Genomic DNA, 54,902 nt, shown 5'->3' with positions numbered 1-54,902 from the left:
AATCATTGCCTGTTTAATTACGCCTTCGGCATTGCTGCCGTCAATCGACAAGGCCCCCACCAACACCGTCGGCATGTTGTTCATCACCGAGGACAAAAATGCCGTCAAGAAACCGGTGCCCAGCGTAGCTGCCCAAATTCCGCGTTCGGCCAAAAAATCAAGCACACCGGCCAGGGTATCGGTCAGCCCTGCATTACGCAGCCCGTAGACCACCAGATACATCCCGAGAGAGAAGACCACGATCTGCCAGGGGGCGCCCCGCAACACTTTAGCAGTGTCGATGGCCTGCCCCTTTTTCGCCACCAGCAGCAGGATTAACGCACCAACGGCGGCGACCAGGCTAACCGGCACGCCCAGCGGCTCAAGCCCAAAAAACCCCACCAGCAGCAGCACCAATACGCCCCAACCGGCTCTAAACGTCGGCAAATCGCGAATGGCCTCACGCGGTGGCCGCAGCAACCTCAGGTCATAGCTGCGCGGAATGTCCTTGCGGAAGAACAGGTGCAACATCACCAGCGTGGCAACAATGGCGGCAAGGTTCACCGGCACCATCACCGCCGCATACTGCGTGAAACCCAGTTGAAAGAAATCAGCGGAGACGATATTTACCAAATTGGACACCACCAGCGGCAGGCTGGCGGTATCGGCGATAAATCCCGCCGCCATCACGAAGGCCAGCGTTGCCCCTGAACTGAACCCCAACGCCAGCAGCATCGCAATCACTATCGGCGTCAGGATCAGCGCCGCCCCGTCATTGGCAAACAACGCCGCCACCGCGGCGCCCAGCAGCACAATATAGGTGAACAACCAGCGCCCTTTGCCCTTGCCCCAGCGCGCAACATGCAGCGCTGCCCATTCAAAGAAGCCGGACTCGTCCAGCAGCAGGCTGATAATGATCACCGCGATAAAGGTCGCGGTGGCGTTCCAGACGATCTGCCAGACCAGCGGAATATCGCCGACCTGTACCACACCGGTCAGCAATGCCAACAGCGCGCCGAAACAGGCACTCCAGCCTATGCCCAAGCCTTTCGGCTGCCAGATCACGAAAACGATCGTCAGGATAAATATTGCCCCTGCCAACACCATCACAACTCCTTAGTCTCTCGCATCATATATATGTTATTTCGAATGTGTTTGTTTAAATTTTTTAGCGTTACCGGCAGACCGCCCCTAACGCGCGCTGCGCCAGCTCGGTCACCTGCTGTTGCCGGCTAAGATAAGCCTGTTCGATGATTGCCGCCGCCCAGGCCGGCATATGCGGCGACAGGCGGTAGTAAATCCACTTGCCCTCGCGACGATCGATCAGCAGACCACTTTCACGTAACATCGCGAGGTGACGAGAAACTTTGGGTTGCGATTCCTCCAATGCGCTGACCAATTCGCACACGCATAGCTCACCCGCCTGGCGCAGCAAAAGCACCAGCGTGAGGCGAGTTTCCTCCGACAGATTTTTAAACAATGCCAGTGGCGTCAGTGATGTCATGGGGATCCTCCTTTTACGATAACCGCCATCATAAGCCGAAGGAGAAAAAACGCCAAGAAACATATATGAATTAGTGAATATTAAGGTTTGTGAAGATTGCGCAGAATGGCTCACTTTCGCGATGGTCCGGTGAAAACGCTCACTCAGCCTGAGTTAAGTTTCAGCTATTGATTCCATACGCCAAAGCGACTGTTCATTATGTGCTCTTTCGTTACAATCTCTAGCGTGAAATCCACCGTTTAGAGGGCTCTTATGTACAACTTCTCACGTTATCAGGCAAAAGAACTGGCGCTGGCTTATATGAGCGGCAAAAAACACGACCTGTCACCGCAGGAATTTCTGCAGCAGCTGAAAAGTAGCGAGAAATCTTTCGACTATCTGTTGAAGCACGGCAACGAACAGCCGCGCGAAGTGCTGGTGAAAAGTTTCTAACACCCCGCACCTTAATCTCCCTTCGCCGGTGGCGTACCTGTAGGCACGCGTATTCCCGGTCGAATGGCGACGGGGTGTTATCACCGATCCGGGGTATCCCAATAAGGCTGCTCTCCTCCGAGCTGAGCCAGCAGAAAATCGACAAAGGCCGATACCTTAGCTGGTAAGTATTTGCGCTGTGGATAGACGGCATAAATGGCATGCTCGGGCAGCCGATAGTCCGGCATCAACTCAAGCAGTCGCCCCTGCGCAATATCGTCTCCAACGATGAAAGTCGGCATCTGACAAATCCCCAAACCGGCGATCAACGCTTCACGCAACGCCTCGCTGTTATTCACCTGGTAATTGCCTCTGGGTTGGAAACGTACAGCCCCCGCAGGCCCGTCGAACTGCCATTCGCTCCCCCCGCGGAAATAGCTGTAAAACAAACAGTTATGCTTCGCTAATTGCTCCATGTCCGTCGGTGTTCCACAGCGCGCCAGATAGGAGGGTGCTGCGCACAAGACGCTGTTGCACGGCGCAATACGCCGGGCTATCAGACTCGAGTCGGCCAGTCGACCGATGCGGATCGCCAGGTCATAGCCCCCTTCGACCAAATCGACCAGTTGGTCATCCATCATCATGTTGATCTCCACCGCCGGATAAGCTGCCAGGAAACGGGGGATCAACGGGGCAATATGCAAACGACCAAACACCATAGGTACGCTGATCCTCAGGCAGCCCTGAGGCTGTCCCTGCAAACGGGTGACCGCATCCTCTCCCTCTTGCGCTACGGCACAGGCATTGCGTGCATAGCCAAAATACTGCTCACCGGCCTCGGTCAGGCTCAAACTGCGGGTGGTTCGCTGCAATAATTGCACGCCCAGCGAGCGTTCCAGCTGGGTGATGCGTTTACTTACTGCCGATTTGGTGATGCCTAGTCGCTCGGCGGCGGCAGAAAAGCTTTCGCATTCCACCACCGCCACAAATACCGGGATTGCTGCAAAGCGATCGTTCATTATCAGTCAACTTTTTCTCAACAATGAGTTTCCATTTTAGTGGATTAAGCTTTAAACAAAAACAATATAGGCTGCTCTTCAAATTAATTTTGAAGTTGAAACCCTGATGCGTGAACGTTTTTCCGATCCTCTGCTGGCGCTGGGCGCCGGTGCCCTATTGGCCCTGATGATTGCCATCAACAGCCTGCTGGCCAGCTATAACTCCCCCTTGCTGGCCTCGTGGTTGGCTCACGGTATGGGCGCCATCACCGCCTGGTTGCTGCTGCTCCTGCTGAACCGTCGTTCCCCGCGCCGCGCGCCCTCATCGGCCAGGACGCCTCGCTGGGCTTATTTGGGCGGTCTGCCCGGTGCCCTGACGGTGGTGCTGGCCGCCATTACGGTCAACAGCCCGCTGGCGCTTTCCGGCAGCCTGGCGCTGATGCTCACCGGTCAGGTTTTGTTCGGCATGCTCGCCGACAGCTGCGGCTGGTTTGGCTCGCTTAAACGCCGTTTGAGTCTCAACGATATCGTCGCCACGCTGCTGATCCTCTGCGGCTGCGCTCTGCTCATTTTCCTGAGGTAACGCCCATGTTTACCCTGATAGTCCTTGCTCTACTCAACGGCGTCTGTATCGGCCTCAGCCGCGCAATCAACGGTCGTCTGGCGCTGGATCGTGGCGCTTTTCATGCCTCACTTTGCAATCATATCGTCGGTTTTTTGTTCCTCAGCCTGCTGCTGGTGGCAACCGGCAGCGTCAACGGTGCAACCTTCGGCCAGGCCCCGTGGGGTGCCTACCTTGGCGGTGTCATCGGGGCGTTGTTTGTCGCGCTGAATAGCTATGTTCTGCCGCGTCTCGGCACCCTGCGCGCCGCACTACTGATTATCAGTGGCCAAATGCTGGCAGGCGTGGTTATCGACCGCCTGCGCGACAGTGGCGATACCATCAGCGCGCAGATCTTGGGCGTGGGGCTGATCCTGCTGGGCGTCTATGTCGCCCGGATGGAGAAATCGCTGCTTAAGCTGATGCTTGAGCCTATTCAGCGGCGGAGTTGATTTCGCCTTGAGAGACGAATATTTACCATATTCGCACTCAGATACGAATTATTGACATATTCGCCTTGAGGTGCGAAATTTACTGATAACTCCCGCTTCAGAGTAGAAAAAGAGATGCCAGCACAAGTTAGCGTGATCACCGGCGATCTGGTCAATTCACGGCAATTAGACACCACTCACTACATTACCGGGTTAAATGCCCTGCTGAGTCAATTGCAACGGGCTACGCTTATTGAGCGATTCGAGATTTTCCGTGGCGATGCTTTTCAAGCGGTGGCCGAACCGCAATCCGGTTTGCTGCTGGCGGTGTATATCCGTATTGCGCTTAGAGCGATGGACTCACGCCATTGGGATGCCCGCATCGCCGTTGGCCTCGGCAGCGACCAGGGACAAACCGCCGGTTATGGCAGCGCCTTTGTGAATTCTGGCCAGGCCCTGGACGCTTTGATGAAAAATTGCCGACTGGCTCTGAAAAATGACAATGAGCAGACAAATGCCATTGTCAGCGATCTATTGCCGATGTTAGATCATGTGATTAGCCGCCTTTCACAGACCGAAGCGCAGGTCGTCCAGGCACGTTTCTTCGCCGACACCAGCCAAGAGGTAGCGGAAAAGCTGCAAAAGGCCGCCTCCACCGTTTCTGCTACGCTGAAACGCGCGGCCTACGAGGAAATTATGCGATTTATTCACGCGATTAACAGGATCACCTGAATATGGATTTGAGCTACGCGCCGTTGCTGACCTGGTTGCTGGTGGTTCACCTGCTTGCCGACTTCCCGCTGCAGCCGCGCAGTTGGGTCGAGGATAAGGCTCGTCACCGCGCACGTTCTCGTTTCCTGTTGCTGCATGCCTTACTGCACGGCGTGCTGGCCGCCTGGGTGGTGGCCGGTTTTGCGTTGCTGCATGGCGGACTCTCTTCCGGCCAGGTGCTGACCGCCCTGCTGGTTATCGCCATCAGCCACTGGCTGATTGACCTGTTGAAGGTCACGTTATTGACGCGCATCAGTCAAGCGGGCGGTTTTCTGCTCGATCAAGGCCTGCATCTTACGGTGATTGCACTGCTGTGGCTGTCGCTGACGCCCAATGCCCATGGCCTGCTTAGCGCGCTGGGAGCGGCCATTGCCGGTTGGCAGGCTGGGCTGGTTGTGGTGACGTATTTGGTGATTTACATGCCGATGGGCGTGCTTATCGGCCAGCTTTTGGCTCACTGGGCACCGCAGATGCCTCCTTCAGCCAAAGCCGATAACGACTCGTTATTACGTGCGGGCAAGCAAATTGGCTATCTGGAAAGAACGCTGATCCTGACCTTTGTGCTGATCGGCCAAATCCCGGCGGTCGGTTTTTTGCTGGCGGCCAAGTCAATCTTTCGCTTTGGCGATTTGCGCCAGAGCGATGACAAAATGCGTACCGAGTATGTGCTACTGGGTACGCTGTTTTCCTTTACCCTGACCATCATGCTGGGTCTGCTGGTGAAAAAAATGCTGTAGAGGCGGATAATATTTCGCCCCTACAGCCGGCACTTATTACAACCACTCACCGAAGCGGCGAATATAGAAACGCTTCATCAACTGCGCCACCACGCAGTAGCTCACCAAGGTACCTGCCAGCCACGGGAAGTATTCCCACGGCAGCGGCTGCAACCCGACCAGTGCGCCCAGCGGCGAGAACGGCAGGTAGATACCCAGCCCCATCACCAGCGCCGTGGTCAGCAACACCGGCAGCGCGGCGGTGCTCTGAATAAACGGGATCTTCTGGGTGCGCAGCATATGCACCACCAGGGTTTGCGACAGCAAGCCTTCAATAAACCAGCCGGACTGGAACAACGCCTGATGCTCTACGCTGTTGGCGGCGAAAACAAACCACATCAGCGCATAGGTAGTGATATCAAAGATGGACGACGTTGGCCCAATCCACAGCATAAAGCGGCCAATGTTTTTCGCATCCCACTTGCGCGGCTTGCGCAGGAACTCTTTGTCCATCTTGTCCCACGGCAGCGACAGCTGAGAGATATCGTACATCAGGTTCTGGATCAGCAGGTGGATCGCCAGCATCGGCAAGAACGGAATAAAGGCGCTGGCCACCAGCACCGAAAACACGTTGCCGAAGTTGGAGCTGGCGGTCATGTTCAGGTACTTGATGATATTGCCGAAAGTCTCCCGTCCCTTGATCACCCCCTCTTCCAGCACCATCAGATTTTTTTCCAGCAAAATGATGTCTGCCGACTCTTTGGCGATGTCCGTACCGGTGTCGACCGAGATGCCCACGTCGGCATCGCGCAGCGCCGGCGCATCGTTAATGCCGTCGCCGAGGAACCCGACGGTATGGCCATTCGCCTGCAGCATTTTCAACACTCGCGACTTCTGCAGCGGCGTCAGTTTGGTGAAGACCGTGCGCTGTTCCACTTCTTGCGCCAGCGTGGCGTCGTCCATCTGTTCAATTTGCGGACCGGAAAGCGGTTCACCCGGCTCCAGGCCAACATCGCGGCAGATTTTGCAGGTGATCACCGGGTTATCACCGGTCAAAACCTTAATCGCTACGCCGTTTTCCTGCAGGGCGGCGATCGCTTCCTGTGCGCTCTCCTTCGGTGGATCGAGGAAGGTCAGAACGCCCTGGATCACCATATCGCGTTCATCGATAATACTCAGCGGCAGAGCATTTTTCTGTTCGCCCAGATCTCGCGTTGCCAGTACCAGCACGCGGAATCCCTCTTCGTTATATTGAGCGGCAAGCGCCTGCAACGCCTCACGCCGAGCCTGATCCAGCGGTAAAATCTGCTGCCCGTCGCGCACATGGGTGGCAATTTCGAGCATTTCCTCTACCGCCCCTTTGCAAATCAGGCGTTGTTGACCATTTTCATCCGCCACCACGATCGATAAACGGCGGCGTATAAAATCAAAGGGCAGCTCATCGACCTTGCCGTAGCGGCCCAACGCCTCGATGCCCGGCTTGCCGCGACCAAAACGGATCACCGCCTGGTCCATCAGGTTTTTCATTCCGCTCTGGTGGAAGCTGTTCAACCAGGCCAGGTGCAGCACCTCATTGTCTTTGGTCCCGCTGGCGTCCAGATGGTGCTCAAGGATGATGCGATCCTGCGTCAGGGTGCCGGTTTTGTCGGTGCACAACACGTCCATCGCGCCAAAGTTCTGAATGGCGTTCAAACGCTTGACCACCACTTTGCGTCGCGACATGGCGATAGCGCCCTTCGCCAGGTTGGAACTGACGATCATCGGCAGCATTTCTGGCGTCAACCCAACCGCCACCGCCAGGGCAAACAGCGCGGCTTCGCTCCAGTCGCCTTTGGTGAACCCGTTGATCAGCAACACAATGGGCACCATCACCAACATAAAGCGGATCAGCAGCCAACTGACGCTGTTAACCCCGCGATCAAACGCGGTTTGCGAACGGGTGCCGACAATCGACTTCGCCAGCGACCCGAAATAGGTGCGTCCACCGGTTGCCACCACCACCGCCGTGGCGGTACCACTGGCGACGTTGGTGCCCATCAGGCAGATGTTCGACAGCTCCAACAGCGCATGTTCGCTGGAGACTTCGTCCTCACTCGATTTTTGGCTGACGTTGCCCATAACGTCGTATTTCTCAATCGGGATCGCCTCGCCGGTCAGAATGGCCTGGCTGATAAACAGATCGCGCGACGCCAGCAGGCGAACGTCCGCCGGAACCATATCCCCGGCAGAGAGCTGAATAATATCGCCCGGCACCAGTTCGCGGATCGGGACCTCCAGCGTCAGCGGATGTGCGCTGTAGCTGCTGCGGCGCATTACCGTTGCGGTGGTTCGCACCATCGACTTCAGCGTCTCCGCCGCCTTGTTGGTGCGGTATTCCTGCCAGAAGCGCAGTAGCCCGCTGAGTGACACCATCACCAGAATGATGATGACACCGGTGAGATCGGTTTCTTCACCGCGCCGGGCAGGCAGCCAGTAATCGGTAAAGAAACTGATCGCAGCCAGCACCATCAGTACATAGATAAACGGGTTATTAAAGGCGCTGAACAACTGCACCAACGCGTGCGGAGCCTTCTCATGAGCTACCTGATTAATACCAAACTGCGTCAGGCGTTCATCAACATCCTCCTGGGTTAATCCATTACGGTTGCATTTTAAATTTGCCAGCGTCTGGTCAACGCTGTTTTTCGCCTCTTGTGCGATGGCGTATGGCGTCGATTTTTTATCCCGGCGACGTACGGTTTCATTAATATAGGTCATAATGCAATTCTCTTATCTTACTCTGCGCACAGGGATACCCCGCCTGATTAACAGGTGAATAAGCACAGAATGGAATTTATTTAATTGGCGTGATTAACGCGAACTATTGCCGCGTCGTGCACGCTGAATAATTAAGCTTTCGGGGTCACCGTCCATGACGCCTCCTTATCACTGAGTACAGTGAAACATTAATGACTTATTAGACAGGCAATTCAGAAGCGATACGCCAACGTACAGCACTGACGCTTTTTTCCAGACTGACGCGACAGACAATACCCTCAATCTCTTTTTGCACCGAAGGGTTAGCGGTTATTTCCGCGCAAACCTCCAGCTGGCCGGGAATAGCAATATCGGCACTGCGCAATGATTGTAATCTTAATGCCACGCCATTTAGCGCCTGTAATATCAGGGTGCGTACCAGTATTTCGTCCTGCTCGCCGCAGGTGACCTGTATGCGGTAGCACACCTCCAGATCGGTCGCCTGTTGTTGCGGCTGCAGATTGATGCGCTGCGCCGCTTCGCGCAGCAGAATATTGGCGCACAGGATCACCAGCGTCGCCAGCACCGCGTTCCAATACTGCCCCAGGCCGCACAGCACGCCTATTGCGGCTGAGCACCAGAGCGTGGCCGCCGTATTAAGGCCGCGGATATTCAGGCCTTCACGCATGATCACCCCGGCCCCCAAAAAGCCGATGCCAGAGACAATTTGTGCCGCAACCCGGCCGGCGCTGGAAGGGTCGGTAGACATGGAGCTGAGGATAAATACCGCCGCCCCGGTCGCCACCAGTGCATTGGTACGCAGGCCGGCCATACGCTGGCGCCATTGCCGTTCTGCGCCAATAACGGCACCCAGGCTCATCGCCAGTAATAAATTTAAAACAAAAGGAGTCATAGCCATGACTTTCCCCTTAAATAACCACAGGAGATAAAATCATGTGCTTTTTAGCACACGCGAAATCGCGCCGATAATAAATCAGCGATTGAGCGTATAAGTGCCAGGAGGGAATAGGCTGTGGCTGCAAATAACCATAATTACGTCCAAATCAATTCACCCGATGCCATTTGGCCTCAGGAACAACAGTCAGATTCGGGTTTGCACAGCTCGGAATAACCAGAGAGGGGTGCTGCCCGCCGTTTTCGGCAAGCAACTAATCAGAAGAGGATTGGTCAGCTTGCCTTATTTATATCACTGCAACTAAAACTGTCCAATTGTGTTTCCTCTTTGAAATTTTGGCTGAGTATAGTGACGCAGAGTGACGATGTAAAGGCGAATTTATTAAACGGAAATTAAACTCAATAACCCCAATATTTGATGAGTCACACGATTATAACTTATTGGCATTGGGCAATTGGCTAATTACCGATAAGCTTGAGCTTCAACAGGACAATCATCCTCAAGGACACGCATTCAATGAACCTGCTTCGCCTTTCCATCAGCCTCGCCCTGCTTGCCGGTTTTCCCGCTCAGGCCCTGCTCTTGCAACAGGGCGAAACGCGTTTCGATATCGATCCTGCCACGCTGCAAATCGTTGCGGGAAAAAACCAGGTTAACCAGGCACTGGCTGGGCAAACCGTGACTGAACTGCAAAGCACATCGACGCAGGCAAGCTGGCAATGGCCCAACAGCGCCATGCAGGTTACCGCCAGATTGGAGGGTGGCGATCTGCGTTTGAGTTTCAGCAGCAAGCGGGCACAAACCCTGAACTGGTTCAGGCTGCCGTCGCCGGCAACGACCCTGCTGCTGCCGATTGGCGAAGGGAGCCGCATCCCGCTGGGCAATCCCGTCTGGCGGAATTATCTGGTCAAGGAAATGACGCCGCTGGATACCAACTGGGATCTGAAACTGCCGCTTTGGAGCCAGCAACAGCAAGGCAAGGTCTACAGTTGGTTGCTGCTAACCCCATTCAGCAACCAGGTAACCTTCGCCAGCGCAGGAAAGGGACTCGCCATGCGCAGTAGTCATGAGTTCAACCGCTTTAATCAGCAGCAGGCTTTCGAGGTGCTGCTGCACGTGGGAGACTCGCCGCTGTCCGGCGCGCGCCGTTACCGTGAATACCTGCAACAAAGCGGTCAGCTCAGCAGCCTGCGAGATAAAATCCGCATCGCGCCGGAAGGCGAAAAGCTGATTGGCGCTACGCACATTTATCTGTGGGGCGACAAACTGCTGGCGGCGAACGACGTGAAAGATTGGCCGGGTCTGTTGGCCTGGCTTATCACCTCCAAGGGCGAGCTTCTGTGGCGGAAAATGGATGCCGATAGCCAAAAAACCGCGCGCACGCTGGCGGGAAAAACGCCGCAGGGCTGGCAACAGCAAGCGCTGATTGATGCCCTTAATCAGGCGCTGGTGACACTGACGCCGCTCAAGGCGACGCCGGATGACGCCGACTTCTTATCGGCGCAACGCCAACAGGCCGCGGATATCCGGGCATTGGCGCAACGGCAACTCGGGCCCTATCTGACTGCGCCGGAGAGCTGGGGACAGGGGCTGGCTAGCCCCCTGGTCGAGTCGCTGCAGCACGCCGGCCTGCCTCGGCTGTGGTTGGGTACCGACAACTGGACCGCCGAGTTTCTGCACCCGCATGCGGTAGAAAGCGCCAAAAAAGCGGGATACCTGATCGCCAGCTACGATTCTTACGACACCGCCATTCCACGTGGGGTCAATGACAGCTGGTTAACCGCCCAACTGCCGACGTCCCTGCGAGAAAAGTGCGCCATCGTGCGTGCCGACGGCAGTAAGAAACCCGGCTTCGGCAAACAAGGCTACTACCTGAATCCAGGCTGCGTACTGCCTTACTCTCAACAGCGGATGACCGAACTGGTGCGACTGGCCGGGCTGAACAGTCTGTTCCTTGACGTTGACGGCACCGGGATGGTCTCTGACGATTATCAGCCCAACCACCCGACCGGTGCCGAGCAAATGGCGCAGGCTCGCAATGCGCGGCTGGCCTGGTTCAGCAACACCCTTCGCCTGCCGCTCGGCTCCGAAGATGGCAATGCGGTGACCGCACGCCACATCATGTTTGCCCACGGTATGGAAACCTGGGGATTTGGCTGGGGCGATAAGCAGATGAATCACGATAAGTCCTCCCCTTATTACCTGGGTGCCTGGTGGCCCAATGCCCAACCGGCCTTCTTCTTCAGCCCGGCCAAGGTGAAGGAACCCTACCGCACGGTGGAATTCGATCCGCGCTATCGCCTGCCCATGTATCAGGCGGTGTTCCACGACGCGGTGATCAGCAGCCACCACTGGAACTACGACAACCTGAAATTCAGCGATGTCAAAACTACTCGCAGCCTGCTGAGCCAGCTCTACAATACCGCGCCGATGTTCCATCTCAGCCGTGCCACGCTGCAGGCGCGCCTGCCGCAGATCAAACAGGCCGACGCCGCTTTCCGTCCGCTGCATCAGGCCCTTTGGGATAAAGCGCTGATCGATTTCCGCTGGTTGGATAAAGCCGGGTGGGTCCAGCAAACCACCTTCAGCGACGGCACCACGCTGACCGCCAATTTTGGCGAGCAGCCGTTCGACGGCATAGCCGCTCAGAGTCTGCGTGCCAAACTGGCGGACGGTCGCACCCTGAACGTTACGCCATAGCAACACCGGTCGGGGTGAACTACGCTAGGTTCAGTCCCCTGACCGTCACCGCTGGAGTTGATAATGGATAGCCTTACTCAAACGCTGCTCGCAGAGATCGGGCAAAGCTTTGGTCACGACGCCTTTTCGACGGGGTCGGTGACGGTCAGCGGTGAAGGTGTGCTGAGCAGCGCATTCCCGGTCAGCGAATTGGCGACCGCCTGCTGGGCCGGCGCCGGGCTGGCCGGCGCCAGACTGCTGCAACAGAATCGCAGCGCAGCACCGCAGGTGTTTGTCGATCGACGGTTGGCGTCCTTATGGTTCGGCTGGACGCTACGCCCGCTAGGTTGGTCATTGCCTGCGGCCTGGGACGCGTTGGCGGGCGATTATGCCACCAGCGACGGTTGGATCCGCCTGCATACCAATGCACCGCATCACCGTAAAGCCGTAGAGCAAGTGCTCGGTCCGCATCAGGATAAAAATGGGTTGTCGCAAACGGTGCTGGCATGGAAAAAAAACGAGCTGGAGCAGGCGGTGATAGAGGCCGGTGGCTGCGCGGCGCAAATGCTTTCTGTCGAAGCGTGGCGGCAGCATACCCAGGGTAAAAGCGTTGCCCTGGAACCGCTGATCCATCAGACGCAACTTCAGGAAGCTGCGACGCCAGTCTGGACGCTACCCAACGCCAGGCCGCTGCACGGCGTACGGGTGCTGGATCTGACGCGGATTATCGCCGGCCCGGTAGCCACCCGTTTTCTCGCCGGTTTAGGGGCGGACGTATTGCGTATCGATCCCTACGGCTGGGACGAACCCGCTGTTGAGCATGAGGTGATGCTCGGCAAACGCAGTGCACGATTGAACCTGACCAACGCCCACGATCGCCATACCTTTGAACATCTGCTGAAAAACGCCGATGTTATCGTGCACGGATATCGCGCCGGAGCCTTGGAAAAGCTGGGTTATGGCGCGGAACAACGACAGGCTTTATCTCCGGGATTGATCGACGTTTGCCTGAATGCCTATGGTTGGAGCGGCCCGTGGCGCGGGCGGCGCGGTTTCGACAGTCTGGTACAGATGAGTTGTGGTCTGGCAGAGGCAGGCATGACGTGGAAAGGCGCCCCTCACCCCGAACCCTTGCCGGTACAGGCGCTGGACCACGCCACCGGTTACCTGATGGCCACGGCGGTGCTGCAGGGCATCCGCCAACGTCTGCAAAATGGCACCGGCTACAGCGCCCGGCTGTCGCTGGCCCGAACGGCAGAGCTGCTGTTGCGTCATCCGTACCCGCCACAACATCCGGGAAAACCACTGGCGCCGCCGGTCGATGCAGATGAAAACCCGGAAACCGAACTGACCTGCTGGGGCCCGGCGCAACGTCTTAACCCCGCGTTATGGCTCAATGGCACCGCGCTACTTTGGGTACTGCCGGCCACCCCGCTCGGCCGCTCGCAACCGGTCTGGCTACGACGCTGAACTCAGGCCAATTGACGCTGCAACCAATGTAACAAGGCTTCAACCGCCGGCGTCAACCCGGAGTTTTGCGGCCAGACCAGATAAAAATCAACCGGTTCAAGTTGCCGAGCCGCAGCCAACGCCACCAGTCGGCCCTCGGTCAGCGCATCGCTCACCAAAAGTCTTTTCACCAGCGCGATACCAAATCCCTGTTCGGCCGCGCGGATCAACAAGCCAGCGTCATTGAACGACGCCAGAGGCCTGCCATACTCCCTCTGCTGATGCACCAAAAACCAACTGCGCCATGGCGTAACATCATGCTCCAGCAGCGGCATGCCTGGCGTACCATCGTCGAAGGCCGCCTGCCATTGGCGCGCCAACGCAGGGGTTGCGACCGGCACCACCTCTCCCCTGGCAATAAGTTGCGCCTGCATATCCGCCCATTGCCCATTGCCAAGACGAATAGCCGCATCAAAACCTTTGCGCGTCAGATCCTGCACCGCCAGCGAGGCATCGATATCCAACGTAATATCGGCGCAGGCCGCGTGAAAAGACGACAACCGCGGCATTAGCCAGTAATGAGCGAAAGAAGGCAAGACGCTGATACGCAGAGCCTGACTTTGCGCAACGCGCCTGACCCGGCCAATCCCCTGTTGCAATGCTTCCAGCGTTGGTTCGGCCACCGCCAACAGCTCGCGCCCGGCAGCGTTCAGACGCAGCCCCCGCCCCTGCCGTTCAAACAACGGACAGCCCATCGCCTGTTCAAGCTGCTGGATCTGCTGACTGACGGCACCGTGGGTAAGGTGCACCTGCTGGGCGGTCGCGCGCAGGTTCTCTAGCCGGGCGGCAATTACAAAGGTCGGCAGAAAGTGTAAAGGAATACGCTCATCGAACATTGGTTAGCCCTGCTATCCAAAAAGGGTATTTTTCATCGATTTTCGCGCCAAAGTAAAGGGTTTAGGGTGTCACTATTCCCCCTTACGTCCGGAGTTATCGATGCACCCACGTTTGCAGCAAGACCTTGACCAGTTTCCACAGATCCTCGATCACACCCGTCAGTTGGCCGAAACGTTTCTGGGCGGCATAAAACAGCGCCCGGTTTGCCCGCCCTTGGATGCACAGCAACTTCAGCCGGGTGATGACCAACTGGCCGAAGGTGGCAAGGGCGCGATCGCGGCACTGGACCACTTCTGGCAGCGTTATGCCGAGGGGATCTCCGCCAGCGCCGGGCCACGTTACTTTGGCTTTGTGACCGGTGGAGCAACCCCGGCGGCACTGGCGGCGGATTGGTTGGTTAGCGCTATCGACCAAAATAGTCAATTGAGCCAGGATACCGTTGCCGCAGCGATTGAATTGGCGACGGTAGACCAGCTAAAAACCTTGCTGGGGCTGCCGGAAACCTTCAATGGCAGTTTTGTCAGCGGGGCGACCATGGCGAACTTTGTCGGTATCGCCATCGGTCGCCAATGGCTCGGCCAGCAACGCGGTATTGACGTCGCCGAACAGGGGGTTGCGGCCCTGGGCCCCGTACAGGTGCTGTCGGCGAATCCGCATGCCAGCAGCGTGAAAGCGCTCAGCATGCTGGGGATCGGTCGTGATGCGCTGAAAATTATCGACTGTCTTCCCGGCTCCGAAGCTATAGATCCGGCGGCGCTGGAACGGCATCTGGCTAGCAGCGTCGGCATACCTACTCTCGTCCTGGCCAGTGCCGGCACGGTGAATACCGTGGCCTTCGACGACCTGCAGCAGTTATTGGCGCTGCGGGAACGTTATCCATTCTGGCTACATGTCGATGCGGCCTTTGGCGGCGTGGCGGCCTGTTCACCGCGCTATGCAGCGCGCCTGGCTGGCTGGCAGCAGGCGGATTCCATCACCGTTGATGCTCACAAGTGGCTGAACGTCCCTTATGACAGCGCCATTCAATTCAGCCGTCATCTGGCCTTGCAGATGCAGGTGTTCCAAAACCATTCGGCCTATCTGGAAGCCCCCACGTTACGGCCGGACAACTATCTGCATCTGACCCCTGAAAACTCGCGGCGCTTCCGGGCACTCCCTTTATGGATGGCGCTGAAAGCCTATGGCCACAGCGGCATGCGGGATATGGTGGAGCGAAATGTCCAATTGGCGCAGCTTTTGGGCACAGAGCTGGCGGCCAGCGAAGGCTTTCATCTGCTGGCGCCGGTCAATTTAAACGTGGTGTGCTTTGCCCTGAAAGACAATAAAGGCGATGCCGTTGCAGCACGCGACCGTTTTATCGCCCGCCTCGATCGGCATGGCATCGTACGCTGTACTCCTACCTACTACCATGGACAACCAGGGATACGCGCTGCCCTGGTCAATTGGATGACGCAGGAAAGCGATATTCATTTAGCCTTGGAATCGATGCGTTATTGTTTGCCAGAACCTTGCTGATAGGGAAAAATCAAGGGTGTTTCCTGCGTGGGTCGCTCTATTATTACGGTCGTCACCATGCGGCCGTAAACCTTTATCAATAATTGATAATTTACAGCCCTGTTGCGAAAGAAAATAGTTCAGTAAAACCAATTAATCACTCACTGACATTTTTCACATTGGTTGAAATAGCACGAATAATCACACCAACCTCTTGTTATATCGTCACTTTTCTTAACAAAAAAACGCGTTAATGTTAACTCTATGTGATTATTGATTATCGCAAGTGATAAAAAATGGAAGAATTATCATTATCAAAAACAAGAGAATAACAGATAACATTATGATAATATTATTAAAAATAAAATCATACAAATCAGAGTGTATTTCTAAAGCTCAATAAATAGGCTAAAAAATGTTAAAAAAACAACACATGAATTTTTTTTAAGAATTTTCCTAGCAATCTAATATTTCGTTTCGTGACATGATGGGTTGAATCAATGACAAAAAGACCAGCAGGCACGCGGTTCAAGCCCAAATTGGCGTTACCTCACAGCAATTCCTGCGCCAGCAGATTATTCTGACTTAAGCTAAACTTATAGATTCACAGTGTTAATTAGTTTAGTAATAAAATATCGTTGAGTACAGCCGTGTTTATTGATAGAACACTGCTTCTACGTGAATTTTTTGTGCTTTTTATTTGCCTTTAAGGCTTCAGGCTTTTTCTTTTTGTTACCGCGGTAAAACGGATTTAAGTGGGGGTGAGATATGCCAACGATCATTATGGATTCATGCAGCTATACCAGATTAGGTTTGACAGACTACCTGACAACACACGGAGTAAAAAAACGCCAGATTAATGCCATCAATGATATCGACGACCTGCATGAAAAATGCAGCAAGTTGAAACCCAGCCTGGTATTTATAAATGAAGACTGCTTTATACACGAAGCTAACGCGACGGAACGTATAAAGGGGGTGATTTCACTGCACCCTGACACCTTATTCTTCATCTTTATGGCCATCACCAACGTACATTTCGACGATTATTTATATGTTCGTAAAAATGTCATCATCTCGTCAAAATCCATCAAACCAGAGACTATGAATCAACTACTTAGTCACTATCTGGAGAAAAAAGCGCCTCGTACCGAGAAAACCTCGTTTGACCAGACTCCGGTTACCCTTAGCCAAACTGAGTCAAACATGTTGCGCATGTGGATGTCAGGCCAGGGCACTATCCAGATCTCCGACCAGATGCAAATTAAGGCCAAAACCGTCTCTTCCCATAAGGGAAATATCAAAAGAAAAATTAAAACGCACAACAAGCAGATTATTTACCATGTTGTTCGTTTAACCGACACCTTAACCAGTGGAATATTCGTCAATAGCCGCTAGGTAAAAGGTTTGTTGCTTACTCTGCAAACGTTGGTTTTAAATGTCTTTCAGCGTGCCCTGCTGGATACCACGCATTTAAATAACCTAAATACCTGTTCGCGACGATACTCTCGGCCGCGACGGGTATTCCCGCATTAAAAGACCGAGTATTCTTCCCCCTCCGGAATAATTCCCTCACGGAAGTTTTGCAGATTAAATTAATGCGCCAGAGAAGTATTGGCTCGGTATCAGACTATGACCTGGTTTCCGTCTGCCTAAGCTCAACAAAGGTCCCATCACGGCTGTCAATCTCGTTGAAGAACCAGACACCGGCAGGATAGTCCGGCAAAGAGACAAGGTACATAATCCCTTCATTAAACTCTTCTACCGCCAGGATCACCCCTTCACGCCGCTGTATGCCATCCGTCTTTACGGTGACCAGATCGTTCACTTTCATGCCGTACCCCATCATTTATCATTGATGTCAGTGTATTACAAAATGCGGTGAGAAAAATACTGCGCCGACAGGGAATTCGCCACTCGCCTGTACGGTTCTCACTAAAGCGTAGCAGTCCACCAGTCCCTCAGCTTTTCACTTTCTTAACGTTTTGTCCGCAGAATCTTAAGCGCACAACGGTTAGTCTGTTTCCTGGTGCTTCCCCCCAGAGAAGTATCAGCAAATGAAGAAGTAACAAGGAACTTTTGCCCGCAGACTTGCGGGCTTTTTTTTGCCTGCGCCAAATTACAGGCACAAAAAAACCCGCCTTGGCGGGTTTTTGTTAATCAGCAGAAGAGCCGATTAGATAGCGGTAACGTTAGCCGCTGACGGACCTTTAGCACCGTTCTCGATAGAGAACTGTACGTTCTGGCCTTCAGCCAGGGTCTTGAAGCCTTGATCCTGGATAGCAGAGAAGTGTACGAACACGTCTTTGCTGCCGTCTGCTGGAGTGATGAAACCAAAACCTTTAGACTCGTTGAACCACTTCACTTGACCTTTGATCATGTTAGACATGTCTAATTCCTTCAATATTAAATGTAAGCCACCATGGGCAAGATATAGCCGGTCATCAGTTACTTATGGAGGCACTAGAAAGGAAATTCGTCAGTGAAGTGCTATCTAGGATAACGCTTTAAATTTGAACTACTTTACTCAAAATGTCGTGCATAAATAGGTCTGTACCACAGGCCGAGAAGCATTAACTCACGATGGGACTTTAATAGCAACTCTTTTTGTTTGCCCCTCTGTGGAAACGGGGCCAAATGCACAGGATTTAACCCATTTCGCTTGTTTTTTGGTCACTTCTGGCTCTGCTTACCCGATAATGGGGGTAATCGGCTGCCGCAATATTTGCAAAATATCGCCTCTGTCTCATGGCCACCTCGTTGACATTGTTCACAATTTCGCCTTTCACGACTGCGCTGCAGTTCTTGCGACATGTAAGCCGTGAGAATCCCGGTCGGCACCGCGATGATTGAATAGCCCACCAGAATCAGGACGGAGGTCAATAATCGGCCCAGCGGAGTATGGGGGACGATATCGCCGTAGCCTACGGTGGTCAGCGTGACGACTGCCCAATAGATAGACGCCGCCAGGCTGGTAAACCCGCCGCTACCGCCCTCTATCGCATACATCAAACCGCCAAACACGCACAACACCACGGCGACAAAGCCAAAAAACATTGCCAGCTTATGGCGCGCCAGCTTGATGCTGCGCCAAATCATGCCCATTTCGCTCATGTAACGCAGCAGTTTCAATACCCGCAATACCCGCAATATCCTCAGGACACGCAGCAGCATCACAAATTCCACCGTCATATGCGGGAACAACCAGATGATGTACAGCGGCAGTACCGTCAACAAATCGACCATGCCGAAAAAGCTCAGGGCATAGTGCTGCTCACGCGGCGTACTCCACAGGCGTAACAGATACTCGAGAGTAAAAATGAAGGTAAATACCACCTCCGCCCAAAAGAACAGATAAATGGCCTGCCGACCGGGCGCGTAAAGGGCACTGCCCCCTGGTTCGAGGAACAACAAAATCACGCTCAGCAACGCGGTAGCGACCCAAAAGGTTTCCATCCTGCGGCCGATGCGCGAATGGTTGTCGAACAGCAGCCGATAGCTGCGCTGGCGTAAACTGAGCGCCGCAGTGTCAGTGGTCATAGTCCAATGTCTTATAACGGGAAGTTGCTCATATACTAGACCTGAACCTGAACGCCGCCAACTCTGGCACCGGCCCCTCAGAGGTCACAAATGATAGTAATTCTCGTCTGACTGTTTTATAGTTGCGCAGCGTAACTATAAAGGGAGATTGACCATGCTTAGAGGGCATACGCTGGCAGCATTTTGCTGCACCACGCTGTTAATATTGAGCGCCCCAGCCCAGGCGCTGGATCTTTCCTACAAGGCACCTGAGCCCAGCATCAAACCCGCGCCCGCGCCCAAAGCCGCGCTCGGCCCCGCGGAAAAAACCGCCAAGGCGCCCGTGGTGTGGTCAGAAACAGAAGAGAAAACCGGTTTTCGGGTCGATCTGGAATGCGATCACCCCGGGTGTAGCCAGAAGCGCACCAAACCGTATTCATCGCTGAACAGCCCGGTGAAAAAAACCGACCGCCGTCGCCAGTCTGATCCCTATTCCACCAATCAGGATCCCGAGTACAGCGTGAACATGGGTTATCAATGGTAACCACGCTTTAAGAGTTATCCCTATATCTGCGCAAACGCGCACTTTATATAATGGCCACCTGTTCACCACTCCTCCTGGTGCTGGACACAACAAGCTGTGTTGCAATTTTTTATGCGCCTCCCTATAGGCGCTTTTTTTATGTCTGAATACCAGTCCGTTCCGCCCTTACAGAATGGTCTCATTGCGGCATAACGTGATAGCTGTCACAAATAGCCGCTCTCAAGCCACGCTTTATCGGAGGTTGGCCAGATGGCGACTGAATATTTATCTTTGCTGGCAGTGTTAGCCGGCATCGCAGGTTTCGCACTGTATAAACACTTTAAATCACAGAAGAAAAGTACTTTGCTGCGTCCGCACGATCGTTGACGCAAAAGTGGTCGGGGTACGGCATCGACGCTGTGCCTCAGGCCACACAACTGCGCTCTGTCATTTTTTTATCACAAAATTGTCACAATATAGCCATATCATGGTCGGCGATTATCCGCACTGGCTCAACACCAAGGATTTCGTTATGACCACCATGATTAAAGCAACAAACCACCAGGAAGCCGAAAAGCTGATCCGCTACGGTACGGCGAAAAAAATCGAACTGGCCTATGACATCGACAGCGATGATTTTTTCCAGCTCGCCAGCCTGTGGTGTGATAGAGGTGCCAAGATTTCCAAAGGTAAAGAACACTTTATCGTCTCGCTAAAAGGTTTTCGCATCCCGCCAAATGATTGATGTTATGCCGCCCTTGCGGCGGCGCCCCCTTCCCCCGAAAAAATCGCCCTGTGAGCTACACTCTCTCCTTAGCATTTCAGTAAGATAAATCATCAATTACTGCAGCTGGTTACCTAGATAGGTCACTGCGCCTGAATGCCAACCGAGGAGAATCGTCATGTCTGCGAACCCGCAACTGCCCAGCACCATGAAAGCCATTGAGATCAGCCAGCCCGGCGAACCGGAAGTTTTGGTTGTCGCACAGCGGCCGCTGCCGTCCCTGCAACAAGGGGAGATCCTGGTGAAGGTCGCCGCCGCCGGGGTTAACCGCCCTGACGTGTTGCAACGCCGCGGCCAATACGCACCGCCTCCCGGCGCATCGGATATCCCGGGCCTGGAGATCGCTGGCGTGGTGGTCGCCACCGGCGTTGGTGTGCAAAATTATGCCGTTGGCGATAGCGTCTGCGCCCTGATTGCCGGTGGCGGCTATGCCGAATACTGCAAGGTGCATGAAAGCAATGCGCTGCCGGTCCCCAAAGGATTTAGCCTGGTCGAGGCAGCAGCCATCCCGGAAACCTTCTTTACCGTGTGGGTCAATGTGTTCCAGCGCGGCAACCTGAAAGCTGGCGAAACCGTTTTGATCCACGGCGGCACTTCCGGCATTGGTACCGTCGCCACCCTGCTGGCGAAAGCTTTCTGTGCTCATGTGATTACCACCGTTGGCTCGGAAGAGAAGCGTCAGGCCAGCCTGGCCTTGGGGGCCGATGTGTCGATCAACTATCGCGACGAGGATTTTGTCGAGCAGACCCGGCATGCAACTAACGGCAAAGGGGCTGACGTGATTGTCGATTTGATCGCCGGCGACTACCTGGCGAAAAACTACCAGGCGGCAGCGATGGATGGCCGCATTGTGCAAATTGGCACCCAGAATGGCGTGGTGAAGGAGTTGAACCTGATGCCGCTGCTGCTCAAACGTCTGACCCACACCGGTTCCACGCTGCGTTCGCGAAGCGTTGAAGACAAAGCGGGTATTGCCGCCGATTTGCTGCAAAAGGTTTGGCCATTGATGGATCGCGGTGCGTTAAAACCGCAGATCTTCAAAACCTACCCGCTGGAACAAGCAGCCGAAGCCCATGCGTTGATGGAGTCGAGCCAGCACATCGGCAAGATCATGCTGACCCTCTAATCTGTGCCCCGCAGCCTAGGCTGCGGGGCCTGTTTCATCTGCCTGGCGTATGCACGTCTCCAGGCGTTGAGTCGGTACTGTCTAACTTTTCCTGCGCCAGCGCTTCATCTTCACTGTCTTTCTCCAGGCTTTCCTGCTGCGCCCCCTGCTGCGGCGAATACACCAACTCCACCATAATCGGGAAGTGATCTGAACCGACGCTGGTCAACCGACGCAGCGATCCGAGCACGAAGTCATCGCTGTGAAACACGTGATCCAATGGCCATCGCAGGAACGGATAACCGGCATGAAAGGTGCTGAACATGCCCCGACCGCGGCGCGGATCCAACAAACCGCTGACTTTAAGGAACAACCGGGTGGTGGTCGACCAAGCCACGTCATTCAGATCGCCGGTCACAATCACCGGAAACTCCGATTTGGCCGCACTTTTCCCGACCATCACCAGTTCGGCATCGCGGTCTTCCGATTCCTCGTTTTCGGTAGGGCTCGGCGGCATCGGGTGAACGCAGTGCAGGCGCACCTGCGGCCCATGCGGCAAATGCACCATCATGTGCATCGACGGGATCTGATCATCCACCAGATATTGGATCTGCGCATCGCTGAGTTTCAACCGCGAATAAACGTGCATGCCATACAGATTATCCAGCGGGCATTTCAACGTGTACGGATAATCCTGCTCCAGTACCGAGAGCTGCTGTTCCCACCAGCGGTCGGTTTCGACCGCCACCAGCACGTCCGGACGCTCGGTCGCCACCAACGCCAGCAGCTTATCCGCCTGGCGATTGGGTGTTAACACATTGGACACCAGAATGCGGATACGCGGCTTTTTTTGATAGCCGGTAAAGTCCAGCACCTGCGGTTTGCTCAGCCGGGTGTAAGGGTAAATCCAGGCCGCCTGGTAAACCACACAGGCCAGGTTCAGCGCCATCATGCCCCACACCCAAGGCGACAGCGGCACAAACAGCAGATTCAGCAACAACACCAGTAGCGAAAGCGCCAGTATCTGCAGGCGGGGAAAATCCCACACCCGAATCCACCAGGCTGCATGCTTTGAAAGCGGCGCAATGGTCACCAGCGCCAGCAAAAGCGTCAGTATGGCGGTAATCCCTGTCACGTTTATTTCCTCATTCTCATCGGCCTGGGCCTGTCGGGGTGACGGCCTCTTGGCTGCCGTATCTGGCGGCAGCCAAAGATTGCCATAAAAAACCTATCCCCCGCCAGCGAGCTTAAGGAATAATCTTGCGACGACGGAATTCGTCAAACAGTGCGAACAGCATCGCTTCGGTGTCGACAAACTGATGAAAGCCAAAGCGTCGCGCCTTGCTGCCGTCGGCAAACATGTCGTAATCCCACGAGAAAACAAAGTCGGCGAAGCGCCAGCTCGCCACCGCGCGATAATCCGCTTCGGCCAGGCCATGCTGCTGCGCCAGCGCCTGCCACAACTCGCTTTTGTCTGCCATCACCGACGTCAGCGGCATAGGCAGCGGCGGCGCCACTTCCAGACCAAAGTAGCCGGCAATTTTCGGCCACATCTCACTCCAGCGAAACAGATCGCCATTGTTGATATTAAACGCCTGATTGGCCGCCGCCGGTTCCGTCGCAGCCCATAGCGTGGCGCGCGCCAGCAGACCCGCATCGGTCATTTCCAGCAGGCTGTGATAGGCCCCCGGCTTGCCGGGGAATCGCAGCGGCAACCCCAGAGACTTGCTGATGGAGGCATAGACCGCGATAGTCAGGGCCAGATTCATCGGATTGCCGAGCGAGAAGCCCCCCACCACGCTGGGCCGGATCGCGCTCCAGCGCCAATTTTTGCCCTGCTGACGCCGTTCAAGATAGCTCTGCTGCTCAAGATTAAACTCCGGCGGCATGTGCCCGGCATCGCTTTCCCGCGCCGGCGTCTTGAATGGCCCCAGATGAGCGCCATAAACTTTATAGCCCTGCATCAGGCTGATGTGCTCCAACCCTTGCGCTATCGGCTCCAGCGCCTCCACCACATTGGCCAACATCGCCAGATTCGGTGCAACCAACCCCGCCCAGTCCGGCGCATCCTGGTAGGCAGCATAGAAAATATGGCTGACCTCGGTTAGCGGGCGCAAGGCATTGCGCGTCGCCTGAGCATCCAACAGATCGACCGCCACATAGCGCACTTGCGGCCGGTCGACGCCCCCGCGTCGTGACAGGCCAACCACCTGCCAACCTTGCCGTTCCAGTTCTTCAATCAGCTTGCCGCCAATCACGCCGTTAGCCCCGACTACCAACGCCAGTTTTTCATTTTGCATAGGTCACCCCGCTCGCTTTTGTTTGAGGCCCTCACTGTGAGTGATTAGCAAAGCTTGCGGTAGAGGCGTAGTGTTACTAACACTTATAAGTAAAATCTATAACTGGAGCGCTGATGGACAAGCTGAACGCCATGAAGACTTTCATGCGGGTCGCGGAACTGGGCAGCCTCTCGGCAGCGGCCCGCGACTTGGGCCTGACGCAGCCGGCGGTCAGCCAGCAGATTACCGGTCTGGAACAACAACTGGGCGTGCAGTTGCTGTTTCGCAGCACCCGCTCCGTCACGCTGACCGACGCTGGCGGCGGCTATTATCGACAAATCAAACCGATTCTGGCGGCGGTGAATGAAGCAGAGGAAGCGCTGCACGGCATGCAGCTGCGCCTGCAGGGCCCCTTGCGCATCCATGCCCCGACGGGCTTCGGTCAACAGCACCTGACGCCGCTGGCGATAGCTTTTCAGCAACAGCATCCGGAATTGAATATCGAACTGTTGCTCGACGATCGCCGGGCTGACGTGATCGGTGAAGGTATCGACGTGGCGATCCGCTTTGGCGAAATAAATACGCCGGGCACGGTGGCGCGCCGGCTGGGGGAATTACAGCGTATTTTAGTGGCTTCCCCGGCCTATCTGGCAGCGCAGGGCGAGCCGCAAACTCCCGCAGAGCTGGCGAGACATCCACATATCCGCTATAGCGGCTTGAGCGACGGCGATGCGCTGACCTTACTTGGCCCTCAGGGTGCCGAGATAGTGAACCTGCGCCCGGTCTTTCGCGCCAACAATACGTTTTCGCTGCTGGCGGCCATCGAATCAGGATTGGGTATTGGCGGAGCACAGCGCCCGCTGATTGGTCGGCAACTGGCCAACGGCAGCCTGGTACCGGTGTTAACGGCCTGGCATTATCCGCCGATGGCGCTGCATGCGGTTTACCCCGCAGCGCGGTTTATTCCCGGTAAAGTCCGGGCCTGGGTAGATTATTTGCTGGCGGCGTTGGGGAGTATTGAGGGAATTAGGGTGAACAAAGCCCCCGACAAGGTGCCAGGGGCATAAAGATTATTTGAACAGTTTACCGACCATGTCACCCAGTTCGTCGCTGTTCGACTGCACTTCGCCATTTGGCGAGGCCGCGTCAGCGACCGTTGGCAGGAACTGTGCAATGGTGGCTGAAGCCTGAGCCGGATCGATCCCCAGCTTTTCCGCCAGTTGGTTGATGGCATCGCTGCCAAGCGCTTGCTGCACGTGATCGCCGCTAATCTGCTGGTTTTCACCGTTGCCCAGCCACGAGCCGACCACATCGCCGAATTGACCCTGGCGGAACTTGTCCAGAATCGCCTGCAGGCCACCCTGCTGCTCAACCCATTGCATAATGGCGACGTAATCAATGCCCTTACCGTTGGCACCGCCCAGAATGTTGCCCAATACGCTATCAAACAGACCCATGGTATTCCCCTTCCGATCGTCGGCTCTGCCGCTCGACCGCAGTGATTTAACGAAAAAGGGCCGCCGCAGCGACCCTGTTGATCAGCAACTGATTAATTTCTGATCTTTCTGTAGACAAAAAGCACCACCAGGGCACCGATGACCGCGACAACAAAGCTGCCCAGGTTGAAGCCATCAACACGGCCCATACCGAAGAAGGTACTGATATAGCCGCCGACAACCGCACCGATGATCCCCAGAATAACGGTTACGATAAAGCCGCCGCCGTCTTTGCCCGGCATAATCCATTTAGCCAAGATACCGGCGATTAACCCAAAAATGATCCAGGAAATGATGCCCATTTTTACTCTCCCTATTACTTTTTGCCCAAAGAAACTCTGTTTTCAGGCCCGCGTCGGCGCCTGATCCAACCCTGACGATACTTTCACAACCACAATCCTGTTGCCCTGTGCTGACCGTTAACGGCAGCGCGATGCAGGGTGAATCTTGATAAACACGCATATTCACACTGTTACTATAGACAAATATCAGCAGTTTACCCATTTCCGTGTGTCTGAATTTAGCTGTGCAAAAATCAACCGCATTCATCAAACTGTCATTACTCCGCGCTATAACAACAGGTGAATATTGCTGCAGGGGACAGACCATGACCAACACACCGTTTCTGCTGATACTGGCTGCAATCTATGCGCTGGCCGCCGCCTGGGACGGTTCTGCCGCCTTGTTGTTCCAGTGATGTTACACGCGCTTTGTCACTTTTCGAGTGGTTTTAAATGTGTCTTGTTTTGTCTGCAAATTTAATCAGTTGAAAAATAATGACAAATAGCGAGCCGTTTGGATAAAAATCCCATTGGCTACCGGGCCTCAATTTTCGCAAAAGGGCTTGATAAGGTGGCTGAACCACTCGGCAAAGGCGGTTAAACGCGCCGAACGTTGGCGGCGGTGAGGATAAAGCAAGGCAATGCCCATTGCCGGTGGCCGGGCCTGCGGCAAAACCTCACATAAGCTCCCGTCCTCCAGGTAGTGCTGAACATCAAAGCGCGGTATCTGAATCATCCCCAACCCTGCCAGACAGCACCCAATATAATTTTCCGCATTGTTTACCGTGACCCGGCTACGCAAGATTTTTTCCATGTGCTGATCGCCCCGTTGCCAAACCCAGGTATCAGCCCCGGCCAAAGTCGGCTGCGCGTAGCCTACACCCCAATGCCCCGCCAACTGCTCGGGATGCTCCGGCGTGCCATAACGTTGCAAATAGTCCGGGCTGGCGCAGTTGATCATGCTTAATCGCCCCAGCGGCTGGCTGACCAGGCTACTGTCGCTGAGACTGCCGACGCGCACCACGCAGTCGATCCCTTCCTGGATCAAATCGATCGAACGGTCGCTGGCGCTGAGAAACAGTTGAATGTCGGGGTACTGCACAAAAAAGTCCGGCAGCGCAGGCACTATCATTCGCCGGGCTATACGACTGGGCACATCGACCGTCAAACGACCGTCGATCGGGCCGTTTTGCCGATGAAACAGGCCTTCCAGTGTTTGAACGTCGAACAACAGGCTGCGCGCTTTTTCGAGCAACAGCTCACCGTCGCTGGTCAATTGCACCCGGCGAGTGGTGCGGTGAAACAGGCGGGCACCCATTTCGTGTTCCAGTTGTTGTATCGCCGCCGAAACCGTGGTTTTTGGCATCAACAGGATTTGCGAAGCGCGGATGAAACTGCCCACCTCAGCAACCTGGATAAAAACCCGTAATCTCCCTATTTTATCCACCGGTTGTGCGTCCTGATTAACAGGCTGCGGCCCGGGCCGCAGCAGAATTAAGGTTAACGGGTAGTATAGCCACCGTTGGCGAACAGCGTCTGCCCGGTGATCCACCAGCCGTCAGTGACCAAAAATTTAACGATCGGCGCAATGTCCTCGATATCGGTCAGACCGGTTTTCGAGAACTTGCTCAGCGCGGCGGCACTGCTGTGGTACGCCACCGCCTCCTTGCTTTCCTGGCCATAGAAGAACGGCGTATCCATTGGTCCCGGACCAATGGCGTTCACGCTGATGCCGCGTTCGCCAAACTCCTTGGAAGCCGCGCGGGTAAAGTGCTCCACCGGCGCCTTGCTGCCCGGATAGACCGCATAAAATGGCGTATAGGCCGCCAACAGCGAGCTGACAATGGTCACAATTCGGCCGTTATCGGCCAAATGTTTACCGGCCTGCTGGATAAAGAAAAATGCCGCTTTGGCATTGATGTCAAAACTACTGTCATAATCGGCTTCGGTCACTTCGGCAATCGGTTTTTTAATCACCAGACCGGCGGTATTGATGGCAATGTCCACCTTGCCAAACGCCTTGACGGCCTCCTCAAACAGCAGCGCCACGTTAGCCGGCTGGGTGAGATCGCCCTGCACCGCAATCGCCTCGGCACCTGCCGCCTTAACCGCCTGCAACGTTTCCTCCGCGGCAGCACGAGTGGCGTCGCTGTTGTAGTGCACCACCACGGCCGCCGCGCCGTTGGCGGCCAAATCACGCGCCACCAGGCCACCCAGGTTCTTGGCGCCGCCGGCGATCAACACCACTTTTCCATTCAAAGATTGCTTGCTCATTACAGTGACTCCGTTAGTGAAGGTTGCAACGAGTATAGAAACTGTGACCGCTCAGATAATCTGTCCAAATTGGGATGAACCATCCCGCTTTTTCGGTCAATAGCAACGATCAGGCCGTTAATTTCCACAGCGTGATCGCCCGCCGGGCATTCGGCGTAAATCGCACTACACTTGTAAGTTCCCGGCAGCAATAGTCACAACCAGAAACTATTTTCCCTCGCCCGTGGGATGCAAAACGCCTGACGGGCCACAACAGAGGTCAATGTCATGTTGATTCAACCCTATCTTTTTTTTAACGGTAACTGTGAACAGGCGATCAACTTCTACCAGCAGCAACTGGGCGCCAGAATCGAAATGATTATGCGCTACAAAGATATGCCCGAGGAGGCCAAGCAAGGCAGTCCTCAGGACGTCAATCCAGAGTCCATCATGCATGCCCGTTTACTGATTGGCGAAACGGCGCTGATGGCCTCCGATGGGTGTCCGCAGGACGGCGGCGAAGCTTCGCATAAAGGATTTGCCCTGTCGCTGGATCCGAGCGACGTGGAACAAGGCCGAGCATTATTCGAGAAGCTGGCGCAGGGCGGTCAGGTCACCATGCCATACCAGGCCACCTTCTGGGCCAAGGGTTTTGGCATGCTGACCGACCAGTTCGGGGTCAATTGGATGATTAACGTTGAATAACCCGTCATCCCTCCAGGGTGTCCGCCACCGACAGCGGATACCCTGGTGCCAAGGTCAACGGTAGTGATACCAGTCATAAGCCGCCATCGCGAACAGCACAAACAGCACCGTCAACAGCACCAGTCCCAAACGCCAATAGGGCGATTTACGCTGCCGCCAGGCAAAAATCATCATTAGCGCCAGCACACCCAAGGTCAGCGGGTAATAAACCACCAGCGTCAGCAAAGTAATAATGATGTAGTCAGACATATGCGTGAACCCTGTATTTTCTATGCCGGTTTTGCGGCGAATTGTAACACTCCGCTTGAGTGGCTCATGCATTTTTGATGTTAAGGGAGTAGTGGTCGGCGTGATTAACGAATAAGATGTAAGATTGTTCTTAACACGATTTAAAGACTTTATAACAAGGGTGACATGACACAGCAGCAACCGCAGGATGCCGAACGGCCACGCAACGGTAAAAATTCCCCGTTACTTTTTCAGGCCGGCGTATTTGTCGTCATCGTTGCCGTCACGCTGATTCTGTTTAACGGCTGGCAGATTTGGAATGCGCACCAGCGCGACTTGCAAAGTGCCGAAAATGAATCGGCCAACCTGGCCCGCTCTCTGGCACAGCATGCCGATGACACCTTTATGCAGACCGACACTACGCTGTCCGATCTGACCGAACGCATTCAGACCGACGGCCTGGGCCAACCGCAACAGCTGCGACTACAGAAAGTGATGCAAACGCAGGTTGGCAACCTGCCCCAGTTGCATGGCCTGTTTGTTTACGATGCTCAGGGGAATTGGATCGTCACCTCATCGGGCCGGTTCATACAAAATGCCAACAATGCCGATCGTGAGTATTTCAAATTCCACCTGAGCCACAACAGCAACGCGATATTTATCGGCAAAGTGGTACGCAGCCGCTCTACCGGTGATTTGATCATTCCGGTCTCACGTCGGATCAACAACCCGGACGGCAGCTTTAATGGGGTGGTGCTGGCCACGCTGTATGTCGATTATTTCCGCCAATTTTACGACACCTTCGCACTGAACAGTGACGCCTCGCTCAACCTGCTGTTGGCGGACGGCACCATTCTCTCCCGCCGCCCCTACTCCATTGCCGCGATTGGCAAAAATATTTCGGAAGGCGTGTTGTTCCGCGAAATTCTACCCCACTCTGAGTTCGGCAATGCCACCATCACTTCGCGGTACGACAAGGTGGAACGGATCTACGGTTATTCGCGGGTTAATCGCTATCCGCTGGTGATAGCTGCCGGACTGTCGAAGGAAGATGCGCTGTCCGACTGGCGTAATGATACCGGCGTGTTTGCCCTGGGTGGCGCGACGCTGTTAATCATTTTACTGGCGATGGGTCTGGTACTGATGCGCCAGATTAACCACAGCGTACGCACCGAAGCTGAACTGATGCGCACCCGCGATCAGCTCACTACCATCAACCGAACGTTGGAAGAGTTGGCGTTGCTGGACGGGTTAACCGGCCTGGCCAACCGCCGTCAGTTTGATATCGCCATGAAGAACGAACTGATGCGCGCTTCGCGCAATTACCGCAGCGTGGCGTTGCTGATGCTGGATATCGACTGTTTCAAACAATATAACGACATCTACGGTCACGTAGCCGGCGATCAGTGTCTGCAACAGATTGGACAAACGTTGAAAGGGCTGGCGTGCCGCAGCAACGATATTATGGCCCGCTATGGCGGTGAGGAAATGGCCATTATTCTGCCGGATACCGACACTCAGGGCGCACTGATTTTCGCCGAACGGGTGATTGAATCGGTGCGTGAGCTGAAAATACCGCATACGGGCAACCCTCACGGTATTGTCACCATCAGTATTGGCATCTTCGCCAAAGTGCCGCATATGTATAACGACACGCCAATCGGCTTTATTAATCAGGCCGACAGCGCCCTGTATCAAGCCAAAGCCCAGGGGAAAAACCGCATTTATCCCGCCTGACCCATTGGGCCGTCTTCCCCCGGAGGCGGCCCCTGAATTTGTTTTTTTTCGCTCGGAAAATCAAAATCAACCCGCTGATCATAAAACTAAATTTAATTTAAATCGTTAATCTACTTTCGCTGATAAATTAATTAATGCCCATTAAATCTATTTTTATCCATTCGTGCCATTAGCCGCATCGTTTAATATCTGTTTACTTTTGGGCGCATTTTAATAGTGCTAGGATAATTTAATCCAGCCATTAGCATCAACTAGTTCAATTCAACAATAATTCCCGCTGGTTATAAATCCCTTTCAAATAAAAAACAATTAAAGTATCCCCCCATCGCAAGGAGATATTATGCGCGCGGATAATCTTACGCCTGAACAGGTGTTAATAACGTTGCCACAGCAACAGTGGGATAGCGCCCCAGTGCCCTTTTCCCCCTCTGCCGTCGAGGCACTCGAGCAAGGTAAAATCGTGTTTTTGCCTGAACTGGCGTTTCCTATGTTAGCCGGTGAAATGGCGCTGCTGGATCCCGCGTTGGTCGATACAAAACGTAAAAACATCAGCTACTGGCCAGAAACGAGCAAATTATCCGGCGTAGCAATAGCCGCGCAGCAGCCACAGGTCGAGACGTTGCTGTCACGCTATTATCAAACCTGCCTGCAACTGGTTGCCACCCTGCTCCCCCACTACCAACAAGCCCTGCATTCGCCGGTCAACACCCTGCGCCTGCATCCGGTTGCGGCCTGGCGCAAGACCAGCTCATGGCGCAAGGATGATAGCCGGCTGCACGTCGATGCCTTCCCGTCGCGCCCGAACTATGGTGAGCGCATTCTGCGCATCTTCACCAACATCAACCCCAATGGCGAACTTCGCCAATGGCGCATCGGCGAACCCTTTCCTCAACTGGCGCAACGCTTTATGCCGCGCCTGGGCCGCTATTCACCGCTGAACAGCTGGCTGCAGCACAAGGTCGGCATCACCAAACGGCGCCGCAGTCATTACGACCACCTGATGCTGCAACTGCATGATGCCATGAAAGCCGACCAGCACTATCAGCAACAGGGCCCGCAGCTGGCGCTCGACTTGCCGCCGGGCAGCAGTTGGATCTGTTTCTCCGATCAGACGCCACACGCGGCGATGGCGGGTCAGTTTATGCTGGAGCAAACTTTCCTGTTGCCCGTCACCGCAATGAAAAATCCACAGCAATCACCGCTCAAGGTACTGGAAACCCTGCTACACCAGCCCTTGATCTAATCCGGTTCCGCCAGCAGGGTTTCACCCTGCTGCTGTGCCAGTTGATAGTGGGTAACCTCGCTATGGCGACCAATCAGTTCGGCAAGCTGCGGTGAGTGGCTGGTGATCCACAATTGGCTATAACGGCTGGCTTCGGCGATCAGCATGGCCAATGCCGGCAACAGTTGCGGATGCAGACTATTTTCAGGTTCATTGAATGCCATAAATGCCGGCGGCCGCGGGCTGAGCATCGCTACCGCCAAACAGAGGAAACGCAGCGTGCCGTCGGAAAGTTCGGCACTCTCCAAGGGGCGTAAAATGCCGGCACGGTGCATCAATAGCTGGAAGCGTCCCTGAGGGGCCTGAATTTCAAATTCGCTGTCGGGAAACGCCTGCGCCAGAATGTCGCGCAGCAACTCGCCGTTGCCGATCTCGAAGATGGTTTCAAAAGCGGCCGCCAGATTACTGCCGTCATGCGCCAGTACCGGCGCGCGAATACCCACCTGTGGCGCTCGCAACGGTGAACCGGGCCACACGGCAAACTCGTGGTAAAAACGCCACTGCCGCAGATTCTCTCGTACCTGGGACACTTCAGGATACAGATGCGGATCGGCAAGCTGACCAAATACCGATTCCTCTGCATGGAGACTGGCAGGATAAGTGGCGCGATCGCCCTGGATATTCGTCAGGAATGCACTCTGGTTGCGCCTTTCGAGTACCCGGGTTGAAGGTCGACGACCGTGGCCCGAGATCCACAGTGACTCCTCTTTGACCAGCGGGTCGAGTTGAAACAGGCTGCCGGTCGGCTCAGGGAAGCCTAGCTGCAGCTGATAGTCGAAATCATCCAGAGTGGCTGACAACAGCATCCGTTTCGGATCGCCCCGGCGATCACCCGGTCGCAATCCGCCGGCCCACATCGCCTTCTGAATGCCCCCCTCTTCAGCCAACGCAGCAGAAAGCCGCCCACAGGCGGCCTCGTGGATCAATCGCACCGCTTTATACAGGTTAGATTTTCCGCAACCGTTCGGGCCGCTGATCACATTCAGACGGCCCAATTGCAGCTGCAAATTACGTATAGAGCGAAAACCGCTCAGTTGGAGTTGTTGGATCATCGTCGCCACAAACTCTGTGTCAGGAGATGGTGCATCTTACCATGGCACCATCTCACCGGCCTTTAGCTTGTCGGACCGAAGTCCCCTTCCTGCCGCGCCACCAACGTCAGGATACTGTACAGCGCCACCGCCTGCTGATGTTGGTTGAGTACCTGAACATCCCATACCACCACGCCGTGTGGACGATCCTCCGCCGTTTTCTGCGGCTTACGGATTTTCTTTTTGCAGGTCAGCCGTACCTGAAGGGTATCGCCAATCTTCACCGGCTCGATAAAGCGCAGGTTTTCCATACCGTAGTTGGCAATCACCGGTCCGACGCCCGGATCAACAAACAGCCCGGCGGCAGCAGAAACCACAAAGTAGCCGTGCGCGACCCGCTCGCCAAACAGCGATTCGGCCGCGCCGATCTTGTCCATATGGGCATAGAAGTGGTCGCCACTCAGGCAGGCAAAATTGACGATATCGGCCTCGGTCACGGTACGCCGCGCCGTCAGCAGGCTTTCGCCAAGGCGCAGTTGCTCGAAATATTTGCGGAACGGATGTACCGGCTCTTCAATCACCGTCGCGCCGCGCACCCACTCACGGCCGATTGCCGCCAGCATGGCCGGACTGCCCTGAATGGCCGTGCGTTGCATATAGTGTTTTACCGCGCGTAGCCCACCCAATTCTTCACCACCACCGGCTCGCCCTGGCCCGCCGTGCACCAGCATCGGCAACGGAGAACCGTGGCCGGTGGACTCCACCGCCGCCTGTTGATCCAGGATCAGCATTCGGCCATGCGCGCAGGCGGTGGCGCGAATAAAGCGCGTCGCCAGCGCCTCATCGGCGGTCACCAGTGAGCCAGCCAGACTTCCCTGGCCCATTAACGCCAGCTCAATCGCCTGTTCGGTATGCTGATAGGGCATCAGCGTCGCTACCGGGCCGAATGCTTCGGTGCCGTGCACCGCCTGATGGCTAAAGGGATCGGCACAGTACAACAGCGTGGCCGGATAAAATGCCCCCTGCTGCACGCCTGCCCCGCTCACCTCCAGGTTATCCGTTCTCGCGCCGCACAACGGTTCGCAACCGTTATGCAGCAGGTAATCCACCTTCTGTTGCACATCGTCGCGCTGTTCGCGGCTGACCAAGGCCCCCATCCGCACCTGTTCCAGTTTAGGATCGCCCACCGTGACGCCACTCAGCCGCTGCAACAGCGCCTGCTGTACCTCTGCCACCCGTTTCGCCGGCACGATAATCCGCCGAATTGCGGTACATTTTTGCCCGGCCTTGGCGGTCATCTCGCGGCACACTTCTTTGATAAACAGCGCAAACTCCGGCATCTGCGGCGTAACGTCCTCGCCCAGCACGCAGCAGTTGAGCGAGTCTGCCTCCATGGTGAAAGCAATCGACTTTTGCAACAGGCGCGGGTGCGCACGCAGCTGCTGACCGGTCTGCGCCGAGCCGGTAAAGGTCACCGCATCCTGATAATCCAGATGTTCAAACATATCGCCGACGCCACCGCATACCAGTTGCAACGCGCCCTCTGGCACCAGACCGCTGTCGATAATCAGTCTGACCATCGCCTGCGTCAGCTGCGCCGTGGCGGTCGCCGGTTTGATGATCGCCGGCATGCCGGCCAACCAGGTGGGCGCCAGTTTTTCCAGCATCCCCCAGCAGGGAAAGTTAAAAGCATTAATATGCAACGCCACGCCAGGGCGTGAAGTCAGCACGTGTCGGGCGGCAAACTGCGCCTGTTTGGACAGCGGGATCAGTTCGTCTTCCGGCCACAGGGTATCGTCCGGCAGCTCGCGCCCTGCCAGCCCGGCATAGGCAAATAGCGTGGCGATACCGCCTTCGATATCCACCCAGCCGTCACTGCGAGTCGCGCCGGTTTGGTACGAAATCTCATACAGCGTTTCTTTGTTGGCCAGCAGGTGCTTAGCCACCGCTTTCATCATTTGCGCGCGCTGCTGGAAGGTCATCTGTGCCAGCGCCTTGCCGCCCTTGCTGCGCGCATACTCCAGACTGGCGGCCAGCGGTAGTCCGTCGGAACAAACCTGATACAGCGGTTGGCCGGTGACGGCATGGTGGATTTCACGGGCTTTGCCCTGGCCGTACACCCAGGCGCCAGAAAGATAACTGTGTAGCTGCAGCATTTGCTCCTCCGGAATTCATAAATTTACACCACAAGGATTAATTACGTATCACATATTGTCCAGTTTTCACCAGAATGAAATTTAACAAAATAAAAACAACCAGACATTGAAAGCGCTCAGACAGGCGTTTTACTCCCATGAATTAATTTTTAATGTCATTTAAAAACAACATTATAATAACACTCCTTGTGAGCACACTCGCAAAACCACACAAATGCCGTTTGATCTTTTTGTTATCAGTTTGTAGCCTTATGGTTAGTTAACGTGATTCACATTTTTATATTTAATGTGAAAAATACGAATCACCAAGAGGCACGCATGACAACTGACGCGCAACATCAGCAGCACTTCGACGACAAAATTGCGGCGGATACCTCGATTGAGGCCAAAGACTGGATGCCGGACGCCTACCGCCAAAACCTGATCCGCCAGATTGGCCAGCATGCCCATTCCGAAGTGGTCGGCATGTTACCGGAAGCCAACTGGTTGACGCGCGCCCCTACCCTGCGCCGTAAGGCGGTGTTGTTGGCCAAGGTGCAGGACGAAGCGGGGCACGGCCTGTACCTGTACAGCGCCGCGGAAACCCTGGGCTGCTCTCGTCAGGATATCTACCAGAAGATGCTCGACGGCAAGATGAAATACTCCTCGATCTTCAATTACCCGACGCTCAACTGGGCGGATATCGGGGTGATCGGCTGGTTGGTTGACGGCGCGGCCATCGTTAACCAGGTGGCGCTGTGTCGTGCGTCCTACGGCCCCTATGCGCGGGCGATGGTGAAAATTTGCAAGGAAGAGAGCTTCCACCAGCGCCAGGGTTACGAAGCGGTCATGGCGATGGCAAACGGCAGCGAACAACAGAAAGCCATGCTGCAAGATGCGATTAACCGCTTCTGGTGGCCGGTACTGATGATGTTTGGCCCCAGCGACACCGATTCACCGCACAGCGCGCAGAGCATGGCCTGGAAAATCAAACGCCACAGCAACGATGAGTTACGGCAGAAATTTGTCGACAACACCGTCCCCCAGTTGGAAGCCCTGGGCATGGTCGCACCGGACGCCGACTTGGCCTGGGACGAAGCCACCGGCCACTACCGCTTTGGCGAAATCGACTGGAGTGAACTGCATGAGGTGATCAAGGGGCGCGGCCAATGTAATCACGAACGGCTGCAAGCCAAACGCCGCGCCTGGGAGGACGGTGCCTGGGTACGCGATGGCGCTCTGGCCCACGCGTCAAAAAACACCTCAACCGCCGCATAAGGAACCGATGATGACACATGCCCAATGGCCACTGTATGAAGTGTTTATCCGCAGCAAACAAGGGCTGGCGCACCGTCATGTCGGCAGCCTGCACGCCGCCGACGACCAGATGGCGCTGGAAAACGCCCGCGATGCCTATACCCGCCGCAACGAAGGCTGCTCAATCTGGGTGGTGCAATCCAGCCACCTGATCGCCTCGCAGCCGGAAGATCGCGAAGCCTTTTTCGATCCGTCCGATGACAAGATCTACCGTCATCCGACGTTCTACACCATTCCCGACGGCATCAAGAACATGTAGGGGCGACCATGACCTTCAATAACGATCCACTCGTCACCTATGTCCTGCGTCAGGGCGATACGCCACTGATCCTCGCCCAGCGCTTGTGCGCCTGGTGCGGCCACGCGCCGGAACTGGAGATCGACCTGGCGCTGGCCAACATCGGCCTGGACCTACTCGGCCAGGCGCGCAACTTTCTCGGTTATGCCGCCGAACTGGCCGGGCCGCAATTCAGCGAAGACCGACTGGCCTTCGGCCGTGACGAACGTGAGTTCCATAACCTGCTGCTGGCGGAACAGCCCAACGGCGGCTTCAACGACACTCTGGTGCGGCAGTTCCTGATGGACGCCTACCACGTGCAGTTGCATCAGGCCTTGAGCCAAAGTCGCGATGCTCAACTCGCCGCCATCGCCGCCAAGTCACTGAAAGAGGCGCATTACCACCTGCGTTTCAGCCGTGGCTGGATGATCCGTCTGGGTGACGGCAGCCCCGTCAGCCACCAAAAAATGCAGCAGTCGCTGGATGGCCTGTGGCGTTTTACCGCCGAACTGTTCCATGCCGACGAGCTTGAACTGCAGTTGGCAGAACAGGGTATCGCCGCCGATCCGCGCCAGCTTGAGGCTCCGTGGCTGGCGCTGGTTGAAGAAACGCTACAACAGGCCACCCTGACGCTGCCGGCAGAGCAGGCGTTCCGCCACGGCGGTAAACAGGGTCGGCACAGCGAACATCTCGGTCCGCTGCTGGCCGAGATGCAGTTCCTGCAACGCGCCTATCCCAACGCAAACTGGTAAGGGGCCGCTATGAACATTACCCGGCTGCAGGCCGCGGAAATTCCGCAAATCTGGCACTGCCTGCAACAGATCAGCGATCCGGAACTGCCGGTGCTGTCGATTACCGATCTGGGCATGGTTCGCGACGTTGAAGCCGACGGCGACGGCTGGCGCATTACCTTTACGCCAACCTACTCCGGCTGCCCCGCCACCGAGTTCCTGCTCGAAGCCATCGAGCAGCGGCTGGCCGAGGCCGGCTTTGCCCCGGTCAAAGTGGACATTCGCCTCAGCCCGGCGTGGACCACCGACTGGATGAACGCCTCGGCGCGTGAACGGCTGCGTGAATACGGCGTCGCACCGCCACAGGGCCATACCTGCGACAAACCGCAGGCTGCAGGCCCGGTGCCCTGCCCGCGCTGCGGCAGCACCCACAGCGAAAAAATCAGCGAATTCGGCTCCACCGCCTGCAAAGCGCTGTATCGCTGCTGCGATTGCCGCGAACCCTTCGACTATTTCAAATGCATTTAGGAGCGCAGAAAACCATGACGGTCTTCCATCGCCTGAACGTCGCCGCCATCGAGCGCGAAACGCCGGACGCCGTAGCTATCACTCTGCGCGTGCCCGAAGAGCTGAAAAGTCATTACTGCTACACCCCCGGCCAACATCTGACGCTAAAGGCGCAGGTGGATGGCGAAGAGCTGCGCCGCTGCTACTCCATCTGCAGCGCTCCTCAGGATGGGCTGCTGCAGATCGGCGTTAAAGCCATCCATCAGGGCCGCTTTTCCTCGTTCGTTAATCGGCTACTGAAAGTCGGCGACGCGCTGGAGGTGATGGTGCCGCAGGGCCGTTTCGGCTACCAGCCACAGGCGGAAAACAGCGGCAACTATCTGGCGATTGCCGCCGGTTCCGGCATCACGCCGATGCTGTCGATCATCAAAGCCACCCTGCAACTTGAACCAAACAGCAGCTTCACGCTGATTTACGGCAACCGCAGCAGCCGTTCGGTGATGTTCAAGGAGACGCTGTCCGATCTGAAAAACCGCTATCCACAACGTTTTCAGCCGCTGTATCTGTTCAGCCAGGAGAGCCTCGACAGCCCGCTGCTCAGTGGGCGCATCGACCGCGAGCGCCTGTTGGCGATCGGCGGCGCGCTGCTGGATTACCGCGACTATGACCATGCCTTTATCTGCGGCCCGCAAACCATGATGGACGACGCCCAAAGCGTGCTGGAACAGGCTGGCGTAGCCGCCGAGCGTATCCACAGCGAGCGCTTTAACACCAGCGGCGTGGTCGCCCGCCCGGTCAACGACATCCCGCGCAACGCCACGCGAGTGGCGATTTTGCTCGACGGCCGCCGGTTGGATATCGAGGTCGGTTCGCAGGACGACAGCATTCTGGACGCGGCGCTGCGTCAGGGGGCCGATCTTCCCTATGCCTGCAAAGGCGGCGTGTGCGCCACCTGCAAGTGCCGGTTAAAAGCCGGTCAGGTGGACATGGCCGTCAACTACAGCCTGGAACCGGATCAACTCGCGGCAGGCTACGTATTGAGCTGCCAGTCGTGGCCACGCGGTGACGGTGTGGTGCTGGACTTTGACGTATAGGAGCCGCCAATGGAAACCCCTTTGATCCTGCAACATCGCCAGGCGCGCGTGCTGACGCTGGAACTGCACCGTCCACAAGCGCGCAATGCCCTGAACACACCCTGCCTGGAGCAGCTGGTTTATTTACTGGAACAGGCCGATGCCGATACCGCCATTGGCGCAGTAGTGATCGCCGGCACAACGCGTTTCTTTGCCGCCGGTGCCGATCTGCACGAACTGCAACGGCAAGACCTGCCCGCTACGCTGACGGATCGCCGCCCGCTGTTGTGGCAACGGCTGGCGCAGTTCAGTAAACCGCTGCTGGCGGCAGTGAACGGCTATGCGCTCGGCGCCGGCTGCGAGCTGGCGCTGGCCTGCGACATTGTCATTTGCGGCGAAAGCGCCCGTTTTGGCCTGCCGGAAATCACCCTCGGCCTGATGCCAGGGGCCGGCGGCACTCAGCGCTTGATTCGCTGCGTCGGCAAGTCCTTCGCCAGTCAGATGGTGCTGAGTGGCGAAGCCATTAACGCCTCGCGCGCATTGCAGTGCGGGTTGGTCAGTGAAGTGTGCGTCGACGCCCTGACGCTGGAACGCGCACAGCAGATCGCCGAGCACATCAGCAGGCAGGCCCCGCTGGCACTGCGCGCCGCCAAACAGGCGCTGAAACAGGCGGAGGAAACCGGCCTTAGCCAAGGGCTGCTCATCGAACGCCAGCAGTTTGCCACCCTGGCCGCCACCGACGATCGCCGCGAGGGCATCGCCGCCTTCTTCGAAAAACGTACGCCAAACTATCAGGGGCGCTGATTTATGGAAAATGCATTGATTCTCACCCACCTTGAAGCCGGGGTGCTGACGCTGACCCTCAATCGGCCAGACCGGCTCAATAGCTTCAACGACGAGATGCACCGCCAACTGAGCGAAGCCTTGACCCTCGCCGAGCGGGAAGAAACCGTACGCTGCCTGCTGATCACCGGCGCGGGGCGTGGCTTTTGCGCCGGGCAGGATCTGAACGATCGCAACGTCAGCGTCGAACAGCAGGCGCCGGATCTCGGCCTGTCGGTAGAGCGTTTTTACAATCCGCTGATCCGTCGTCTGACCGCGCTGCCAAAGCCGGTGGTGTGCGCCGTCAACGGTGTCGCGGCAGGGGCCGGCGCAGCGCTGGCGCTGGCCTGCGATATCGTGATCGCCGCCGATAACGCCAATTTTATTCAGTCTTTCTGCCGCCTGGGGCTGGTGCCGGACTCCGGCGGCAGCTGGTTCCTGCCCCGTTTGGCAGGCCACGCCCGCGCCATGGGCATGGCGCTGCTGGGAGATAAAGTCAGCGCACAACAGGCGCTGGCATGGGGCATGATCTGGCAGGTGGTAGCGGCGGACCAACTGGCCGCCACCAGCCAAACGCTGGCACAACACCTGGCCACCCAACCCACTTACGGGCTGGGGCTGATCAAAAAAGCCCTCTACAGCTCGGCGAACAACACCCTCGATCAGCAGCTCGATCTGGAACGCGACCTGCAGCGCCTCGGCGGCCGCAGCGACGACTACCGCGAAGGCGTCAGCGCCTTCTTCGCCAAACGCCCCCCTAATTTCAGCGGGAAATAATCATGAACCTGCCGAACGTCAACGCAAGGGTCGCCGTGATTGGTGCCGGCACCATGGGCATCGGTATCGCCCAGGTGGCGGCCGGGGCCGGGCATCCGGTGTGGCTGTTTGATATCGATGCCGCCGCCGCCCGGCAGGCACTCGATGCGTTAGGCCAACGCCTGCGCCAAAGGGTCGAGTCCGGCAAGGCCGACGCCGATGCCACCGAGGCCCTGCTGGGCCGTATTCAGCCGGTCGAGTCGCTTGACCAGTTGGCCGACAGCGCACTGGTGATAGAAGCAGTGGCGGAAAAACTGGCGATCAAACAGAGCCTGTTTCGTGAGCTGGAAGCGCTGTGTTCCCCCGCCGCACTGTTCGCCAGCAACACTTCATCGCTGTCGATTACCGCCATCGGCGGTGCACTGCACCATCCGCAGCGCCTGGCCGGTTTGCACTTCTTCAACCCGGCCCCGGTAATGAAGCTGGTCGAGATCGTCAGCGGGTTGGACACCAGCGCCGAAACCGTTGCCGAACTGCAGGCGCTGACCCGGCAATGGGGCAAACAAAGCGTGCTGTGCCGTTCCACGCCCGGCTTTATCGTTAACCGCGTGGCACGATCTTTTTACGCCGAAACCCTGCGCGCGCTCGAAGAACAAGTTGCCGACGCCGCCACGCTGGATGCAGTAATGCGCGACGCAGGCGGCTTCGCCATGGGGCCACTGCAACTGACCGATATGATTGGTCAGGACATCAATTACGCCGTCACTGAATCAGTGTTTCAGGCCTTCTTCCAGGATCCGCGCTTCACGCCGTCTTTGGTGCAGCAGGAACGGGTGGCCGCCGGGCGTCTGGGCCGCAAAAGCGGATGCGGCTTTTATCGCTACGACAAACAAGCGCCGCCTCAAATTGTCGCCGGGTTACCTCCATCCTCAGCGGAATTGCCGCACAGCATTAAGCTGCACGGCGATGCGGCAGGCGTCACTCTGCTGGCCGAGTTACTGGCAGGAAATGCGGAGGCGATCATACAACCCGGCCAGACCAGTGCTTTTGCCCAGATCGATGAAGTTACATTTATGTTAACAAATGGTAAAACAGCCAGCCAGGTCGCCGATGAAACCGGAACCCCCGTGGTGCTGTTTGATCTGTCTGCCCAGTATGCCCAGGCCTCCACCGTCGCCATCAGCTGCGCGGCGCAAAACGATGCCCGACACAACGCCACTGTGGTACGTCTGCTGCAATCCCTTGGCAAAAAAGTGATCCTGTTGCCGGACTACCCGGGCCTGCTGGTGATGCGCACCCTCGCCATGTTGGCGAATGAAGCGCTCGACGTGGTGAACAAGGGCGTCGCCAGCGCCGCCGATACCGACCACGCCATGCGCTGCGGGGTTAACTACCCGCGCGGCCCGCTGGAATGGGGTGCGTCATTAGGCTGGCGACACATCCTGACCACGCTGGAAAATCTGCAACGCTTCTACGGCGAACCCCGCTATCGCCCGATGCCGTTGCTGCGCCACTACGCATCCCTTTCTTCAGGAGCCCAATGATGAATGCCAATACGCCCCACGCGCTGGCGCAACGCTGCGCCGAACAGATGTTTCAGCAGGACACCTGCGCCCAGGCGATGGGCATGCGGGTGGATGCCGTCGACGCCGGGTTCGCAAAAGTCAGCATGACCGTCGGGCCGCAGATGCTCAACGGCCACCAGACCTGCCACGGCGGGCAACTGTTCAGCCTGGCGGACACCGCTTTCGCCTACGCCTGCAACAGCCAGGGGCTGGCGGCGGTAGCGTCCGGCTGCAGCATAGACTTTATCCGCCCGGCGCTGGCAGGCGATCGCCTGACGGCCAGCGCCGAGATGCGCCATCAGGGCAAAACCACCGGTCTGTATGACGTGGAGATTGTCAATCAACTGGGCAAAACCGTCGCCTGGTTCCGCGGCCGCGCACATCGGCTCGGTCACGCCATTTTAGGGGAGCAAGCATGAACCAGGCTTTTATCTGCGACGGCGTCCGCACGCCGATTGGCCGTTACGGCGGCGCCCTGGCCAACGTCCGCGCCGATGACTTGGCCGCACTGCCGCTGCGTGCCCTGTTGGCCCGCCACTCGCAGGTGGACTGGTCGAGGGTTGACGACGTGATCCTCGGCTGCGCCAATCAGGCCGGGGAAGACAACCGCAATTTGGCCCGTATGGCGGCATTGCTGGCGGGCCTGCCGGTTAACGTTTCCGGCACCACACTCAACCGCCTGTGCGGCTCGGGATTGGACGCGCTGGCGACGGCGGCCCGCAGCATCAAGGCCGGTGAAGCCGGTTTGGTATTGGCCGGCGGCGCAGAATCGATGACCCGGGCCCCGTTGGTGATGGGTAAGGCCGACAGCGCCTTCAGCCGTCAGACGCAGCTGTATGACACCACGCTCGGCTGGCGGTTTATCAACCCGCTGATGCAGGCGCAATACGGCACCGAATCCATGCCCGAAACCGCCGAAAACGTAGCGGAAAAATTCAACGTCAGCCGCGCCGATCAGGACGCCTTCGCTCTGCGCAGCCAGCAACGGGCCGCGCGAGCGCAAACGTTGGGGATATTCGCGCAGGAGATCGTGCCGGTCAGCCTCAGCGGCAAGAAAGGCGCGGTCACCCTGTTTGACCAGGACGAACACCCGCGTGCAGATACGCGGCTGGAACAGCTGCAGGCGCTGAAAACCCCGTTCCGCCAACCCGGCACGGTGACCGCCGGCAACGCTTCCGGCCTGAACGACGGCGCAGCGGCGCTGATCGTCGCCTCGGAGGCAATGGCAGTGAGTCAGGGATTAACACCGCGTGCGCGCATCGTCGCGACGGCAACCTGCGGGGTCGAACCCGGTTTAATGGGCATAGGTCCGCTACCGGCCACCCGTAAAGTGCTGGAACTGGCCGGGCTGAGCCTGGCGCAAATGGATGTCATTGAACTGAACGAGGCTTTTGCCGCCCAGGCGCTGGCGGTATTGCGCCAGCTTGGGTTGCCTGACGACGCCCCGCAGGTGAACCCCAACGGCGGCGCGATTGCCCTTGGCCATCCGCTGGGCATGAGCGGCGCGCGTCTGGCGTTAGCTGCCCTGTTCGAACTGGAACGGCGTTCCGGCCGCTACGCGCTTTGCACCATGTGCATCGGCGTCGGCCAGGGCATCGCCATGATTATTGAGCGAGTCTGACCCCCGAGGCTAACCATGACAATGAATCCACAGCCACTCGACGCCATTGAGTTCGCCTCGCGCGATGAGATTGAGGCGCTGCAACTGGAGCGCCTTAAATGGACGCTGCACCACGCCTACAACAATGTGCCGATGTACCGACGCAAGTTCGATCAGGCGGGCGTCCATCCCGGCGATCTCAAACAGCTGAGCGATCTGGCTCGCTTCCCCTATACCACCAAGCAGGATCTGCGCGACAACTACCCGTTCGACACCTTCGCCGTGCCGATGGAACAGGTGGTGCGTATTCATGCCTCGTCAGGGACCACCGGCCGACCGACGGTGGTCGGCTACACCCAGCGGGATATCGATAATTGGGCCGATATCGTCGCGCGCAGCCTGCGTGCCGCCGGCGCTACCGCCAAAGACAAGGTGCACGTGGCATACGGCTATGGCCTGTTCACCGGCGGGCTGGGGGCTCACTACGGCGCGGAGCGACTCGGGGCGACGGTGATCCCGATGTCCGGAGGACAAACCGAAAGGCAGGCGCAGCTGATCCTGGATTTCAAACCCGATGTGATCATGGTGACACCGTCCTACTGCCTGACGCTGATCGACGAGCTGGAGCGCAAAATGGGCGGCGACGCCCGTGGCTGCTCGCTGCGCCTCGGCGTCTTTGGTGCCGAACCCTGGACCGAAGCGCTGCGGCATGAAATTGAAAGCCGCATGGGCATCAAGGCGCTGGATATTTACGGCCTGTCCGAAGTGATGGGGCCGGGCGTGGCGATGGAATGCGCCGAAAGCGGCGGCGGCCCGACCATCTGGGAAGACCATTTCCTGCCGGAAATCATCTGTCCGGAAACCGGCGTGACGCTGCAGGACGGCCAACACGGCGAGCTGGTGTTTACCACGCTGACCAAAGAAGCGCTGCCGGTGATCCGCTACCGTACCCGCGACCTCACTCGCCTGCTGCCGGGCGACGCACGCCAGATGCGTCGCATGGGGAAAATTACCGGCCGTTCCGACGACATGCTGATCATCCGCGGCGTCAACGTGTTCCCGTCGCAGGTGGAAGAGCAAATCATGCAGTTCGAACAGCTGTCGCCACACTATCAGCTGCAGGTCAGCCGCAGCGGGCACCTGGATACCCTGGCGGTGCGCGTTGAATTGAAGGAAGCGGCGCTCAGCCTCAACCACCAGCAACGCTGTGAGATTTGCCACCAGTTACGCCACCATATCAAGTCGATTATCGGCGTCAGCACCGATGTCAGCATCGCCAACTGCGGCGATATCCCGCGTTCAGAAGGCAAGGCCCAGCGCGTGGTCGATCTGCGGCCTCGCTGATTGCCCCGGCGTCACGGATGACGCCCGAATGATTTGTGGTAATGTTGTGCTTCACCGTCGGCTAACCCATGGAAAAATATGGAACATAAACTGGATGAGTTTATCCGCCATGCTATAGAGGCTCAGCCGATCAGCGGCACCTCGCTGATTATCTCCCTCTACGGCGATGCGCTGAGCCACCGGGGCGGCGAAGTCTGGCTTGGCAGCCTGAGCGCGCTGCTGGAGGCCCTGGGTTTTGGTGACCGCTTCGTGCGTACCTCGGTATTTCGCCTGCAGAAAGAGGGCTGGCTGGAGGTTGAAAAAATCGGCCGTCGCAGCTTCTATCGGGTGACCGATCAGGGTATGCGTCAGTTCCGCCATGCCGAGTCGAAAATCTATCTCAGCGAACCGCCCGCCTGGGACGGGAAATGGGATTTGCTGTTGCTGGAAAGCGCGGAAAAGGAGGAGCGGGCACGGTTGAAAAAAGAGCTGGGTTGGCTGGGCTTCGGCCAAATAGCCAGCAATCTGATGGCGGCCCCCACCCACGCGCAAACCGACGTCACCGCCCTGCTCGGCGAACTTAACGCCAGCGAACAGGTGATCTACTTCCGCGCCGACTATCCCTATAATCGCTCGGAGAAAACCCTGCAACAGCTGGTGGCCAACTGCTGGGCGCTGGCTGACGTCGCTGCCGATTATCACGAATTTATCGTCTCTTTCCGCCCCCTGATGGCGCTGCTGCGCGAAGCCGATGAAGCGCTGCTGACGCCCCAGCGCTGTTTCCAGATTAAGCTATTATTGATCCACTTCTTCCGGCGCGTGGTGCTCAAAGATCCTCTGCTGCCGGACGCCCTGCTGCCGGCGCAGTGGGAAGGACAGATTGCCCGTAACCTGTGCATCAATATTTATCAGCGGGTAGACCGCGCAGCGACCGAGTATGTCAGCGCCATGGCCGAGACCACTATCGGCGCTCTGCCTGCCCCGGCAGCCGGCTATTATCGGCGCTTCGGCGGCCTGCCGCGCGACCCTACAGTATAAGGAAACTTTGCTATGCCCGTGTATCAGATTGACGGCCTGACGCCAGTGATCGATCCCAGCAGTTACGTACACCCTACCGCCGTACTGATTGGCGATGTGATCGTCGGCAAACGGGTTTATATCGGCCCCAACGCCAGCCTGCGCGGTGACTTTGGCCGGCTGGTGATTAGCGATGGTGCCAATATTCAGGACAACTGCGTGATGCACGGTTTTCCGCAGCAGGACACCGTGGTGGAGCAGGACGGGCACATCGGCCACGGCGCCATCTTGCACGGTTGCCGCATCCGCCGTAACGCCATGGTCGGCATGAACGCGGTGATCATGGACGGTGCAGAGATCGGCGAAAACACCATCGTCGGTGCCATGGCATTCGTCAAGGCCGCCGCGGTGATCGAGGCCAATAAGCTGGTGGTCGGCAGCCCGGCGCGGGTATTGCGTGACCTGACCGAACAGGAGTTGGCGTGGAAAGTCGCCGGTACGCGCGAATACCACGATCTGGTTGAACGCTGTAAATCCTCGCTGCAGGAGGTTGCGCCACTGACCGCCATTGAACCGGGCCGTCAACGCCTGAGCTTTGGCGACCACCTGATCCCGAAAAGCCAGCTTTAATCCTGTCGAAAACCGCTATTCAGACCAAAAGTGGTTTACAGTAAACACCCTGTTAACCCACTTTTATCTGGACCGGAATAGATGCCCAGAACGGCCAAAACGGTTGAAGTCCCCGCTATCGGCGAGCTTGATCGCCATGCGGGGCAGCTTAGCCTGCAACTTGCCCAGGCGCTGCGCGCTGCCATAGGCAAAGGCGAACTTAAACCGGGCGATCTGCTGCCCTCAACCCGCGTACTGGCGGGCGCATTACAGCTTGCCAGAGGAACGGTGCTGGCCGCCTTCGAGCAACTGACGGCGGAAGGATTTCTCGAAGCGCAGCCCGGTTCGGGCACTCGGGTGGCGTTGTCGCTCACCCGCCCGGCCCCCGCGCCGGTCAAACACCCGGACGCCGGCGACATGCCGCTTTCCGATCAGGCGCTGGCCCTGGAGCACTTTGCCGCCCAGTTGCGCCCTCTGCCACCGGTCCCCTTCACCGTCTCGGTACCGATCAACGATACCGCGCCCGACGACGTTTGGCGCAGGCTCGGCAACCGTATCCGCGCCAGAGGCCCCGGCGCCCCCGCCGGTTATGGCGAACCGCAGGGCGCATTGCCGCTGCGTGAGGCGATATGCGAATACGTTCGCAAGTCCCGTTCGGTGCACTGCACGCCGGAACAGGTGATCATCACCTCCGGCACACAGCAGGGGCTCTATCTCGCCACGCAGATTCTGCTGGATGCCGGTGAGACCGCCTGGGTTGAAGATCCCGCTTATCATGGCATTACCGCCATTTTTAACACCGTCTTCAGAGACCGGAAAATGGCCAGAGTGCCGGTGGACAGCGAAGGCATAGCGGTCGCCGCAGGCAGGAAAATCGCGCCACAGGCCAGAGCCGCCTTTGTCACTCCCTCGCATCAGTACCCCTTGTGTATGCCCATGAGCATGTCGCGCCGGCTTGAGCTGCTGGCATGGGCCAAAGCGCAGCAGGCCTGGATCGTCGAAGACGATTACGACAGTGAAATGCGTTATTCCGGCCACCCGTTTCCTTCGTTGCAGGGGTTGGATCCGACCAGAGTTATCTACCTGGGAACCTTCAGCAAGGTGCTGTTCCCTTCGCTGCGCCTGGGCTACGCCATCGTTCCTCAGCCCCTGGTGAATGCCTTCTGCGGTGCGCGAGTGCTGATGGATCGCCATCCCCCCAGTGCCGATCAATACGTTCTGGCCAGTTTTATGGCGCAGGGGCATCTGGATCGCCACATTCGTAAAATGCGCGGCGTGTATGCGGAAAAAAGGCGAGTGCTGACCGACGCCATCAACGCGCAGGTTTCTGCCGAGCTGGCCACTCTGCACCCCAGCGATCAGGGCATGCATATGCTGCTGTGGTTAAAAGCGGATTTGGACGATCGGCAGGTTGCCCGCAAAGCCGCCGAGGCCGGGATAGCCGTCGGTGCACTTTCGCCGATGTATAGCCCCGGCAGCGGGAAAAACGGATTGATACTCGGGCTGGGGGGCTACACGGAACAGCAGATCCACCAGGCGGCCCAAAAGCTGAACCGGGTGCTGGCGACCTTGGCTACGGGGTAAGGCAGGCCTTACCCCGTCTTATTACTTACCGCGAAAAACGCTTGGCGCCGTATACGCAAACCAATACGCCGACCATTACCGCTATCATTGAAGGTTGAATGCTTTCATGCAGCACCAGCCCGGCCAGCGCCAGACCAAAAAACGGCTGCAGCAATTGCAGCTGTCCCACGGCGGCGATGCCCCCCTGCGCCAAACCGCGATACCAAAAGATAAAGCCAATCCACATGCTGAACAGCGAAATGTAGCCCAGAGAACACCAGGCGCCGACGCTGACCTGTGGCCAGGCTGGCGGGGCCGTCACCACGGCCGCCGCTGCCGTCAACGGCAAAGCCACCACCAGCGCCCAGGAGATCACCTGCCAGCCGCCAAGCTTGCGCGTCAGCACGGCGCCTTCCGCATAGCCCAGGCCACAAAGCAGCACCGCGGCCACCATCAGCAGATCGCCAAGCCAGGAGCCAGTCGCCCCCTGGCTTAACGCAAAAGCGCCAACCAGCAGGCTCCCCAACACCGAAAACAGCCAGAAAGCGGCTTTGGGCCGCTCACCACCCCGCAGTACACCGAAGCAGGCGGTAGCCAGCGGCAACAGCCCGATATACACCAGCGCATGCGCCGAGGTGGTGTGCTGCAAGGCTAGCGCCGTGAGCAAAGGAAAACCGATCACCACCCCGAGCGCGGTGAGTGCCAACGGCGCCAGGTCGCGGCGCTGCGGCCAACGCTGGCGCATCAGCGTCAATGCACTCAGAGCCAGCAAGGCCGCTAGCACCGCGCGCATCGCGGTGAGAAACATGGGATCAAACTCTTGCACCGCCACGCGAGTGGCAGGCAAAGAACCGCTGAAAATCAACATGCCCAGAAAGCCGTTGATCCATCCCTGCGCCGAATGCCTGGCCACCGGCATACTGTTGCTACAGCCAATAAGGCGCCGTTTTTCTGTCCCACTGCTCATTGCAAACCACTCCATAACCCCAGAAAAGGCTTATTCTCCGGATAAAGTGGTTTATCACCAGAGCCACATATTCACATTTTCAGTGAACCGGTTTACTCCACGCTCGGTGTTTCCATTACCGCGGGTACGGGCTGATGACGGCTGTAGAAGAAGTAGATAGCCACCAACAGCAGGGTAAACGGAATGCCAAACCACAGCGTCATCCTGAAAAATTCGGTGAACGCCGTCGAGATCAGCAACGCGGCCATCAAACCGGCACCGGCCAGCGTGGTGTAAGGAAAGCCCCACATGCGAAATTTAAGGTGGGTTTGCCGGTGCTGACGGCGGAAAAACAGGTGCGTGACAAAAATCATCAGCCAGGTAAAGCAGGCACCGTACACCGAAATAGACATCATGGCGGCAAAGGATTTTTGCGGGTAGACCAGACTCAACACGATCGACACCACGATGCCGATGCAGGACATCGCCAGCGCGCTTACCGGGATGCCGCGTTTACTGACCCGGCCCAGCGCAGCCGGAGCTTGCCCAGCGCGTGACAGCGAGAACATCATGCGGGTGGTGATATACAGTTGGCTGTTCATCGCCGACAACGCGGCCACCAGAACGATAAAGTTGAAGATACCGGCGGCGGCAGGCAGGTGGATGACGTTCATCGCCACCAGGAACGGACTTTCGCCGGTACCGGACTGCCGCCAGGGAACGATCGCCAGCATCAGCGCAATCGACAGCATGTAGAAAATGAACAGTCGTAAAATGGTGCCCTTGAACGCGGTTTTTACCGCAATCACCGGGTTCTTGGCCTCACCGGCGGCGACGGCGATCATCTCAATGCTCAGGTAGCTGAAAATCGACACGATCACCGCAAACCACATGCCTTTCACGCCAAACGGGAAGAAGCCACCGTTGGCAGTAAAGTTTTGCAGACCAAAGGCCGGGTTGGCAGAAAACATCAGAATACCGATGCCGATGGCGATAAAGGCGGCAATGGCCACCACCTTGATGGTCGACAGCGCATATTCCACCTGACCGAACGATTTAACGCCAATCACGTTAATCAGGATCACCGCCGCAGAGAACAACAGCACCCAGGGCCAGATTGGCGTGGTCGGGAACCAGAACTGCATATACATGCCGATGGCTGTCACCTCGGTCCCCACCGCCAATACCACGCAGGACCAGTAAGAATAACGCACCAGAAAACCAAACAGCGGGCTGATGTAAAATTCGGCATAGTCGCCAAACGAGCCCGGCGTCGGGTGTTCTGAAGTCATTTCCGCCAGGCATCCCATCAGTAATAACGCCACGATGCCGCCGATAAAATAGCTCAGCAATACGCTGGGCCCGGCCATCTGAATGGCATAGGCGCTGCCGAGAAACAGCCCGGTACCGATAGCGCCGCCGATCGCCAACATCGACATCTGCCCGGCGGTGAGCTGTTTCTGCAACCCGCCTTGCCGCCGGGCGATTTCGTCAAAACCTTTTATCTGTCTCATAGCAGTCTCCTACCTTTTCATGCAGTGCGGGTGACGTCCAGAATGGCGGCAGTAACGTAGTCGACATTGTTTTGGTTCAGGCCCGGCAGGCACATGCGGCCAGGCGCCACAAGATAGATGGCGTAATGTTGCCGCAGTCGTTCAAGCTGCTGGGGGTTCAGGCCGGTGTAGCTGAACATCCCTTTTTGGTCACGGATGCGACGGTAGTCCAGGTGCGATCCCCCCTGCTCCAAGCCGGCGGAAAGAATTTGGCGCATCTGTTGAATGCGTTGACGCATGCCTGCCAGTTCGCTCTCCCACTGTTGACGCAAATCGGGGTCCGTCAGCAGGGTTTCCACAATCTGGCTGCCATGGGTCGGCGGGCAGGAGTAACTGCGGCGGATCAGCGTTTTTAATGCGCCTTTGACGTTCTCCGCACTCTCTGGGCCGGCGCAACGAACCGAAAGCCCACCCAGCCGTTGACCATAGAGGGCGACATTTTTCGAAAATGAGTTGGCGACCATAAATTCCAGATCCGTTTTCAGCGCCTCACGCAGGGCAAAGCAGTCTTCATCCAGCCCCTCGCCAAACCCTTGGTAGGCAATATCGAACAACGGCAACAGGCGGCGGCGCTGCAGCACTTCGAGGGTAGCACGCCACTGTGCCTGGCTGAGATCGGTGCCGGTCGGGTTATGGCAGCAGGGGTGCAGCAGCACCACGCTGCCTTCCGGCAGACTGCCTAACGTATCCAGCATCGCGTCAAAGCGCAGCCCGCCGTTGGCCTCATCGAAGTACGGATAGGTGTGCACCGTCAGCCCGGCCCCCTCAAAGATGGCCCAGTGATTGGCCCAGGTGGGATCAGAGACCCAGATGTCACGGCGCGACAGAAAGTGATGAATAAAATCCGCCGCCAGCTTCAGTGCACCGGAGCCGCCGACGGTTTGTACCGTAGCTATCGACGCTGTTGCCGCCTCGCCAAACAACAATGCCTGCACCTGTTGGGCAAACAGCGCTGAACCTTCGATTGGCGGATAGCCGTGTGGGCTGCGCCGCTCAAGCAGGCGCCGCTCCGCCGCCTCCACCGCCTGCATCAGCGGGATCCTGCCCTGCCGATCGTAATAAAGGCCAATGCCCAGATTCACTTTCTGGCTATTTCCATCCTGTAAATAAGCTTCCATCAACGACATAATAGGATCGGCCGGCGAACGGCCAATGTGATTAAACATAGCGATTCCTTTATTCATTATTGAATGAATGAGCAGGTGGGAATTAAGTAATAGATAAATCAGACGGTGGCGCTAACGGTTATTTCTATTTTCATGCCGGGCACCACCAGTTTATCGACTATCACCGTTGAACGATTGGGGTAAGGGAAGTTAAAGTATTTTTTGTAAATTTCATCGAGTAATTTAACGTCATTGACATCGGTCAGATAAATAATGACCTGTAATACCTTATCGCTGTGGCTATTTGCCGCTTTCAGGGTTTGAGCCAAATTATCGAATGTCAGGGCGATCTGCTTTTCCGGCGCGCCGGTTTCAATACTGCCGTCGGCTCTGACCGGGCCATGGGCGGTGAACAACATGCCGCCGCCCTGAGTGGCCCAGGAGAAAGGTTGACCGATTTCCGGCAGGCCGGTGTCAATGATGGTGCGCATGGTTTATTTCCCCGTAGTGGTTAGCAGGTGAGTCAGGGCGCCATCCCAGGCGAACAAGGCATCCAGCACGTTATAATGGTTGGCGCCGGTGACGGCGACCAGGCTGACAGGCTGGCCTTTTTCCTTCAGCGCAGCGTAATAGTGCCTTGACTGACCAATCAATTCCGGCAGCTCATTGGCACCGTAAAACAGCGTCATCGGCTTGATACGCTGCGGAATATGCCGCACCGGACTCAGTTGGCTAATTTGTTGCTTGGTCAACTGCAGTCGTCGGTTAACGTAGCTGTTTAATAGCGGCTCCAGTTCGAAAATGCCGCTGATCGGTAAGGTCGCGTCGACCACCGGGTGATGCTGCCAGACGCTGGCCAGATGCCCGCCGGCAGAGTGTCCGCACAGATACACTGGCGCCGGCTGACAGACGGAAAGCCGTTGTTGAATGGCGTCCAGCGCCGCACCGGTTTGCCGGCAAATATCGTCAAGCCGGGCCTCGGGCGCCAACGTATATTCCACCAGCACGACGTCAAAACCTAACGACAACGGCACCTGCGCAATAAAAGCAAAATCATCCTTACGACAAAACTGCCAATAGCCACCATGAATAAATATTAAGGTCCCTTTACCCGGCTTGTCGGAATATAACCAGTCAAAAACTTCTCGCGGTGAATTTCCATAGGCAATATTGCACTCATTGCGAGTTTTTTGATAAACCGCCTGACTGCGGATTTGAAATGAGTTGAGGATCTCATCTTCATTATCCACCGTGCTACCGTTGTCGTAACTTCCCGCAACAAGTTTCATATATTAAACTTCGTTTATTATTTAAGATATGCGTTAACTATTAGCAGTCGTCAAAATATTGTCAAGAGAGGCGTTACAGCAATGCGCGCCCGGTAATATAAATCTTTTTTCGCGCCAAATAAGTTTAACCAGTGAAACTTATTTGGCGCCAATACCTATTTTTATCGCGCCTGAATTTGCGCTAATTGGCTTAATTCCTGCCAGGCATAATCCCAGAAGGTGCGTACCTTGAGCGGCATGCGCTGCATGTTTTGCGCCACCAACTGCACCGGCATCGGCAAAGGTTCAAACGCCGGTAACAGGCGTACCAACGTCCCCGCGGCCAAATCGTCTGCCACCTGATACGACAATAGCCGGGCGATGCCCTTGCCCGCTCGCACCGCCAGTAACTGCGTTTCGACGTCATTGAGCAACAAACGTGGCGTTAGCCTCACCCGCTCGCCATTCTCCTGCGGGCCAAAGCGCCATTCGCGCAGCGATGCCCGCTGGGTACCCACGATGGTGTCATGCTCAGCCAGTTGCGCCGGCTCCTGCGGTTCGCCGCGCCGCGCCAGATAGTCCGGGCTGGCGACGGTCACCCGGGACACCTGCCCCAACCGACGCGCCACCCGCGAAGAATCCTGCAAATGACCAATGCGCACCGCGACGTCCAGCCCCTCGTCAATCAAGTCCAGGTTGCGATCGTTGAGGACCATTTCAATCTGCATCTGCGGATACCGGTCAAGAAACGCCATCACCACCGGTGCCACATGCTTACGCCCGAACTGCACCGGCGAGGTAATACGCAATAATCCGGTGAGCTGAGTGTCCGCCGTGTCCAGCACCGCGGCCTGATAGTCAGTAAGCAGCAAGTGCGCACGCTCCGCCAACCGCAACCCTGCCTCTGTCGGCGCTAACCTTCGGGTGGTGCGTTCGACCAAGCGGGCACCAAAGCGCTGTTCCAGCGAAGCGATAGCCCGGGTGACGGCAGGTGCGGAGCGTCGCAGCTTGCGCCCCGCCGCCGCCAGACTGCCGTGTTGGACTACCGCCACAAAAATAGCCAATTCGTCCAGGCGATCCATAGACTGTTCCAAAAAGTGAAATTATCAATTTCTACATTGCCGGATTCCACTCGCTGACTGCAAGAGTATGCTGGTAAAAATTCTTCAGGAGTCTGACCATGCACAAGCTCAAACTGTACGGCACCCCGCTTTCCGGCCACGTCCACCGCGTGGCATTACTGCTAAGCATGCTGGAGCTGCCCTACGAATTTATTGAATCCCCGGCAGAGGTTCGCCAAAGCGAAGCGTTTCGCCGCCTGAACCCTCTCGGCCAGATCCCGGTACTGGTGGACGGCGATTTAACGCTGGCCGACAGCAATGCCATTCTGGTTTATCTGGCGAAAAACTACGCGCCGGGCAGCCACTGGCTGCCGGAGACGCCACTGGCGGCGGCGCAAGTGCAGGCGTGGTTGTCCAAAGCAGCCGGAGAAGTACGCTACGGTCCGGCGTCCTGCCGCCTGATCGCCCAATTTTCCGCACCGGAGGACGACAGGGTTGCGTTGGCGATTAGCACGCGTTTCTTGCCGCAGATGGAGCAGCATCTGAGCGACCGTGATTACCTGGCGACAGAGCAGCCCACCATCGCCGATCTGGCCTGCTTCAGCTATGTGGCGGTGGCACCGGAGGGCGGTATCTCCCTGGCGCCCTATCCGGCCATCCGGCGCTGGGTGGCGCGCATCGCCGCACTGCCCGGTTTCTTAGCGATGCCCGCATTGCCGCACCCTGTGCAAAGGTAAATCCTATGACCCAGCCGATGTTTCACCCTGACGAACTGCGCGCCCAGGCATTGGCCGGTTTTGACCGCGTCGGCGGCAACATTTACACCAGCATGCCCGAGCAGCACCGCGAATTTTTCGCCGCGCTGCCT

56 protein-coding genes (2 of these 56 running past the window's edge) are annotated in these 54,902 nt (G+C 56.9%); 32 read left to right on the top strand and 24 right to left on the bottom strand.

The genetic code is table 11. The features are described from left to right. Window positions 1-1,086 carry the 5' portion of an arsenic transporter gene (locus ACMGG1_RS08645; protein ID WP_414161301.1) on the bottom strand. 198 nt of this gene lie to the left of the window's left edge, so 1,086 of the gene's 1,284 nt are visible here — the first part of the coding sequence; its start codon is at window positions 1,084-1,086; the stop codon falls past the left edge of the window. A gap of 67 nt (window positions 1,087-1,153) precedes the next feature. After that, window positions 1,154-1,483, bottom strand: coding sequence for a metalloregulator ArsR/SmtB family transcription factor (locus ACMGG1_RS08640; protein ID WP_020827563.1), 330 nt, complete (start codon window positions 1,481-1,483; stop codon window positions 1,154-1,156). A gap of 252 nt (window positions 1,484-1,735) precedes the next feature. Between ACMGG1_RS08640 and ACMGG1_RS08635 the strand changes: the two genes are divergently transcribed. Next, entirely contained in the window at window positions 1,736-1,915 is a 180-nt protein-coding gene (locus ACMGG1_RS08635) for a hypothetical protein (protein WP_020827564.1), read from the top strand. A gap of 80 nt (window positions 1,916-1,995) precedes the next feature. Here ACMGG1_RS08635 and ACMGG1_RS08630 read toward each other — a convergent pair whose 3' ends face one another. After that, window positions 1,996-2,913 carry a LysR family transcriptional regulator gene (locus tag ACMGG1_RS08630; RefSeq protein ID WP_414161300.1) on the bottom strand — a complete coding sequence of 306 codons (918 nt, stop codon included), beginning with the start codon at window positions 2,911-2,913 and terminating at the stop codon, window positions 1,996-1,998. 106 nt (window positions 2,914-3,019) lie between these two features. Here ACMGG1_RS08630 and ACMGG1_RS08625 point away from each other — a divergent pair, with 106 nt between their 5' ends. The 4 genes from ACMGG1_RS08625 to ACMGG1_RS08610 all read left to right on the top strand — a co-directional run bounded on the left by ACMGG1_RS08625 (window position 3,020) and on the right by ACMGG1_RS08610 (window position 5,432). Further along, window positions 3,020-3,475 (top strand): DMT family transporter, encoded by a 456-nt coding sequence (locus ACMGG1_RS08625; protein WP_048760330.1) that lies wholly within the window; start codon window positions 3,020-3,022, stop codon window positions 3,473-3,475. Between the two features lie 5 nt (window positions 3,476-3,480). Next, window positions 3,481-3,945, top strand: coding sequence for a DMT family transporter (locus tag ACMGG1_RS08620; protein ID WP_048760333.1), 465 nt, complete (start codon window positions 3,481-3,483; stop codon window positions 3,943-3,945). 114 nt (window positions 3,946-4,059) lie between these two features. After that, complete coding sequence (locus tag ACMGG1_RS08615; protein ID WP_046373221.1) at window positions 4,060-4,656, top strand: SatD family protein; 597 nt, start codon at window positions 4,060-4,062, stop codon at window positions 4,654-4,656. Window positions 4,657-4,658: 2 nt separating this feature from the next. Beyond that, window positions 4,659-5,432, top strand: a complete 774-nt coding sequence (locus ACMGG1_RS08610) for a DUF3307 domain-containing protein (RefSeq protein ID WP_261139257.1) — start codon at window positions 4,659-4,661, stop codon at window positions 5,430-5,432. A gap of 36 nt (window positions 5,433-5,468) precedes the next feature. On the opposite strand, the gene mgtA is transcribed toward ACMGG1_RS08610, so the two are convergent. Next, window positions 5,469-8,168 (bottom strand): magnesium-translocating P-type ATPase, encoded by a 2,700-nt coding sequence (gene mgtA / locus ACMGG1_RS08605; protein WP_414161299.1) that lies wholly within the window; start codon window positions 8,166-8,168, stop codon window positions 5,469-5,471. Window positions 8,169-8,367: 199 nt separating this feature from the next. Next, window positions 8,368-9,066 (bottom strand): MgtC family protein, encoded by a 699-nt coding sequence (locus ACMGG1_RS08600; protein ID WP_044552178.1) that lies wholly within the window; start codon window positions 9,064-9,066, stop codon window positions 8,368-8,370. A 513-nt stretch (window positions 9,067-9,579) separates the two neighbouring features. On the opposite strand from ACMGG1_RS08600, the gene ACMGG1_RS08595 reads away from it, so the two are divergent. After that, a complete protein-coding gene (locus tag ACMGG1_RS08595) occupies window positions 9,580-11,763 on the top strand; it encodes a glycoside hydrolase (protein WP_414161298.1) in 2,184 nt (727 codons plus the stop codon). Window positions 11,764-11,826: 63 nt separating this feature from the next. Next, window positions 11,827-13,212, top strand: coding sequence for a CoA transferase (locus tag ACMGG1_RS08590; RefSeq protein ID WP_414161297.1), 1,386 nt, complete (start codon window positions 11,827-11,829; stop codon window positions 13,210-13,212). Between the two features lie 2 nt (window positions 13,213-13,214). On the opposite strand, the gene ACMGG1_RS08585 is transcribed toward ACMGG1_RS08590, so the two are convergent. Beyond that, a complete protein-coding gene (locus tag ACMGG1_RS08585; RefSeq protein ID WP_116690240.1) occupies window positions 13,215-14,087 on the bottom strand; it encodes a LysR substrate-binding domain-containing protein in 873 nt (290 codons plus the stop codon). Window positions 14,088-14,187: 100 nt separating this feature from the next. On the opposite strand from ACMGG1_RS08585, the gene ACMGG1_RS08580 reads away from it, so the two are divergent. Continuing rightward, window positions 14,188-15,603 carry a pyridoxal phosphate-dependent decarboxylase family protein gene (locus ACMGG1_RS08580; protein WP_128865355.1) on the top strand — a complete coding sequence of 472 codons (1,416 nt, stop codon included), beginning with the start codon at window positions 14,188-14,190 and terminating at the stop codon, window positions 15,601-15,603. 747 nt (window positions 15,604-16,350) lie between these two features. Then, window positions 16,351-16,980 carry a transcriptional regulator RcsA gene (rcsA, locus tag ACMGG1_RS08575; protein WP_122079734.1) on the top strand — a complete coding sequence of 210 codons (630 nt, stop codon included), beginning with the start codon at window positions 16,351-16,353 and terminating at the stop codon, window positions 16,978-16,980. 232 nt (window positions 16,981-17,212) lie between these two features. Here rcsA and dsrB read toward each other — a convergent pair whose 3' ends face one another. The 3 genes from dsrB to ACMGG1_RS08560 all read right to left on the bottom strand — a co-directional run bounded on the left by dsrB (window position 17,213) and on the right by ACMGG1_RS08560 (window position 19,122). Further along, window positions 17,213-17,416: a protein DsrB gene (dsrB, locus tag ACMGG1_RS08570; RefSeq protein ID WP_122080645.1), complete on the bottom strand. Its 204-nt coding sequence runs from the start codon at window positions 17,414-17,416 to the stop codon at window positions 17,213-17,215. A gap of 342 nt (window positions 17,417-17,758) precedes the next feature. Beyond that, entirely contained in the window at window positions 17,759-17,971 is a 213-nt protein-coding gene (gene cspE / locus ACMGG1_RS08565; RefSeq protein WP_004946278.1) for a transcription antiterminator/RNA stability regulator CspE, read from the bottom strand. Window positions 17,972-18,255: 284 nt separating this feature from the next. Then, window positions 18,256-19,122 (bottom strand): ion transporter, encoded by an 867-nt coding sequence (locus ACMGG1_RS08560; protein ID WP_128865354.1) that lies wholly within the window; start codon window positions 19,120-19,122, stop codon window positions 18,256-18,258. A 154-nt stretch (window positions 19,123-19,276) separates the two neighbouring features. Between ACMGG1_RS08560 and ACMGG1_RS08555 the strand changes: the two genes are divergently transcribed. From ACMGG1_RS08555 to ACMGG1_RS08545, 3 genes are all read left to right on the top strand, one after another. Continuing rightward, complete coding sequence (locus ACMGG1_RS08555; RefSeq protein ID WP_122079736.1) at window positions 19,277-19,645, top strand: hypothetical protein; 369 nt, start codon at window positions 19,277-19,279, stop codon at window positions 19,643-19,645. 511 nt (window positions 19,646-20,156) lie between these two features. Beyond that, window positions 20,157-20,369, top strand: coding sequence for a hypothetical protein (locus tag ACMGG1_RS08550; RefSeq protein WP_041415483.1), 213 nt, complete (start codon window positions 20,157-20,159; stop codon window positions 20,367-20,369). A gap of 157 nt (window positions 20,370-20,526) precedes the next feature. Beyond that, window positions 20,527-21,534 carry an NAD(P)H-quinone oxidoreductase gene (locus ACMGG1_RS08545; protein WP_414161296.1) on the top strand — a complete coding sequence of 336 codons (1,008 nt, stop codon included), beginning with the start codon at window positions 20,527-20,529 and terminating at the stop codon, window positions 21,532-21,534. A 34-nt stretch (window positions 21,535-21,568) separates the two neighbouring features. Here ACMGG1_RS08545 and ACMGG1_RS08540 read toward each other — a convergent pair whose 3' ends face one another. Beyond that, window positions 21,569-22,648: an endonuclease/exonuclease/phosphatase family protein gene (locus ACMGG1_RS08540; protein ID WP_130016365.1), complete on the bottom strand. Its 1,080-nt coding sequence runs from the start codon at window positions 22,646-22,648 to the stop codon at window positions 21,569-21,571. A gap of 112 nt (window positions 22,649-22,760) precedes the next feature. Next, window positions 22,761-23,813: an SDR family oxidoreductase gene (locus ACMGG1_RS08535; RefSeq protein ID WP_414161295.1), complete on the bottom strand. Its 1,053-nt coding sequence runs from the start codon at window positions 23,811-23,813 to the stop codon at window positions 22,761-22,763. Window positions 23,814-23,926: 113 nt separating this feature from the next. On the opposite strand from ACMGG1_RS08535, the gene ACMGG1_RS08530 reads away from it, so the two are divergent. Then, complete coding sequence (locus tag ACMGG1_RS08530; RefSeq protein ID WP_414161294.1) at window positions 23,927-24,859, top strand: LysR family transcriptional regulator; 933 nt, start codon at window positions 23,927-23,929, stop codon at window positions 24,857-24,859. A gap of 3 nt (window positions 24,860-24,862) precedes the next feature. Here the strand turns inward: ACMGG1_RS08530 and ACMGG1_RS08525 are convergent, their stop codons facing one another. From ACMGG1_RS08525 to ACMGG1_RS08510, 4 genes are all read right to left on the bottom strand, one after another. Beyond that, window positions 24,863-25,249: a YidB family protein gene (locus tag ACMGG1_RS08525; protein WP_414161293.1), complete on the bottom strand. Its 387-nt coding sequence runs from the start codon at window positions 25,247-25,249 to the stop codon at window positions 24,863-24,865. A 92-nt stretch (window positions 25,250-25,341) separates the two neighbouring features. Continuing rightward, window positions 25,342-25,590, bottom strand: a complete 249-nt coding sequence (locus ACMGG1_RS08520; RefSeq protein WP_017893301.1) for a GlsB/YeaQ/YmgE family stress response membrane protein — start codon at window positions 25,588-25,590, stop codon at window positions 25,342-25,344. 523 nt (window positions 25,591-26,113) lie between these two features. Further along, window positions 26,114-27,016: a LysR family transcriptional regulator gene (locus tag ACMGG1_RS08515; protein ID WP_041414723.1), complete on the bottom strand. Its 903-nt coding sequence runs from the start codon at window positions 27,014-27,016 to the stop codon at window positions 26,114-26,116. 53 nt (window positions 27,017-27,069) lie between these two features. Next, a complete protein-coding gene (locus ACMGG1_RS08510) occupies window positions 27,070-27,843 on the bottom strand; it encodes an SDR family oxidoreductase (RefSeq protein WP_048760362.1) in 774 nt (257 codons plus the stop codon). Between the two features lie 267 nt (window positions 27,844-28,110). Between ACMGG1_RS08510 and yjdN the strand changes: the two genes are divergently transcribed. Further along, window positions 28,111-28,527 carry a VOC family metalloprotein YjdN gene (gene yjdN, locus ACMGG1_RS08505; protein WP_115058559.1) on the top strand — a complete coding sequence of 139 codons (417 nt, stop codon included), beginning with the start codon at window positions 28,111-28,113 and terminating at the stop codon, window positions 28,525-28,527. A 54-nt stretch (window positions 28,528-28,581) separates the two neighbouring features. On the opposite strand, the gene ACMGG1_RS08500 is transcribed toward yjdN, so the two are convergent. Continuing rightward, window positions 28,582-28,776: a hypothetical protein gene (locus tag ACMGG1_RS08500; RefSeq protein WP_020827590.1), complete on the bottom strand. Its 195-nt coding sequence runs from the start codon at window positions 28,774-28,776 to the stop codon at window positions 28,582-28,584. A gap of 165 nt (window positions 28,777-28,941) precedes the next feature. On the opposite strand from ACMGG1_RS08500, the gene ACMGG1_RS08495 reads away from it, so the two are divergent. Then, on the top strand, window positions 28,942-30,492 hold the full coding sequence (locus tag ACMGG1_RS08495; RefSeq protein WP_414161292.1) for a diguanylate cyclase: 1,551 nt from the start codon (window positions 28,942-28,944) through the stop codon (window positions 30,490-30,492). 340 nt (window positions 30,493-30,832) lie between these two features. Then, window positions 30,833-31,735, top strand: coding sequence for a Kdo hydroxylase family protein (locus tag ACMGG1_RS08490; RefSeq protein ID WP_046373210.1), 903 nt, complete (start codon window positions 30,833-30,835; stop codon window positions 31,733-31,735). Here ACMGG1_RS08490 and ACMGG1_RS08485 read toward each other — a convergent pair. Next, on the bottom strand, window positions 31,732-32,826 hold the full coding sequence (locus ACMGG1_RS08485; protein WP_414161291.1) for an AAA family ATPase: 1,095 nt from the start codon (window positions 32,824-32,826) through the stop codon (window positions 31,732-31,734). The two genes, ACMGG1_RS08490 and ACMGG1_RS08485, sit on opposite strands and share 4 nt — an antisense overlap. A 62-nt stretch (window positions 32,827-32,888) precedes the next feature. Beyond that, window positions 32,889-34,961, bottom strand: coding sequence for a phenylacetic acid degradation bifunctional protein PaaZ (gene paaZ, locus ACMGG1_RS08480; RefSeq protein ID WP_414161290.1), 2,073 nt, complete (start codon window positions 34,959-34,961; stop codon window positions 32,889-32,891). A gap of 318 nt (window positions 34,962-35,279) precedes the next feature. Here paaZ and paaA point away from each other — a divergent pair, with 318 nt between their 5' ends. The 14 genes from paaA to ACMGG1_RS08410 all read left to right on the top strand — a co-directional run bounded on the left by paaA (window position 35,280) and on the right by ACMGG1_RS08410 (window position 48,121). Then, window positions 35,280-36,218, top strand: a complete 939-nt coding sequence (gene paaA / locus ACMGG1_RS08475) for a 1,2-phenylacetyl-CoA epoxidase subunit PaaA (RefSeq protein WP_020827595.1) — start codon at window positions 35,280-35,282, stop codon at window positions 36,216-36,218. 10 nt (window positions 36,219-36,228) lie between these two features. Next, the gene (gene paaB / locus ACMGG1_RS08470) at window positions 36,229-36,516 is read left to right on the top strand and encodes a 1,2-phenylacetyl-CoA epoxidase subunit PaaB (protein ID WP_020827596.1); all 288 of its coding nucleotides are present in this window, start codon (window positions 36,229-36,231) and stop codon (window positions 36,514-36,516) included. Window positions 36,517-36,524: 8 nt separating this feature from the next. After that, window positions 36,525-37,286: a 1,2-phenylacetyl-CoA epoxidase subunit PaaC gene (paaC, locus tag ACMGG1_RS08465; RefSeq protein WP_128865346.1), complete on the top strand. Its 762-nt coding sequence runs from the start codon at window positions 36,525-36,527 to the stop codon at window positions 37,284-37,286. Between the two features lie 9 nt (window positions 37,287-37,295). Then, entirely contained in the window at window positions 37,296-37,793 is a 498-nt protein-coding gene (gene paaD / locus ACMGG1_RS08460; protein ID WP_020827598.1) for a 1,2-phenylacetyl-CoA epoxidase subunit PaaD, read from the top strand. Between the two features lie 14 nt (window positions 37,794-37,807). Beyond that, window positions 37,808-38,866 (top strand): 1,2-phenylacetyl-CoA epoxidase subunit PaaE, encoded by a 1,059-nt coding sequence (gene paaE / locus ACMGG1_RS08455; protein ID WP_414161289.1) that lies wholly within the window; start codon window positions 37,808-37,810, stop codon window positions 38,864-38,866. Between the two features lie 9 nt (window positions 38,867-38,875). Then, window positions 38,876-39,649, top strand: coding sequence for a 2,3-dehydroadipyl-CoA hydratase PaaF (gene paaF / locus ACMGG1_RS08450; RefSeq protein ID WP_414161288.1), 774 nt, complete (start codon window positions 38,876-38,878; stop codon window positions 39,647-39,649). Window positions 39,650-39,652: 3 nt separating this feature from the next. Further along, a complete protein-coding gene (gene paaG, locus ACMGG1_RS08445; RefSeq protein ID WP_201896256.1) occupies window positions 39,653-40,444 on the top strand; it encodes a 2-(1,2-epoxy-1,2-dihydrophenyl)acetyl-CoA isomerase PaaG in 792 nt (263 codons plus the stop codon). Between the two features lie 2 nt (window positions 40,445-40,446). Further along, on the top strand, window positions 40,447-41,967 hold the full coding sequence (locus tag ACMGG1_RS08440; RefSeq protein WP_414161287.1) for a 3-hydroxyacyl-CoA dehydrogenase: 1,521 nt from the start codon (window positions 40,447-40,449) through the stop codon (window positions 41,965-41,967). Further along, a complete protein-coding gene (paaI, locus tag ACMGG1_RS08435) occupies window positions 41,967-42,407 on the top strand; it encodes a hydroxyphenylacetyl-CoA thioesterase PaaI (RefSeq protein WP_129940991.1) in 441 nt (146 codons plus the stop codon). Before ACMGG1_RS08440 ends, paaI begins: the two co-directional genes overlap by 1 nt. Further along, a complete protein-coding gene (gene pcaF, locus ACMGG1_RS08430) occupies window positions 42,404-43,609 on the top strand; it encodes a 3-oxoadipyl-CoA thiolase (RefSeq protein ID WP_142814950.1) in 1,206 nt (401 codons plus the stop codon). Before paaI ends, pcaF begins: the two co-directional genes overlap by 4 nt. 15 nt (window positions 43,610-43,624) lie before the next feature. After that, entirely contained in the window at window positions 43,625-44,932 is a 1,308-nt protein-coding gene (gene paaK / locus ACMGG1_RS08425; RefSeq protein ID WP_414161286.1) for a phenylacetate--CoA ligase PaaK, read from the top strand. A 78-nt stretch (window positions 44,933-45,010) separates the two neighbouring features. Then, the gene (gene paaX / locus ACMGG1_RS08420; RefSeq protein ID WP_020827606.1) at window positions 45,011-45,949 is read left to right on the top strand and encodes a phenylacetic acid degradation operon negative regulatory protein PaaX; all 939 of its coding nucleotides are present in this window, start codon (window positions 45,011-45,013) and stop codon (window positions 45,947-45,949) included. A gap of 12 nt (window positions 45,950-45,961) precedes the next feature. Next, window positions 45,962-46,558 (top strand): phenylacetic acid degradation protein PaaY, encoded by a 597-nt coding sequence (paaY, locus tag ACMGG1_RS08415; RefSeq protein WP_020827607.1) that lies wholly within the window; start codon window positions 45,962-45,964, stop codon window positions 46,556-46,558. 81 nt (window positions 46,559-46,639) lie between these two features. Next, window positions 46,640-48,121 carry a PLP-dependent aminotransferase family protein gene (locus ACMGG1_RS08410; RefSeq protein WP_217331394.1) on the top strand — a complete coding sequence of 494 codons (1,482 nt, stop codon included), beginning with the start codon at window positions 46,640-46,642 and terminating at the stop codon, window positions 48,119-48,121. Window positions 48,122-48,146: 25 nt separating this feature from the next. On the opposite strand, the gene ACMGG1_RS08405 is transcribed toward ACMGG1_RS08410, so the two are convergent. The 6 genes from ACMGG1_RS08405 to ACMGG1_RS08380 form a co-directional block, all read right to left on the bottom strand. Beyond that, the gene (locus ACMGG1_RS08405; RefSeq protein WP_046375019.1) at window positions 48,147-49,019 is read right to left on the bottom strand and encodes a DMT family transporter; all 873 of its coding nucleotides are present in this window, start codon (window positions 49,017-49,019) and stop codon (window positions 48,147-48,149) included. Between the two features lie 140 nt (window positions 49,020-49,159). Further along, entirely contained in the window at window positions 49,160-50,560 is a 1,401-nt protein-coding gene (locus ACMGG1_RS08400) for an amino acid permease (protein WP_048760395.1), read from the bottom strand. Window positions 50,561-50,577: 17 nt separating this feature from the next. Continuing rightward, on the bottom strand, window positions 50,578-51,765 hold the full coding sequence (locus ACMGG1_RS08395; RefSeq protein ID WP_414161285.1) for an aromatic amino acid transaminase: 1,188 nt from the start codon (window positions 51,763-51,765) through the stop codon (window positions 50,578-50,580). Between the two features lie 59 nt (window positions 51,766-51,824). After that, window positions 51,825-52,196, bottom strand: coding sequence for a RidA family protein (locus ACMGG1_RS08390; RefSeq protein ID WP_020827612.1), 372 nt, complete (start codon window positions 52,194-52,196; stop codon window positions 51,825-51,827). Window positions 52,197-52,199: 3 nt separating this feature from the next. Beyond that, window positions 52,200-52,994, bottom strand: a complete 795-nt coding sequence (locus ACMGG1_RS08385; RefSeq protein ID WP_201896251.1) for an alpha/beta hydrolase — start codon at window positions 52,992-52,994, stop codon at window positions 52,200-52,202. 161 nt (window positions 52,995-53,155) lie between these two features. Beyond that, window positions 53,156-54,055, bottom strand: a complete 900-nt coding sequence (locus ACMGG1_RS08380; protein WP_046373196.1) for a LysR family transcriptional regulator — start codon at window positions 54,053-54,055, stop codon at window positions 53,156-53,158. A gap of 98 nt (window positions 54,056-54,153) precedes the next feature. On the opposite strand from ACMGG1_RS08380, the gene ACMGG1_RS08375 reads away from it, so the two are divergent. Continuing rightward, a complete protein-coding gene (locus tag ACMGG1_RS08375) occupies window positions 54,154-54,771 on the top strand; it encodes a glutathione S-transferase family protein (protein ID WP_414161284.1) in 618 nt (205 codons plus the stop codon). 5 nt (window positions 54,772-54,776) lie between these two features. After that, on the top strand, window positions 54,777-54,902 hold the 5' portion of the coding sequence (locus ACMGG1_RS08370) for a pyridoxamine 5'-phosphate oxidase family protein (protein WP_409324899.1). Its footprint extends 795 nt past the window's final position; 126 of the gene's 921 nt are visible here — the first part of the coding sequence; its start codon is at window positions 54,777-54,779; the stop codon falls past the right edge of the window.

Source organism: Serratia sp. BNK-12 (genome assembly GCF_047456085.1).
In the GTDB taxonomy this organism is placed as follows: Bacteria; Pseudomonadota; Gammaproteobacteria; order Enterobacterales; family Enterobacteriaceae; genus Serratia; species Serratia liquefaciens.
Note: the sequence above shows the minus strand (reverse complement) of the source record. Positions and strands in the feature narration are given on the sequence as shown.

What these genes read in the sequence shown, in the direction of transcription:
- ACMGG1_RS08640 (WP_020827563.1), bottom strand. Translation starts at nt 1,483, where the DNA reads ATGACATCACTGACGCCACTGGCATTGTTTAAAAATCTGTCGGAGGAA.
- ACMGG1_RS08635 (WP_020827564.1), top strand. Translation starts at nt 1,736, where the DNA reads ATGTACAACTTCTCACGTTATCAGGCAAAAGAACTGGCGCTGGCTTAT.
- ACMGG1_RS08630 (WP_414161300.1), bottom strand. Translation starts at nt 2,913, where the DNA reads ATGAACGATCGCTTTGCAGCAATCCCGGTATTTGTGGCGGTGGTGGAA.
- ACMGG1_RS08625 (WP_048760330.1), top strand. Translation starts at nt 3,020, where the DNA reads ATGCGTGAACGTTTTTCCGATCCTCTGCTGGCGCTGGGCGCCGGTGCC.
- ACMGG1_RS08620 (WP_048760333.1), top strand. Translation starts at nt 3,481, where the DNA reads ATGTTTACCCTGATAGTCCTTGCTCTACTCAACGGCGTCTGTATCGGC.
- ACMGG1_RS08615 (WP_046373221.1), top strand. Translation starts at nt 4,060, where the DNA reads ATGCCAGCACAAGTTAGCGTGATCACCGGCGATCTGGTCAATTCACGG.
- ACMGG1_RS08610 (WP_261139257.1), top strand. Translation starts at nt 4,659, where the DNA reads ATGGATTTGAGCTACGCGCCGTTGCTGACCTGGTTGCTGGTGGTTCAC.
- mgtA (WP_414161299.1), bottom strand. Translation starts at nt 8,168, where the DNA reads ATGACCTATATTAATGAAACCGTACGTCGCCGGGATAAAAAATCGACG.
- ACMGG1_RS08600 (WP_044552178.1), bottom strand. Translation starts at nt 9,066, where the DNA reads ATGGCTATGACTCCTTTTGTTTTAAATTTATTACTGGCGATGAGCCTG.
- ACMGG1_RS08595 (WP_414161298.1), top strand. Translation starts at nt 9,580, where the DNA reads ATGAACCTGCTTCGCCTTTCCATCAGCCTCGCCCTGCTTGCCGGTTTT.
- ACMGG1_RS08590 (WP_414161297.1), top strand. Translation starts at nt 11,827, where the DNA reads ATGGATAGCCTTACTCAAACGCTGCTCGCAGAGATCGGGCAAAGCTTT.
- ACMGG1_RS08585 (WP_116690240.1), bottom strand. Translation starts at nt 14,087, where the DNA reads ATGTTCGATGAGCGTATTCCTTTACACTTTCTGCCGACCTTTGTAATT.
- ACMGG1_RS08580 (WP_128865355.1), top strand. Translation starts at nt 14,188, where the DNA reads ATGCACCCACGTTTGCAGCAAGACCTTGACCAGTTTCCACAGATCCTC.
- rcsA (WP_122079734.1), top strand. Translation starts at nt 16,351, where the DNA reads ATGCCAACGATCATTATGGATTCATGCAGCTATACCAGATTAGGTTTG.
- dsrB (WP_122080645.1), bottom strand. Translation starts at nt 17,416, where the DNA reads ATGAAAGTGAACGATCTGGTCACCGTAAAGACGGATGGCATACAGCGG.
- cspE (WP_004946278.1), bottom strand. Translation starts at nt 17,971, where the DNA reads ATGTCTAACATGATCAAAGGTCAAGTGAAGTGGTTCAACGAGTCTAAA.
- ACMGG1_RS08560 (WP_128865354.1), bottom strand. Translation starts at nt 19,122, where the DNA reads ATGACCACTGACACTGCGGCGCTCAGTTTACGCCAGCGCAGCTATCGG.
- ACMGG1_RS08555 (WP_122079736.1), top strand. Translation starts at nt 19,277, where the DNA reads ATGCTTAGAGGGCATACGCTGGCAGCATTTTGCTGCACCACGCTGTTA.
- ACMGG1_RS08550 (WP_041415483.1), top strand. Translation starts at nt 20,157, where the DNA reads ATGACCACCATGATTAAAGCAACAAACCACCAGGAAGCCGAAAAGCTG.
- ACMGG1_RS08545 (WP_414161296.1), top strand. Translation starts at nt 20,527, where the DNA reads ATGTCTGCGAACCCGCAACTGCCCAGCACCATGAAAGCCATTGAGATC.
- ACMGG1_RS08535 (WP_414161295.1), bottom strand. Translation starts at nt 23,813, where the DNA reads ATGCAAAATGAAAAACTGGCGTTGGTAGTCGGGGCTAACGGCGTGATT.
- ACMGG1_RS08530 (WP_414161294.1), top strand. Translation starts at nt 23,927, where the DNA reads ATGGACAAGCTGAACGCCATGAAGACTTTCATGCGGGTCGCGGAACTG.
- ACMGG1_RS08525 (WP_414161293.1), bottom strand. Translation starts at nt 25,249, where the DNA reads ATGGGTCTGTTTGATAGCGTATTGGGCAACATTCTGGGCGGTGCCAAC.
- ACMGG1_RS08520 (WP_017893301.1), bottom strand. Translation starts at nt 25,590, where the DNA reads ATGGGCATCATTTCCTGGATCATTTTTGGGTTAATCGCCGGTATCTTG.
- ACMGG1_RS08510 (WP_048760362.1), bottom strand. Translation starts at nt 27,843, where the DNA reads ATGAGCAAGCAATCTTTGAATGGAAAAGTGGTGTTGATCGCCGGCGGC.
- yjdN (WP_115058559.1), top strand. Translation starts at nt 28,111, where the DNA reads ATGTTGATTCAACCCTATCTTTTTTTTAACGGTAACTGTGAACAGGCG.
- ACMGG1_RS08500 (WP_020827590.1), bottom strand. Translation starts at nt 28,776, where the DNA reads ATGTCTGACTACATCATTATTACTTTGCTGACGCTGGTGGTTTATTAC.
- ACMGG1_RS08495 (WP_414161292.1), top strand. Translation starts at nt 28,942, where the DNA reads ATGACACAGCAGCAACCGCAGGATGCCGAACGGCCACGCAACGGTAAA.
- ACMGG1_RS08490 (WP_046373210.1), top strand. Translation starts at nt 30,833, where the DNA reads ATGCGCGCGGATAATCTTACGCCTGAACAGGTGTTAATAACGTTGCCA.
- ACMGG1_RS08485 (WP_414161291.1), bottom strand. Translation starts at nt 32,826, where the DNA reads ATGATCCAACAACTCCAACTGAGCGGTTTTCGCTCTATACGTAATTTG.
- paaZ (WP_414161290.1), bottom strand. Translation starts at nt 34,961, where the DNA reads ATGCTGCAGCTACACAGTTATCTTTCTGGCGCCTGGGTGTACGGCCAG.
- paaA (WP_020827595.1), top strand. Translation starts at nt 35,280, where the DNA reads ATGACAACTGACGCGCAACATCAGCAGCACTTCGACGACAAAATTGCG.
- paaB (WP_020827596.1), top strand. Translation starts at nt 36,229, where the DNA reads ATGACACATGCCCAATGGCCACTGTATGAAGTGTTTATCCGCAGCAAA.
- paaC (WP_128865346.1), top strand. Translation starts at nt 36,525, where the DNA reads ATGACCTTCAATAACGATCCACTCGTCACCTATGTCCTGCGTCAGGGC.
- paaD (WP_020827598.1), top strand. Translation starts at nt 37,296, where the DNA reads ATGAACATTACCCGGCTGCAGGCCGCGGAAATTCCGCAAATCTGGCAC.
- paaE (WP_414161289.1), top strand. Translation starts at nt 37,808, where the DNA reads ATGACGGTCTTCCATCGCCTGAACGTCGCCGCCATCGAGCGCGAAACG.
- paaF (WP_414161288.1), top strand. Translation starts at nt 38,876, where the DNA reads ATGGAAACCCCTTTGATCCTGCAACATCGCCAGGCGCGCGTGCTGACG.
- paaG (WP_201896256.1), top strand. Translation starts at nt 39,653, where the DNA reads ATGGAAAATGCATTGATTCTCACCCACCTTGAAGCCGGGGTGCTGACG.
- ACMGG1_RS08440 (WP_414161287.1), top strand. Translation starts at nt 40,447, where the DNA reads ATGAACCTGCCGAACGTCAACGCAAGGGTCGCCGTGATTGGTGCCGGC.
- paaI (WP_129940991.1), top strand. Translation starts at nt 41,967, where the DNA reads ATGAATGCCAATACGCCCCACGCGCTGGCGCAACGCTGCGCCGAACAG.
- pcaF (WP_142814950.1), top strand. Translation starts at nt 42,404, where the DNA reads ATGAACCAGGCTTTTATCTGCGACGGCGTCCGCACGCCGATTGGCCGT.
- paaK (WP_414161286.1), top strand. Translation starts at nt 43,625, where the DNA reads ATGACAATGAATCCACAGCCACTCGACGCCATTGAGTTCGCCTCGCGC.
- paaX (WP_020827606.1), top strand. Translation starts at nt 45,011, where the DNA reads ATGGAACATAAACTGGATGAGTTTATCCGCCATGCTATAGAGGCTCAG.
- paaY (WP_020827607.1), top strand. Translation starts at nt 45,962, where the DNA reads ATGCCCGTGTATCAGATTGACGGCCTGACGCCAGTGATCGATCCCAGC.
- ACMGG1_RS08410 (WP_217331394.1), top strand. Translation starts at nt 46,640, where the DNA reads ATGCCCAGAACGGCCAAAACGGTTGAAGTCCCCGCTATCGGCGAGCTT.
- ACMGG1_RS08405 (WP_046375019.1), bottom strand. Translation starts at nt 49,019, where the DNA reads ATGCCGGTGGCCAGGCATTCGGCGCAGGGATGGATCAACGGCTTTCTG.
- ACMGG1_RS08400 (WP_048760395.1), bottom strand. Translation starts at nt 50,560, where the DNA reads ATGAGACAGATAAAAGGTTTTGACGAAATCGCCCGGCGGCAAGGCGGG.
- ACMGG1_RS08395 (WP_414161285.1), bottom strand. Translation starts at nt 51,765, where the DNA reads ATGTTTAATCACATTGGCCGTTCGCCGGCCGATCCTATTATGTCGTTG.
- ACMGG1_RS08390 (WP_020827612.1), bottom strand. Translation starts at nt 52,196, where the DNA reads ATGCGCACCATCATTGACACCGGCCTGCCGGAAATCGGTCAACCTTTC.
- ACMGG1_RS08385 (WP_201896251.1), bottom strand. Translation starts at nt 52,994, where the DNA reads ATGAAACTTGTTGCGGGAAGTTACGACAACGGTAGCACGGTGGATAAT.
- ACMGG1_RS08380 (WP_046373196.1), bottom strand. Translation starts at nt 54,055, where the DNA reads ATGGATCGCCTGGACGAATTGGCTATTTTTGTGGCGGTAGTCCAACAC.
- ACMGG1_RS08375 (WP_414161284.1), top strand. Translation starts at nt 54,154, where the DNA reads ATGCACAAGCTCAAACTGTACGGCACCCCGCTTTCCGGCCACGTCCAC.